The sequence below is a fragment of the uncultured Luteimonas sp. genome (genome assembly GCF_947492465.1).
Taxonomy (GTDB): Bacteria; Pseudomonadota; Gammaproteobacteria; order Xanthomonadales; family Xanthomonadaceae; genus Luteimonas.
Genome location: NZ_CANLNF010000013.1, coordinates 1 through 54018 on the forward strand (window position 1 = coordinate 1; position 54018 = coordinate 54018).

General features: G+C 67.1%; 50 protein-coding genes and 2 pseudogenes. 10 read left to right on the top strand and 42 right to left on the bottom strand.

Annotated features, from left to right (window positions below):
• Positions 1 to 85 precede the first annotated feature (85 nt).
• Entirely contained in the window at positions 86 to 595 is a 510-nt protein-coding gene (locus Q0863_RS17495; protein WP_298581443.1) for a hypothetical protein, read from the bottom strand.
• Between the two features lie 42 nt (positions 596 to 637).
• On the opposite strand from Q0863_RS17495, the gene Q0863_RS17500 reads away from it, so the two are divergent.
• Complete coding sequence (locus Q0863_RS17500; RefSeq protein WP_298581444.1) at positions 638 to 1729, top strand: IS110 family transposase; 1092 nt, start codon at positions 638 to 640, stop codon at positions 1727 to 1729.
• Positions 1730 to 3096: 1367 nt separating this feature from the next.
• On the opposite strand, the gene Q0863_RS17505 is transcribed toward Q0863_RS17500, so the two are convergent.
• The 30 genes from Q0863_RS17505 to Q0863_RS17650 form a co-directional block, all read right to left on the bottom strand.
• Positions 3097 to 3732 carry a DUF6624 domain-containing protein gene (locus Q0863_RS17505; RefSeq protein ID WP_298581445.1) on the bottom strand — a complete coding sequence of 212 codons (636 nt, stop codon included), beginning with the start codon at positions 3730 to 3732 and terminating at the stop codon, positions 3097 to 3099.
• 366 nt (positions 3733 to 4098) lie between these two features.
• The gene (locus Q0863_RS17510) at positions 4099 to 4497 is read right to left on the bottom strand and encodes a hypothetical protein (RefSeq protein WP_298581446.1); all 399 of its coding nucleotides are present in this window, start codon (positions 4495 to 4497) and stop codon (positions 4099 to 4101) included.
• 250 nt (positions 4498 to 4747) lie between these two features.
• A complete protein-coding gene (locus Q0863_RS17515) occupies positions 4748 to 5089 on the bottom strand; it encodes a hypothetical protein (protein ID WP_298581447.1) in 342 nt (113 codons plus the stop codon).
• Positions 5090 to 5161: 72 nt separating this feature from the next.
• Positions 5162 to 5644, bottom strand: coding sequence for a hypothetical protein (locus tag Q0863_RS17520; protein WP_298581448.1), 483 nt, complete (start codon positions 5642 to 5644; stop codon positions 5162 to 5164).
• A 581-nt stretch (positions 5645 to 6225) separates the two neighbouring features.
• Positions 6226 to 6603 (bottom strand): hypothetical protein, encoded by a 378-nt coding sequence (locus Q0863_RS17525; protein ID WP_298581449.1) that lies wholly within the window; start codon positions 6601 to 6603, stop codon positions 6226 to 6228.
• 605 nt (positions 6604 to 7208) lie between these two features.
• The gene (locus tag Q0863_RS17530) at positions 7209 to 7628 is read right to left on the bottom strand and encodes a hypothetical protein (RefSeq protein ID WP_298581450.1); all 420 of its coding nucleotides are present in this window, start codon (positions 7626 to 7628) and stop codon (positions 7209 to 7211) included.
• Between the two features lie 437 nt (positions 7629 to 8065).
• Positions 8066 to 9097: a restriction endonuclease gene (locus Q0863_RS17535; RefSeq protein ID WP_298581452.1), complete on the bottom strand. Its 1032-nt coding sequence runs from the start codon at positions 9095 to 9097 to the stop codon at positions 8066 to 8068.
• A 482-nt stretch (positions 9098 to 9579) separates the two neighbouring features.
• A complete protein-coding gene (locus Q0863_RS17540; protein WP_298581454.1) occupies positions 9580 to 10161 on the bottom strand; it encodes a hypothetical protein in 582 nt (193 codons plus the stop codon).
• A gap of 645 nt (positions 10162 to 10806) precedes the next feature.
• Positions 10807 to 11154, bottom strand: coding sequence for a hypothetical protein (locus Q0863_RS17545; RefSeq protein WP_298581456.1), 348 nt, complete (start codon positions 11152 to 11154; stop codon positions 10807 to 10809).
• Positions 11155 to 12304: 1150 nt separating this feature from the next.
• Positions 12305 to 12589 carry a hypothetical protein gene (locus Q0863_RS17550; protein WP_298581458.1) on the bottom strand — a complete coding sequence of 95 codons (285 nt, stop codon included), beginning with the start codon at positions 12587 to 12589 and terminating at the stop codon, positions 12305 to 12307.
• 122 nt (positions 12590 to 12711) lie between these two features.
• On the bottom strand, positions 12712 to 13083 hold the full coding sequence (locus Q0863_RS17555; RefSeq protein ID WP_298581460.1) for a hypothetical protein: 372 nt from the start codon (positions 13081 to 13083) through the stop codon (positions 12712 to 12714).
• A gap of 406 nt (positions 13084 to 13489) precedes the next feature.
• Positions 13490 to 13984, bottom strand: coding sequence for a hypothetical protein (locus Q0863_RS17560; protein ID WP_298581462.1), 495 nt, complete (start codon positions 13982 to 13984; stop codon positions 13490 to 13492).
• A 30-nt stretch (positions 13985 to 14014) separates the two neighbouring features.
• Positions 14015 to 14383 (bottom strand): Imm50 family immunity protein, encoded by a 369-nt coding sequence (locus tag Q0863_RS17565; protein WP_298581464.1) that lies wholly within the window; start codon positions 14381 to 14383, stop codon positions 14015 to 14017.
• A 696-nt stretch (positions 14384 to 15079) separates the two neighbouring features.
• The gene (locus tag Q0863_RS17570; RefSeq protein WP_298581466.1) at positions 15080 to 15451 is read right to left on the bottom strand and encodes a hypothetical protein; all 372 of its coding nucleotides are present in this window, start codon (positions 15449 to 15451) and stop codon (positions 15080 to 15082) included.
• A gap of 375 nt (positions 15452 to 15826) precedes the next feature.
• The gene (locus Q0863_RS17575) at positions 15827 to 16243 is read right to left on the bottom strand and encodes a hypothetical protein (protein ID WP_298581468.1); all 417 of its coding nucleotides are present in this window, start codon (positions 16241 to 16243) and stop codon (positions 15827 to 15829) included.
• A 19-nt stretch (positions 16244 to 16262) separates the two neighbouring features.
• A complete protein-coding gene (locus Q0863_RS17580) occupies positions 16263 to 16715 on the bottom strand; it encodes a hypothetical protein (protein WP_298581470.1) in 453 nt (150 codons plus the stop codon).
• Between the two features lie 18 nt (positions 16716 to 16733).
• A complete protein-coding gene (locus Q0863_RS17585) occupies positions 16734 to 17357 on the bottom strand; it encodes a hypothetical protein (RefSeq protein WP_298581472.1) in 624 nt (207 codons plus the stop codon).
• 58 nt (positions 17358 to 17415) lie between these two features.
• Positions 17416 to 17799, bottom strand: a complete 384-nt coding sequence (locus Q0863_RS17590; protein ID WP_298581473.1) for a hypothetical protein — start codon at positions 17797 to 17799, stop codon at positions 17416 to 17418.
• Between the two features lie 116 nt (positions 17800 to 17915).
• Positions 17916 to 18323 (bottom strand): hypothetical protein, encoded by a 408-nt coding sequence (locus Q0863_RS17595; protein ID WP_298581475.1) that lies wholly within the window; start codon positions 18321 to 18323, stop codon positions 17916 to 17918.
• A gap of 1187 nt (positions 18324 to 19510) precedes the next feature.
• Positions 19511 to 21031 (bottom strand): thymidine phosphorylase family protein, encoded by a 1521-nt coding sequence (locus tag Q0863_RS17600; RefSeq protein ID WP_298581477.1) that lies wholly within the window; start codon positions 21029 to 21031, stop codon positions 19511 to 19513.
• Positions 21028 to 23403: a xylulose 5-phosphate 3-epimerase gene (locus Q0863_RS17605; RefSeq protein WP_298581479.1), complete on the bottom strand. Its 2376-nt coding sequence runs from the start codon at positions 23401 to 23403 to the stop codon at positions 21028 to 21030. Before Q0863_RS17605 ends, Q0863_RS17600 begins: the two co-directional genes overlap by 4 nt.
• A 44-nt stretch (positions 23404 to 23447) precedes the next feature.
• A complete protein-coding gene (locus Q0863_RS17610; protein ID WP_298581481.1) occupies positions 23448 to 24335 on the bottom strand; it encodes a ribose-phosphate pyrophosphokinase in 888 nt (295 codons plus the stop codon).
• Between the two features lie 28 nt (positions 24336 to 24363).
• On the bottom strand, positions 24364 to 24558 hold the full coding sequence (locus Q0863_RS17615; RefSeq protein ID WP_298581482.1) for a hypothetical protein: 195 nt from the start codon (positions 24556 to 24558) through the stop codon (positions 24364 to 24366).
• Between the two features lie 42 nt (positions 24559 to 24600).
• Entirely contained in the window at positions 24601 to 25824 is a 1224-nt protein-coding gene (locus tag Q0863_RS17620) for an acetate/propionate family kinase (protein ID WP_298581484.1), read from the bottom strand.
• Entirely contained in the window at positions 25821 to 28517 is a 2697-nt protein-coding gene (locus Q0863_RS17625; protein WP_298581486.1) for a heavy metal translocating P-type ATPase, read from the bottom strand. The genes Q0863_RS17620 and Q0863_RS17625 overlap by 4 nt, the downstream gene beginning before the upstream one ends.
• On the bottom strand, positions 28514 to 28909 hold the full coding sequence (locus Q0863_RS17630; protein WP_298581529.1) for a heavy metal-responsive transcriptional regulator: 396 nt from the start codon (positions 28907 to 28909) through the stop codon (positions 28514 to 28516). Before Q0863_RS17630 ends, Q0863_RS17625 begins: the two co-directional genes overlap by 4 nt.
• Before the next feature lie 202 nt (positions 28910 to 29111).
• Positions 29112 to 30527, bottom strand: coding sequence for a bifunctional enoyl-CoA hydratase/phosphate acetyltransferase (locus tag Q0863_RS17635; RefSeq protein WP_298581488.1), 1416 nt, complete (start codon positions 30525 to 30527; stop codon positions 29112 to 29114).
• Between the two features lie 89 nt (positions 30528 to 30616).
• The gene (locus Q0863_RS17640; protein ID WP_298581490.1) at positions 30617 to 31480 is read right to left on the bottom strand and encodes a universal stress protein; all 864 of its coding nucleotides are present in this window, start codon (positions 31478 to 31480) and stop codon (positions 30617 to 30619) included.
• Positions 31477 to 34251 (bottom strand): HAD-IC family P-type ATPase, encoded by a 2775-nt coding sequence (locus tag Q0863_RS17645; protein ID WP_298581492.1) that lies wholly within the window; start codon positions 34249 to 34251, stop codon positions 31477 to 31479. Before Q0863_RS17645 ends, Q0863_RS17640 begins: the two co-directional genes overlap by 4 nt.
• Complete coding sequence (locus Q0863_RS17650) at positions 34244 to 34732, bottom strand: phasin family protein (protein WP_298581494.1); 489 nt, start codon at positions 34730 to 34732, stop codon at positions 34244 to 34246. Before Q0863_RS17650 ends, Q0863_RS17645 begins: the two co-directional genes overlap by 8 nt.
• A gap of 247 nt (positions 34733 to 34979) precedes the next feature.
• Between Q0863_RS17650 and Q0863_RS17655 the strand changes: the two genes are divergently transcribed.
• Positions 34980 to 36662 (top strand): M28 family metallopeptidase, encoded by a 1683-nt coding sequence (locus tag Q0863_RS17655; protein WP_298581496.1) that lies wholly within the window; start codon positions 34980 to 34982, stop codon positions 36660 to 36662.
• Positions 36663 to 36756: 94 nt separating this feature from the next.
• Here the strand turns inward: Q0863_RS17655 and prpF are convergent, their stop codons facing one another.
• The 7 genes and pseudogenes from prpF to prpB all read right to left on the bottom strand — a co-directional run bounded on the left by prpF (position 36757) and on the right by prpB (position 44567).
• Complete coding sequence (gene prpF, locus Q0863_RS17660) at positions 36757 to 37929, bottom strand: 2-methylaconitate cis-trans isomerase PrpF (RefSeq protein WP_298581531.1); 1173 nt, start codon at positions 37927 to 37929, stop codon at positions 36757 to 36759.
• A gap of 66 nt (positions 37930 to 37995) precedes the next feature.
• Positions 37996 to 38346: pseudogene (locus Q0863_RS17665) on the bottom strand (rhodanese-like domain-containing protein); the annotation flags it as partial.
• Positions 38337 to 38906: a hypothetical protein gene (locus tag Q0863_RS17670; protein ID WP_298581498.1), complete on the bottom strand. Its 570-nt coding sequence runs from the start codon at positions 38904 to 38906 to the stop codon at positions 38337 to 38339. The gene Q0863_RS17670 and the pseudogene Q0863_RS17665, both read right to left, overlap by 10 nt.
• Positions 38907 to 38933: 27 nt before the next feature.
• A complete protein-coding gene (locus Q0863_RS17675) occupies positions 38934 to 39398 on the bottom strand; it encodes an SRPBCC family protein (RefSeq protein ID WP_298581500.1) in 465 nt (154 codons plus the stop codon).
• A gap of 131 nt (positions 39399 to 39529) precedes the next feature.
• A complete protein-coding gene (acnD, locus tag Q0863_RS17680) occupies positions 39530 to 42142 on the bottom strand; it encodes a Fe/S-dependent 2-methylisocitrate dehydratase AcnD (protein WP_298581502.1) in 2613 nt (870 codons plus the stop codon).
• Positions 42143 to 42308: 166 nt separating this feature from the next.
• Entirely contained in the window at positions 42309 to 43466 is a 1158-nt protein-coding gene (gene prpC, locus Q0863_RS17685) for a 2-methylcitrate synthase (protein ID WP_298581504.1), read from the bottom strand.
• Between the two features lie 213 nt (positions 43467 to 43679).
• Positions 43680 to 44567 (bottom strand): methylisocitrate lyase, encoded by an 888-nt coding sequence (gene prpB / locus Q0863_RS17690; protein WP_298581506.1) that lies wholly within the window; start codon positions 44565 to 44567, stop codon positions 43680 to 43682.
• Positions 44568 to 44665: 98 nt separating this feature from the next.
• On the opposite strand from prpB, the gene Q0863_RS17695 reads away from it, so the two are divergent.
• The 7 genes from Q0863_RS17695 to Q0863_RS17725 all read left to right on the top strand — a co-directional run bounded on the left by Q0863_RS17695 (position 44666) and on the right by Q0863_RS17725 (position 50604).
• The gene (locus Q0863_RS17695) at positions 44666 to 45913 is read left to right on the top strand and encodes a citrate synthase family protein (protein WP_298581508.1); all 1248 of its coding nucleotides are present in this window, start codon (positions 44666 to 44668) and stop codon (positions 45911 to 45913) included.
• Between the two features lie 163 nt (positions 45914 to 46076).
• Entirely contained in the window at positions 46077 to 46871 is a 795-nt protein-coding gene (locus tag Q0863_RS17700; protein WP_298581510.1) for an ATP-binding cassette domain-containing protein, read from the top strand.
• 274 nt (positions 46872 to 47145) lie between these two features.
• Complete coding sequence (locus Q0863_RS17705; RefSeq protein ID WP_298581512.1) at positions 47146 to 47895, top strand: MlaE family lipid ABC transporter permease subunit; 750 nt, start codon at positions 47146 to 47148, stop codon at positions 47893 to 47895.
• A gap of 81 nt (positions 47896 to 47976) precedes the next feature.
• Positions 47977 to 48501 (top strand): outer membrane lipid asymmetry maintenance protein MlaD, encoded by a 525-nt coding sequence (mlaD, locus tag Q0863_RS17710; protein WP_298581514.1) that lies wholly within the window; start codon positions 47977 to 47979, stop codon positions 48499 to 48501.
• Positions 48498 to 49172: an ABC transporter substrate-binding protein gene (locus tag Q0863_RS17715; RefSeq protein WP_298581516.1), complete on the top strand. Its 675-nt coding sequence runs from the start codon at positions 48498 to 48500 to the stop codon at positions 49170 to 49172. Before mlaD ends, Q0863_RS17715 begins: the two co-directional genes overlap by 4 nt.
• On the top strand, positions 49172 to 49459 hold the full coding sequence (locus Q0863_RS17720; protein WP_298581518.1) for an STAS domain-containing protein: 288 nt from the start codon (positions 49172 to 49174) through the stop codon (positions 49457 to 49459). Before Q0863_RS17715 ends, Q0863_RS17720 begins: the two co-directional genes overlap by 1 nt.
• Before the next feature lie 32 nt (positions 49460 to 49491).
• Complete coding sequence (locus tag Q0863_RS17725) at positions 49492 to 50604, top strand: VacJ family lipoprotein (protein WP_298581520.1); 1113 nt, start codon at positions 49492 to 49494, stop codon at positions 50602 to 50604.
• A 19-nt stretch (positions 50605 to 50623) separates the two neighbouring features.
• Here Q0863_RS17725 and rmuC read toward each other — a convergent pair whose 3' ends face one another.
• The 4 genes from rmuC to Q0863_RS17745 all read right to left on the bottom strand — a co-directional run bounded on the left by rmuC (position 50624) and on the right by Q0863_RS17745 (position 53791).
• Positions 50624 to 52201, bottom strand: a complete 1578-nt coding sequence (gene rmuC, locus Q0863_RS17730) for a DNA recombination protein RmuC (RefSeq protein WP_298581521.1) — start codon at positions 52199 to 52201, stop codon at positions 50624 to 50626.
• Between the two features lie 252 nt (positions 52202 to 52453).
• Positions 52454 to 52708 carry a hypothetical protein gene (locus tag Q0863_RS17735; RefSeq protein ID WP_298581523.1) on the bottom strand — a complete coding sequence of 85 codons (255 nt, stop codon included), beginning with the start codon at positions 52706 to 52708 and terminating at the stop codon, positions 52454 to 52456.
• Positions 52709 to 53037: 329 nt separating this feature from the next.
• Positions 53038 to 53298, bottom strand: a complete 261-nt coding sequence (locus Q0863_RS17740; protein ID WP_298581525.1) for a DUF6429 family protein — start codon at positions 53296 to 53298, stop codon at positions 53038 to 53040.
• Positions 53299 to 53413: 115 nt separating this feature from the next.
• Positions 53414 to 53791, bottom strand: a complete 378-nt coding sequence (locus Q0863_RS17745; RefSeq protein WP_298581527.1) for a hypothetical protein — start codon at positions 53789 to 53791, stop codon at positions 53414 to 53416.
• Between the two features lie 42 nt (positions 53792 to 53833).
• Here Q0863_RS17745 and Q0863_RS17750 point away from each other — a divergent pair.
• Positions 53834 to 54018: pseudogene (locus tag Q0863_RS17750) on the top strand (IS110 family transposase); the annotation flags it as partial.

Consider the following 54018-nt stretch of genomic DNA (forward strand, 5'->3'; position numbering starts at 1 on the left):
AACAGCAAACGCCTGAAGCTCAAGGCAAGAGCGTCATGCACTCGGGGTTGACGGGAAGCTCCTTACGGAATTGTTAGCGCAAGCTCTAGAAGTTGGTTGTCTGCTTGAGGTAACTGTCAAGGGTGTATGCAAATGCATAGTCTCTCAATTTTGAGGTTTGGTCGGCCACGTACTCGTCCACATTCAGTAAACCAGTCGAGTCATTCTCCTGCGCGGACTTTGCGGACGCCTCGGAGAATCGGCTCATCTCTGCAATGCAATGTGCGTAAGCGGCAGTTGCTATCTCTGTTGGTGTAGCCCGAGTCCCGGTTATCGCCTTTGCATAGCGAGTTGCATAGCTCGAATGACAGTCAAGGACGGCTTTGGCGTGTGGGTCGGTCCCAAAAAGCGGATCGGGTGCAGAGTCAGCGATGGCGGAGAGTGGTGTGACGAGAAGTGCTGTAACTGCCGCAAGATTGATCAATCGCATGAGTGCCTCCTGGCTGTTGATGGCGCTAACACCTGAGTTAAGCCGACCCGCGAAGCGGGCTCGGCTTGAACGAGTAAAAAGGAGACTTCCCGCTTCAGCGGCAAGCCGCTCGGCATCGAGTGCCATGATTGTGTTTCGACGAACAATCAGATGAAGGGGAAGTCTCCAATGGGCACTATAACCATGGGCGTGGACCTGGCAAAGCAGGTGTTCTCGGTGGCCGAACTCGATGGATCGGGCCGGGTCCGCCAGCGCCGGGACCTCAAGCGCGAAGCCTTCGCCGCCTGGCTGGGCCAGCAGCCGCCCGGCACCATCGTGGCGATGGAGGCCTGCAGCAGCGCCCACCACTGGGCGCGTCGCTGCCTCGAGCACGGGCTGGTGCCGCGGCTGATGGCGGCGCAGTTCGTCAAGCCGTTCCGCAAGTCGCAGGCCAACAAGAACGACCGCAACGACGCCGAGGCGATCGCCACGGCGGCGCGGCAGGGCAACATGCGATTCGTGGCGGTGAAGTCGGTGGAGCAGCAGGCGCGGTTGAGCTGGCACCGGGTGCGCGAAGGCTACAAGACCGAAGGCCTGGCCATCAGCAACCGCTTGCGCGGCCTGTTGGCCGAGTTCGGCGTGGTGGTGGCGCGCAGCGACCACGCACTGCGGCGGGCGCTGGGCGACGAAGCGGTGCGCGCGCGGTTGCCGGCCATGCTGCACGGGTTGCTCGACGATCTCCATGCGCACTGGCGGCAGGTGCGCGAACGGATTGCGGCCTGCGATGCCACCATCGCCGCACACGCCCGGGCCGATGTGCGCAGTCGCCGCGTCCAGCAGATCACCGGAGTCGGCCCACTGACAGCCGATGCGCTGGTGGCCACGATCGGCGACGGACGGGAGTTCGCCCAGGGTCGTCAGTTCTCGGCCTGGTTGGGGCTCACCCCCGTCCAGCACTCCAGCGGTGGCAGACAGCGCCTGGGCCAGATCAGCTGCCGCGGCGACAGCTACCTGCGGACCCTGCTGATCCAGGGCGCGAGAAGCAGCCTGCAGCGGGCCAAGGCCACCGCAGCGGACAAGGCCGGTCCCGAACAGATCTGGATCCGCGATCTCGCCAGCCGCCTGCCCTTCGGCAAGGTGCTGGTGGCGATCGCCAACAAACACGCGCGACAGCTGTGGGCGATGCTGGCGCGCGACGAGGACTATGACGCCGACGCCTGGCTGCGGCACCCGATGGTGCAGCGGCCGGCGAGCAGGAAGGAGCAGGCCGCGATCGCCTGACCGGGCGACGCGGCTCCACGATGTTCAACGCCAGAGCGAACAGGTAGCAAGCGGTCAGACCGTCCCGGAGAGAGCCTGACTAACAAGGTGGCGCCACCACATGACACGGCTGATCCCCGTGCATGGGCGAATCCGATGAATGAGAGAGGCCTTCGGGTGCGGTTTTTACCCTGGTCCGGATCGGCAACTCCGATCCAACAAGACCGATTACGGAAATGCAGTCTGGCAACGCTTCGATCACCAACACTCTGGCGAGTGGCAAGCAGCAAAGCGACAAACCGGAAACAGCAAACGCCTGAAGCTCAAGGCAAGAGCGTCATGCACTCGGGGTTGACGGGAAGCTCCTTACGGAATAGTTAGGCGCGATTGCGGCGCCTGGCTGTTCTGCTCTTTGCCGCGGGAGTTGGGCCCTTACCCAGCCACCACCGAGGTAGAAAGCGATCCGGCATGACCGAAAGATAGACAAGTAGCAGGCCCAAAACGAGCCAAAAGGCTCCGGCTACGACGGGCGCACCCTCGTCCCCAAATACCCAAACGAGAGCATCCCAGTAGCCTGCCGTCCGCAGACGTGCGCCTGCAGGCCAAAGGCTAAGGCCAAGGAATGCTTGTGCCGCGCCCTGCACAACAGCAACTCCACCAATGATTGCTCCGCCAACTTTCACGCTGCAGGGCCTCAGTTGAACGCCTAACACCTAAGTTAAGCCGAATTGCAGCGCGTAGCCGGACGCATGGCAAGCTGTATCTGCCATGTGCTTTGCGGAACGAAGCGGCTTCGGCTTGAACGCATTGTTAGGCCCCACTACGGCTGACACTCCGATCTAATGGAGCTGATAGTTGCAGACTCTACTGCCATCTGAAGCCAGCACGGGAAGTCGGACTGAGGAAGGTACTCCATGTACGTCCCGTCCTCTCGTACCGCCACTACCGGCTTGCCGTACCGCGCTTGGGCTACCGCGAACGGCTGACCCGGGCAGATACCTTGAGGCGTGCAGTAGTTGGCACTGGTGCTGAGAATCTCCGCGACTCGATTGTCCTCACCGAGCCACACGGTAAGCCCTCGAAACCGAAGCTCTACACGAAGGAGGTCGCCGGTCTCCTGACGCGCAACCGGTTGGCCAAGCAGGCCCGTGACCGAGGCCTCCGAATCTCCGAGCGACACGCCTGCAAGAGAGAGAGCGCTGTCGGGAACGACGGGCAGGTTGGAGTGTGGCAGCGTACCGCCAAGGACCAACACCAGGATTGCTGCGCTGATTGGCATGGGGCCTAACACCTAAGTTAAGCCGAGACGCGTAGTGGAGCAAAGCGCATGGCAAGCTGTACCTGCCATGTGCTTTGCGGAACGAAGCGGCTTCGGCTTGAACGCATTGTTAGGGGGCATCCGAGCAGTCCTGCGGCGAGAAAAGAACGCCAGTAGGCCACTCCAAGGCCGCACCACCATTGGAATTGGAGGTCTGGAGCGCCCAGCAGTAGAACGGGGCTAGGCCAATCTCCTTACGCCGCGCATCCAAGTGGCCGGGATTGACGATGTCATAGAAGCGGATCACGCTCCCTGGGCCCCGCGCGAACTGCATGCCGTATACCTGCGGCTGGTCATTAAGCCTGCGATTGCGGTCCACTAAGACTGCCAAGTCTCGGGCGCTAGCTTCGTCGGAAAGAACAGCCCACTTGAGCTGCTGAGAGGCGAGCACCTGGTATTGCGGATCCATGTCAGCGTGTTGGGTCAGTCGCCATGCCGCTTTCGCTGCTTGCTCTCCGACCTCAGACCTTTTGGGCCAGCCGCAGGTAGCAAGGACCGAACGCATGTATGCCGTGTTCTCGCGATCAATCCGCAAGACGTTCTCCAGCGCGTCTTTTGACTCAGGATTGGCCATAAGTTGCGCGCGGCCCTCTTGATCCAGTTCGTTGCGCTGGAGCAACTCATGCCGCAGTGAGTCGGACGCGCAGTCTTGGGCTAGCGAAATTGCAGGCCAAAAAATCAGTGCTGACAGAAGAAAGCGAACCATCTTTATGCCCCCTAACGCTTGAATTAAGCCGCGCCACGAAGTGGCGTCGGCTTGAATGAATGGTTAGGCCTGCGAGCGACGCTGCATCACTGACGTCGCGCGGCCGATAACGTACAGAACGATACCGCCGATGAAGCTCCCGTAGGCCACCCTAAATAGCATGTCGCCGCGAGCAATCGGGGCAGGCTGGAGGAAGAGCCAAGCCCCCAAGATGAGGCTGATGGCAAGCAGTCCGAGTCCTACCAAGAGGTAGATGTTTGTAACGCCAAATCGAGCCATTGAATCTCTCCGTCCTTGGGTCCTGACACGCGGGCCTAACACCTGAGTTAAGCCGCGCCGCGAAGCGGCGTCGGCTTGGACGAATTGTTAGCTGCTTTTCCGCTGCTGCCGGAATGTCCATTTTGGACTGCCGCCAAACGGCTCTACTAGCTCGGAAACGCGCTTGCTGAGCGTATTGAATTCTTCAGGGCTTACGGTTCCGAACTTGCGGGCACGGACCAACTGCCTCTGTAGCTCCAGCTCCTCGCCGGATTGCTCGAAGGCAACGTTGATGTGCAAGCTGAAACCATTCCGATCAAGGTACTCGGAGAGCTTCTCGATGGACGTGTGCTCACTCGGCACCTCAATCTCGATTTCCAACTCGACAGGCTTATCGAAGTCTACGGGGATCTGCGTGCCCGGAGCATCTGCGGTGCTACTGGCTTGCGCATGCACTTGCAGAGATGCAACTGCCAGAAGTGCAAGGAAAAGGAACTTCATGTTCATCGCTGTCTCCAAAAGCAGCTAACACCTGAGTTAAGCCGCGCCACGAAGTGGCGTCGGCTTGGACGAATTGTTAGGTGCTAGCTACGTTTCACTAGCCGCCGCACCGACTCCCAACCCCGACGCCAAAGCGATGCCTCCCACGCCATGAGCCGAGCAGCCCACTCCGGCATGCCGGCGTCCTTGGCTGCCGCAAGAGCATCGTTAGAACCGGCCTTGGAGAACGCTGCCCGATAGATGGCCACGACCAGCTTTAGCTCGATGACGAGCAGGACAGCCAGCCCGATGTACCGGGCGAAGCCAACCGTGCTGATAAGGTCGTGGTGTTGGTCCGGACGATATGGCCGGCCACCCAGATGCCGAGGCAGCTAAGAGCGGTAGCTTTGAGCAGCGTAGTCCAGCCGCGTTTCCTGTAGCACCACCAATAGAGTGCCGGCAGCAAGATTGCCAGGTCAAAAAGGATGGCGGCCTCGAGTAGCTCGGGATCTGACCAGGAGTCGACGATCGCCAAGGCCAAGTCACCTCCAGCCACCAGAACGGCGACCGGAAGGAACCAGTGCGCCTTGAGCGCGATTTTGCTTTTCTCCACGATCATTGGGCGGTGCCTCCTAGCACCTAACACTTGAATTAAGCCGAGCCGCGAAGCGGCTTCGGCTTGAATGAATTGTTAGGTTGCGTCCCGTAAGGCTGCAACCAGCAAATTGTTGCAGCCAGCTTCACGCTCTGCCAAATCCACAAAGTTGTTCATGTTGTGCAGCCAAAGCGGGAGCGTAATTGACTGTGGCAGATGATCTGACCATATGAACAGATAAGAAAGTCCGTAACGTCGCACTAGCTGTACAGCATTTATGTCAGACCAGGGCACGATGTGGTAGCGGCCGCGGCGATCGTAGCAACGCAAACCCCCATCAACAATCTCCACGGGGAACAGGAAAGTCATGCAATAAAAGGCTATGCCACCTAAGACGCCGAGTGTTGGTGCAATGAGGGCCAGAACGTACATGTCCGCGTAGTTGGGAAATCGGTCTGCGCGCAGCTGACCAATTACGGCAGCGATAAGGAGCGCGGCAGTACCCCAAAGCGTCAGCTTCAGAAGCAGCCTAATCAGCGGACGCATATCAGATCTGAAAGTAGCGAGTGCAACTGTCATCAGTAACCTAACACCTAAGTTAAGCCGCGCCGCAGCGGGGCGTGAAGCACATGGCAAGCTTTTCCTGCCATGTGGTTTGCGCCCCGATGCGGTGTCGGCTTGAACGCATTGTTAGGCCCCGCGCCCGATGCCACGCGGATCTGGACTGGCGATGACAGCAACTTTCCGGTGAAGTAGCCACCACCACGCAAGAATGCGCAAGGTCGTTGATACCTGTCAAAAACGTGGACAGGAACGCGGCCAACTATTGCCACAACGTCACCCTCTGTTTCGAACTTGAAACCTGCGGCGGGCTCTCCCCCGATATATGGCTCCGCAGGGTAGGCATTTGATTCGTTAGCGCACTCACCGACGACTACGGAGAAATAGTGCTGCCTGAGTTTGATCTTCTTGGCGTCGGTAGCCCGAACGTTGATCTGAACTATCTCCTCGTCATCGACTCTGTGAGAGTGAGCGGATATAGGATCAGGCCGCACTGTACAACCTATGAGCACGAGCGCTACGACCGCCAGAGAACAGACCACTAAAGCTCTCGTGGCAATGGAAGATGTTCGGGAAGCCATAAGGGCCTAACACCAGAATTAAGCCGTGCCGCGAAGCGGCATCGGCTTGAATGACTTGTTAGGCGCTGGGCCAACCTGTGCCCCGTCAATGCCGAGCGACATTGGCGGCATGATATGGCGAAACAGAAGCTGGCCCAGCGGCCCAATCAGCAGTACTTCGCTGATCGCTCCTTCCCCGAGCGGATCCGACTCCACGACTTGAGCCACGTGAAACGGCAACAGCCCAGCCGCGCCCGCAAAGGGACTCATTGAGTAAGTTCTGCCGTTTCTGACCCATTGCAGTGCTCCCTGATCGCACTTCTCCAAAGAGAGGCCAAGCGATGGATACTTGTCCGGGTCGAGGTACACCTCACACGGAGCCAGCTTGACCAAGTTTCCGTCGGCAAGCTCAAGCACGGCTGCGCTCGTGGCAAGTGGCGTGGTGTTTCCGTCAATCCAAGCGGGATGCACTGGCTCGCACATGGGAGTCAGCACCTGCCGTACTACCGCGTTGACGAGCGACGAAGCGTCCATAAGCGCCTAACACCTGAGTTAAGCCGCGCCGCGAAGCGGCGTCGGCTTGGACGAATTGTTAGGCGCTTGAGCCGTGATCTTGCGCCAGCAGCTTTTCCAGCATTGGCCGAGTGTACGCCGCCTCGGGATCTAGCTCAGCCGGGTCCGAGGCGCTTTTCCACTCACCCGCATCAAATGCCAGATAGATCTCGTTGCACGGTTCGGGCAAGTACGCTGTGCCGGTCTGAAGGAGTAAGGCCACAGCCAGTTCATGGCGGTGTCCGCGACTTCAAAGGTGAGCTCCTCGGCCATGTAGCTCTTGGCGATGAGCACTGCCAGTTCGTTGCACATGCGCTCGACCGACCAGCCACGTGCGGCCCGCTCCTCCTCGAGAGCTGGTTCTCGCAGCGTGCCGGGCGTTTCGAATAGCGAGAGCAAGGAATGTTTCACCAAGCGCCTAACACTTGAGTTAAGCCGCGCCACGAAGTGGCGTCGGCTTGAACGAATGGTTAGGCCTGCGCACGAGTCATCTCCTCCAGCTCTTTGATGATCTCAGCAGGCCGCACGCCTGACGCAAGAGAAAGGGCGTATTCCTCCCCGGAGTGCAGCTCTAGGTGAAGGGCGCCGGGCAAGGCGGTTCGTGAGATCTGGAACGATGCAATGGCTTTCCAGGGAATCAGCAGTATTTCGTCTGCCTTGGTTACGACGATGCCTCGGGGGCCGGAATCGACCTTCCTCGGACTTAGATACCACACTAGATAAAGGACAACAGACATCGCGGCCGCAAATGCCGAGGCTTCTACGAGACGACCGGCAAGGTCTTGAAGCGAGACCCTCCCTGCTAAGGCATACACGATCAATAGTGCTGCAAAGATGCCGTACCAGATCAGAAAGCTGCGCAGCATGCGGCGCCAGAAATCTGGCGACATACCTTGCTGCTGGATGGACTGTCTCCAAGGCTCGCGCCACTTCATAGCAGGCCTAACACTTGAGTTAAGCCGAACCGCGAAGCGGTTTCGGCTTGAACGAATAGTTATACGCCCGGGATACCGACGAAGCCAAGCGACGCCGACCTGCCTGGACGAACCGGGAGGCGAGAGACAGCCACCGCGAGCCGGCACGAGTGATTGGCGTGGAGGCCGGAGACGAGAACGGCAAGTAGCGGTCACGTGCCGAAGCAACCGCGCACCGGAGCCAGCGTGCGGCCGTTGCCAGGAAGCTCCCCGAAGCGGCGCTCGCTGATGCCAAAGAAGCAAACGACCGCGGTGCCTGCCGAAGCGAACCGTAGAGATGTTGCTTGGCCACGTATAACACCTGAATTAAGCCGACCCGCGAAGCGGGTTCGGCTTGAATGAATTGTTATGCCCTAACGCGGAAGTGAGAGCAGGAAGTTGTCTGCAAGGTCGAACAACAAATCCGTGGGGTCCTCTCCCTTCTCTTTCATATGCAGCATTTCACAAACCCTGTCGTCATCTAGGATGAGCATGAGCTTTCCGCTCTCTCTCATCGCACCTTGCGCGAGCGCAATTGCATTCTTGTCAGCGCCGCCTCTCGAAAGAATGATCGCTACCCGACGCAATCCCCTCTCGAGCAAGTACTTCTCCGTAGTTAATACTTGGCCTTGCTTGATCTTTCCCGTGTAGTTCTTAAACTCGAAAAGCACATAGCGGCTGTTGAGATGGTCAATGAGGAAAGACCAGAAATCAGTTCCTGGAATGATCCGACAGACATAGTCGAATCGATTTAGGCCGTCGTCTGTTCTTTTCTGCGTGTGCCAACCATGCAGATCGTTAGGGAAGAGGTACCTGAGTATCCGGTCGCATAGCCGTTCATAGCTGGCCCAAGTGGCCTTGCCGCGCTTGAGGCCTCGCAGTTCTTGGCAAAGTTCAGTTCCGCTTGTATCTTGCGGCGGCGGTGGAGCCACTGGTTGAACCTGTGTGGCAAGCGCGCTTTCAATGGTTCGACCGCTGCCAGTATCAGGATTTTGATGGTCCTCCAGCAGTGCATTAAGCTCGTCCGCAAGATTTGGAGCGCTTGCCGCCCAGCTCAAGAGATCTAGTCGGTCGATGAAGACAAGGCCGAATTTTCTGCCGAGACTCTCCCGCAGCTCTGTGGATAGGTTGCATGCAACAACGAGCATGCCCCCGTATGGTTGCTCAATACGTGCTATGTGGACGAGTAACCGAGCGGCTGCCGATTCGATTAGAGAAACCTGAGGGCGTGCCGTTCTGTAGTACTTCACCTCCACCAGCATGGTCGTATTGCCAATAGTGGCAACTATATCCGCCTTCTCACCACGAGCAGCAAGCAACTCATGTTGTAGCTGAAAGCCATTTGCCTCAAGGAGTCGCGCCACAATCTGCTCGAAGCGCGAGTAATCTCTCGATAGATCAGCCACGCTGCCTCCTTAGGGCATAACGCCTGAATTAAGCCGCGCCGCGAAGCGGCGTCGGCTTGAATGAATGGTTAGGCATCACCCGCGGTGCCACGCTACTTGGAACGCAACGCTATGACGGCCAGCAGCAAGGCGGCCAGAAGGACCACAGTAGGCAGATGCCGGCCAACTGCCACCATAGACTCGACGCCAGCGAGCCACTCCTGTGACCAAACGCCACCGGTGCTCTGGTGATACGCCAACGCCGCACGCGGAGACGGCCGCAGCAACGTGTACCCAAGTGCCACGGCCGCGAGTGAAAGGACGGCCGCAATGCGCAGACGGCGACTGGCCGGAACGAGGATCGCCGCGACAGCCAATGCCGCTGCAGAGCCGAGGATGAAGACGTCAAGGGTTGCGAGTGGCCACATGTGGTGCCTAACACCTGAATTAAGCCGCGCCGCGAAGCGGCGTCGGCTTGAATGAATTGTTAGGCAAGGCTCGCGTCATACCGTCAGGCGCCCCCTGAGGAACTTGCTAGCGGCACCCTTGAGTTCGCTTCTGTCAAAGAGCTTGCCTTGAAATTGGAAATCTTGATCAATCCGGACAATTAGCAATTGTTCAAAGTCGCCTTGACTCTTGACTATCACACGATCGTTTGATTTCTCGGGTGAAATGGTTTTTACCTCAACGAGCTTGCCGTTGATTGTGCCGTCAGATCCAGCCGTGTGAGTGCCGTGACGGCGAAGCCCGAACTTGATCTCAGCGTAGATCTCTCCGAGATCACCCCAGACTTGCAAGTATCTGCCTGTGTTCTCGAAGTGCCGTGTAGCGCACTCCACTAGGTCTTGAAAGATTTCTGTTTGCTCTAGGATGCTGTAGGGAAAGCCGTCTCTGCTCTCAAACGGCTCGCATGGCTCTATGGAGTAAACGTCATCTTCTGGCGTGTCTTTGAGTTGGGAATCAACCCAATCCCGATCAACGTACTTCCACTGCCAAGGTGCTACGCCACACCCGGCAGCATCAGCGATTTCTTCGGCGCTGTAGCCGCGCTCATTCATCTCGTAAAGAAAATCCCAGTCGCCCATAATCTTTCCGCCTTGCCTAACACCAGAGTTAAGCCGAGACGCGTAGTGGAGCGAAGCACATGGCAAGCTCTACCTGCCATGTGGTTTGCGTAACGAAGCGGCTTCGGCTTGAACGACTTGTTAGGCCGCGGCCACTACGGCTCATCAGCTACCTCCTGGAAGTCTTGCACGCCAATGGGAACAAAGCGGCGCTCGCCTGATGGGGCAACGCTTATAGTGTCGGTAAATATGCCACTGATGGAGCGCCATGTGAGGTGGGGCGCCTGAGTCGTCAGTGCGCGCAGGAAAAGGGCCACGCTTTGGTCTGCCGAGTCTGATGGAGAGCCCAATCGTAGCCCCGAGTTTGGGCATGCTGGATCTGACAGCGTGACGCCGTGATGTAAGTCTGTGGAAGCCACGGCCTGGAAGGAAATAGCAGAGCCAGGCAGATCAGCAAGCGACCCAAGCTGACAAAGGGTCGTAGTGCGTGCTACCGGCTCGCCGGCAAGTGCTGAAACCACTCCACTGGACACCACGAACGCGGCAGCAATGATTCCGGCGATCAGCGTCGTCCTGAGACATTTCATGAATTCACCGCGCCCCATGTGAGCGGCCTAACGCCTGAATTAAGCCGACCCGCGAAGCGGGTTCGGCTTGAATGAATTGTTAGGTGGCCAGCCGGAACAGAGACTCGTCCTGCGGCCAGCTACCCTCGTATGTGTACGACTCAAGGCAGGTAATGTAGCCGTCTTTGACCCAAAGAATGAGGCCTGCCCCCGCCGGGAGCTCTGGGTGCTCGGCGTGCCCCTTTGGCATGTCCTCAATCTTCCAGCGAGCTTCATCCAGCACTGGCGCAGAAGGGTCTACCAGGAGCTCTGTGTAAACACCAACGCCCGTGTAGTCGCGAGAAGCGCACGTAGTCATGGCCAGCTGAGCAAGAACAATCTCCCGTTGCGAATCGGCAAGCGCGATTGTCGCGATCGCCTCGCGCTCAAACTCGCTGAGTTGCTCCATGGCCACCTAACACTTGAGTTAAGCCGACCCGCGAAGCGGGGTCGGCTTGAACGAATTGTTAGGCGCGTGGCAGCAGACCTTCACTGCCAAGCGCCTCCATGACCGCGGGCAAAGTGTACTTTTGCCAGCTGATCGTACCTGGGGGATCGCCGTCATGCAGGAACTCCCCAGAGTCAAACGCCTCATAGATGGTCTCCGCAAATGGTGACTGCCCCCACACAGCCTCCGCCCCGGACAGTCGATTCATTGCAGTGTCGGCTTGGCGGTAAGAGAAGATTCCCTCCGCGAACTCAAGTGCCACGTACTTGGCGAAGTGGTAGCTAAACGCCTCTCGGCCGATCTGATGCTCCGTACAGAAGCGCTCTAGCCCATCGGGCCATAGCGGGTTTCCCGGCTCAGGCCTAGTGCACTCTTCTACGAGTCTTCGAAGGGCTTCTTCCACGCGCCTAACATCTGAGTTAAGCCGAACCGCGAAGCGGTTTCGGCTTGAACGAATAGTTATACGCCCGGGGTACCGACGAAGCCAAGCGACGCCGACCTGCCTGGACGAACCGGGAGGCGAGAGACAGCCACCGCGAGCCGGCACGAGTGATTGGCGTGGAGGCCGGAGACGAGAACGGCAAGTAGCGGTCACGTGCCGAAGCAACCGCGCACCGGAGCCAGCGTGCGGCCGTTGCCAGGAAGCTCCCCGAAGCGGCGCTCGCTGATGCCAAAGAAGCAAACGACCGCGGTGCCTGCCGAAGCGAACCGTAGAAATGTTGCTTGGCCACGTATAACACTTGAGTTAAGCCGAACCGCGAAGCGGTTTCGGCTTGAACGAATAGTTATACGCCCGGGATGCCGACGAAGCCAAGCGGCGCCGACCTACCTGGACGGACCGGGAGGGGAGAAACAGCCTCCGTGAGCCGCCACGAATGATTGGCGTGGCGGCCGGAGACCGGAACGGCAGGCTGCGGCCACATGCCGAAGCAGCCGCGCGCCGGAGCCAGCATGGAGCCGTTGCCAAGAAGTTCCCCGAAGCGGCGCTCGCCGATGCCAACGGAACGAACGACCGCGGTGCCTGCCGAAGCGAACCGTAGAGAAGTTGCTTGGCCACGTATAACGCCAGAATTAAGCCGTGCCGCGAAGCGGCATCGGCTTGAATGAATTGTTAGGCCTCACGAACACGGCATAGCCGCTCCTGTTGTTGGCCATCTATGCGGCCGAACACTTTAAAGTGCTCTGCGTCTACCTTGAACGCGACGAGGAAATCTTGTTCCGAGGTGATGCGGCCAGAGATCCAGTCAAAAGCAGCGCTCTCATGGTTGTCCCCGTCAAGCTCTGCCTCCAGCACAGCGATTTGTCTTGTTTGCGGGAGAACCAGGGTAGGCAGATAGTCCGAGAATCCGTCCTTACGGATGATGCTCTGAGTCATCTCAATAAAGTGGTCGATCACGAACTCTCCTTGTGAGGCCTAACACCCAAGTTAAGCCGCGCCGCAGCGGGGCGTGAAGCACATGGCATGCTGTACCTGCCATGTGGTTTGCGCCCCGATGCGGTGTCGGCTTGAACGCATTGTTAGGCGGCGCACCAGAACGCGATGCCGCCGATGGCGAAGAGTATCAGCCAAGACAAGTGTCTGCCCCGAGTAAGGACGAGTGGCAATAAGCCAGAGACAATGAAGGTGGCGCCCATGATATAGAGCGTCCCTGACGTATTAAGGTCGCCCCGACCTGCATGCACCAAGAGCGCAGCAAAGCCGACCCAAGCAACCGTGGTGATGTGCCAGGCAAAGCGCAGCGTTCGGGTCGTGAACTCCGAGCCGCCCAATAGCTTTGGCAGGTCATCGCGGCGAAACAGCCGGCGGAGAATGTACCGCTCACCAAGAAACGAGTGAGCCACTCCCAGAGCAACTGCCAGAACTGCTGCAAAGTAGAGAAGTCCTTCCATAGCCGCCTAACACCTGAGTTAAGCCGCGCCACGAAGTCGCGTCGGCTTGAACGAATAGTTAGGGCGCCGGCGATGAACGACCGGACCCTGTTGCCGGAACTGTACGACAAACCGCAGCGATTCGAAGCTTGCCCGGGTGACCTGCGGGAACGAAGCACCGGCGCGAAGTGCAGCCAGCCAGCGGCTTGCCCCTGGAACCGGCGGGAATGAACGTGCGGCGCGGAAAGCTGGAGCGCCAGGCTTGCGCGAGTGCGTTGGAGGAGCGCCAACCTGCACAGTCATAGATGCTCAACCCGAGCGGCCTAACACCTAAGTTAAGCCGAATTGCAGCGCGTAGCTGACAACGTGGCAAGCTCTTCCTGCCACGTTGTTGGCGTAGCGATGCAATTTCGGCTTGAACGCATTGTTAGGCCTCAGCTGCATACGTCGCTGGGCCCACGAAGTACGAACGATTGCGACGAACCAGAAACGCAAGTGCAACGTACACGAGAACTGCAAGCCCAACCGCAAGCCAAAGAGCGGAAGGCTTGAAGATCATGTCCATGGCCTCTTGCCGCACCGGCAAGCCACGAAGCTCACGGCCGATCTCGTAAGCTTCGCGCACGCCGTGAATGTCCCGGACAGCCAGTAGTGTTGAGACCAGGTTCTGAGCAATGCCGGCCGCCAAGGCGCCAAGCAGAACTCCATACCCAACTGGCTGAGGCCGAAAGAGATAAAAGACCGCGGCTGCGTTGAATAGGAACACGACACCAGCTAGGGCGAAGTAGGCCCAAGTGGAACCGATACTTGCGAAGATGTGATAGTCAGCGGTGGTCGCGAAGCGAGCAAGGCCATCGAGGTCTTTGCCTGTGGCCCACAGGAACCACACGATTAGCAGAATGATTGAACGCGGTCGTCGCACGGAACCTCCCCCTGAGGCCTAACACCTGAGTTAAGCCGAACCGCGAAGCGGTTTCGGCTTGAACGAATTGTTAGGCGACACTTCCGCGACGGTAGCCGCCGTGCATGTGAAGCTGCCGCCGAGCCCAATGCAGGACTCTAGCGTAACCATCATTGGGTCTCCGGGCGTAACAGTGAGGCAGTCCAGAACGTTCTCTGAGGCGAGGGCGCCCACGTCGAGCTCACGGACGCCGGAAAATGACAAAGATACCTCGGCGCTCTTGCTGGCAGAAGCATCGATGTACGAGAGGACGAGAGAAACAGTGCCCTCGGCCGAGAAGCCGAACGACAGCACTCGAGCATCAGCGAACTCCGGCCAGTAGCCGAAGACCGATGTGACTGTTTCGTATCCCGTGATCATTCCAGTGCCGCCTAACGCTTGAGTTAAGCCGAACCGCGAAGCGGTTTCGGCTTGAACGAATAGTTATACGCCCGGGGTGCCGACGAAGCCAAGCGGCGCCAACCTACTTGGGCGAACCGGGAGACGAGAGACAGCCTCCGTGAGCCGCCACGAATGATTGGCGTGGCGGCCGGAGACCAGAACGGCATGTGGCGGCCACATGCCGAAGCAACCGCGCGCCGGAGCCAGCGTGCAGCCGTTGCCAGGAAGCTCCCCGAAGCAGCGCTCGCCGCTGCCAACGAAACGAACGACCGCGGTGCCTGCCGAAGCGAACCGTAGAGCAGATGCTTGGCCACGTATAACACCTGAGTTAAGCCGCGCCGCGAAGCGGCGTCGGCTTGAACGAAATGTTAGGCCTGTGCCCGAGAGCGCCTGATCGCAGCGACACGGCCAATGATGTACAGAACAGCGCCAGAGACGAAGCAGTAACCGGCCACCGCACTACTTACGTAGCTTGGGCGTGAAGGAGCGAGGACCGCGACGGCAAGAATCAACAGTGAAATGACAACCAGTACCAGTCCGATCTTGAGATAGATATTTGAAAGTCCAAAGTTCCTACTCATTGCACATCTCCGTGGCGACTACTTTCAACACAGGCCTAACGTCCGAGATAAGCCGACTTGCGAAGCAAGTTCGGCTTGATTGAGTTGTTAGGCGTCATCCGCTGCCCTCGCACTCCGTGTGTCCGACCGTGTAAGTGTCCGCCGCCTTCCCGAGCACGACATATATCGGGCCACTGGCATTGAACAGCCAGCGATAGTAGAGCACACGCTCACCGGTCGAGCGGTCTACTTGCTCCTGCGGCGTGCCCATCTGCTTCAGCACGTCTGGCGCGGACGTCCCCGGGAGAATGCTTAAGCATGCGCGGCGCTCAAGATAGGCCCGGGGAGACAGAACGAACGTGCATCCGCCGAGAGACAGAAGAGTAATCGACAGCAGGGCTGCGGAGATCTTTCGCACGACGCCTAACACCAGAGTTAAGCCGAGCAGCGTAGTGGAGCGAAACACATGGCAAGCTTTACCTGCCATGTGTTTTGCGTAACGAAGCGGATTCGGCTTGAACGACTTGTTAGGGCGCCGACACCCGGCACTTGCGCCCGACCCGCGACAGCCCAACCCCTGAGCCGAAACACTACAACAACTTGGCCGCGGACTGGCGACCAAACCTAGCTGAGGGCGGGTGTCCGCGCCTGGGCCTGGTGAGCCGCTTGGACTGGCGGGCCACCCGAAGCCAGCTGTGCTTCTGAGTGCCGATACCGGCAAGCTGCGATGCAACGGCCAGCGCAAGGAAGCAGGCAGAGCGATGCTCAACGACGCGACCGCTGTGCTGGCCGGAACCCGGCCGAAGAAACAACCGAAAGAACGATCTTGCTGTGGAGTACCGAGAGCGGCCTAACGCCTGAATTAAGCCGCGCCGCGAAGCGGCGTCGGCTTGAATGAATTGTTAGAGCCCGCCCCGCACGCGGCATGAGTTGCTAAGGCCACAATTGCGCCACACGCCAATGACCAAAGGCCCAGATCTTTGGCGATGAAAAGCAAAGCCAACCCTGGAAGAAGGCCAACTGCCAGCGACGTGGCCCACGACGCCTTGCCACGATGCCATAGCAACGCATACACCGGCGCCCCAAAAGTGATGGCCGGAATGGACCCAATGATGAGGATGTAGCCAAAGACAATTACGGCGGAGCCTGCGATGCCGAGGACCGCGCTTGGGGCGAGCCAAGCTTGAACTGCCGAAAAGCCAGCTACGAGAATCGCCACAACCACAAGTGCGGCGAGTGCAGCTAGCTCTGTTTTTGCCAGTCGCCGCAGAAATGTCATGAGGGCTCTAACACCAGAATTAAGCCGCGCCGCGAAGCGGCGTCGGCTTGAATGAATCGTTAGGCGGCCAACGGCGCACCACGGCGAGTACAGCCAGTGCGATACCGCTGGAAATAGCTGCCCATGCCGCCATCATACTTGTGAGCGAGTCTCCAGGCAGCAACCGCTCCATTGAAGCAAGCAGCGCGCCTTGCCCAAGACTAAGTACTGCGACTACGCCAAGAAGCCACCACCCATACAGCAGACGAACTGTTTTGCCAAAGAGAAGAGTGGCAAGCAAATGACCCGAGAACGAGCAAGCAAGCATGAGTGCCGCAATGAAAGCGGCAAGCTGGACACTCCCAAGGCATCCAAACTTAGCATCACAGTTGCCGCGAACGTAAACGTCGAATGTCGTGTATCCCACAAGGGCGAGAAACAACACGACTCCGGGGCCTAGTGATACTGCTGCAATCCGCCAAAATTGTTTCATGGCCGCCTAACACCTGAATTAAGCCGAGCCGCGAAGCGGCTTCGGCTTGAATGAATTGTTAGGCCTCTTTTTCAGTTCCAGAGAGTCCTGTTTGTACTCTTTTCCATACCAAAGGCTTAGGCCGTCTCCAAGAGCTGCGTAAGCATGGGGAAGCACTGAGGCTGTACCTGCCTTTGCAATAGCAAGCTTGTTACGAGTATGCCGGTGGATGCGGCCTGATTGACGCCGCATTTCCGCCCAGTTTACCGCCTTAGATCCGGCAACACTGCGTTGAATGGCCCCTGCCTCGTTCCAGTGAGAAAACGATGAGAACTTGAGATGGCCGAGATCAATGACACCCTGCGAGAACTGCACTACACCAGCGCCCTCCAAGGAGGTTCGATGGGTTCCAACGCGAGGATTGAGTTTAAAAGTGTTGAACGTAGGTGTGTCGGTCGCGTCCGGGAACCAGCCACGCAGAAGAAACCCGCCGGCCATGCGCTCGTCCTCCATGTTGCGGATTTCTTCGACTGACTTGATCTGGCGGATATCTCTGTCTATGCGCGAGTAAGCCTCGTAGACGATCATGTCCGTCTCTGCAAAGACGAACTGCATAAGACTATAGAAGTCTTCGTCTAGCCCAAAGAAGTCAAGTTGCGCCATAGAGGCCTAACGCCTGAATTAAGCCGCGCCGCGAAGCGGCGTCGGCTTGAATGAGTTGTTAGGCATGTGCGCTACCGACTGTGAGCGCGAATGCCTCTGGATGCGACAATAACTTGATCCGGAACGCATGTGTCAGTGTGGCGTCGCTTGGCACGGCCTGCCAGTAGGCGCGGTCTGCCGCCTCCGATGCCTGCTCCGTGTCAGGAGGGGGAAGTGCTAGCAAATGGGCTGCAGCCGGGATGGCAAAGTAGTTGAAGCCAGAAGTGGCCGCGGCAAGCTCTTCTGCGCTAAGAACCTCATGGGCATGCGCCACGCCGCCGTTCATTACCGCGCCATGCGCCAGCAGAATGGCTGCTAAGGCGAAGTCACCGGGAGCGGGGTTTGCGCCGCCATACTCCGTGGCCGCACGATTCCATATCTCGATTTGGCGGGAATGGCTCACCACATGCCTAACACCGGAATTAAGCCGACCCACAACGCGTGAGCCGGGTTGAGCCGAAGCCTCAGCAGCGACTATGCCTGCAGATGGGATGAAGTGGGTTCGGCTTGAATGATTCGTTAGGCGGCGTGGCGGTGCCAAAGCACATACATATCTCCATCTACGAAGCCGATCCCAACACCCTTCTTGCTACGAAGCACTCCTGACTTGGAGCCATCGGCGATGTATGAGTTAACCAGATCGATCGATGTCGTGAGCCACGCCCGCCAGTCCGAACCGGCCACTGCAAACGGCACCTCAAAGATATCCTCGCCCGTCGAGAACGTCTCGGGAGAGGGCCAGTAGTCTGTGCTCGGATCTGCCTCGGGAAGAAATGCATTGGTTCCGACAAGTTGCATTTGAACGGAGTCAACGCCCTCGTAGAGGTTGAAGTGAAATGCCTCTGTCGAAGCTGGTATGGGCTGAGACAACGCACTGTCGAGCCAAGAGAACAACTCTTTACTGATCGAGCTATAGGGAACTGTCATAAGCCGCCTAACGCCGGAATTAAGCCGACGCCACTTGTGGCGTTCGGCTTGAATGACTTGTTAGGCGGTGCTGCTCCACCAGCTGGCTGAACTCCCCAGCGCCAGCTTGGCCAACCCGCCACCAGCCGAAACAGTAGCAGCCCAGGCCGACCGGCGCTTTACCCGGGACCCGCAGGGCGACATGCCGCTGAAGATGGCTCCGCAATGATTGAGCCGCGCGGCCGAAGCGGTGTAGCCCGATGGCCCGGCAAGTTGCCCAGGGAGACCGACCGGAGCCGATGAAGGCCGAGCGCGCGCCGCACGACACGAGCCGACGCGGCTAGCCGAAGAAGCGAACGCCGAAAGACTTTCAGCAGTACCGCCTAACGCCGGAATTAAGCCGACTTGCGTAGTGGAGCCAAAGCCGTGGCAAGCTTTATCTGCCACGGCTTTGGTGTAACGAAGCAAGTTCGGCTTGAATGACTTGTTAGGCCGCACTGTACCCCGATGAAGTCCCGAGTGCGACGCCGCTACATGCACGAAGCCGCGGCGAGAACCGTACCTGCGCGCCGAGAGGCTGCACCGCCAGGAACCGCACGATGCGGTGTACTGTCCGAGCGAGACCCCAACCGCGCAGGCCACCGCGAACCCTCACTACAACCAGCCGGAAGGCGAGGGCGCAGCAAACGCGATGAACCAAAAGAGCCGGTAGCGCGATCAGCTGCAAGCCGCTGCTGCCAAAACAAAAGAGCCGTTGCAGCTTGTGCGGCCTAACTACTGTTCGACCGATCCGGTCGGTGTAACGCCGATTCTCTGCCCCAGCAGCGCACACCGTCAATCCAGCTTTTTCCAGTCGGGTCAACGACTTGATCGGTGGACAGCCGCCGAATGCCCGACACGCATCGCGGCGTTATCAGGCATCGAGGCCGTGATATGTCTTATCACAGTGGCGGGACCGCGATAACACGCGAGTGGGATCGCCGAAGGCAGGCGCGGGAAGTTGCGGGGAATTCCGGCTTGTTCGCAGCTGGAAGCCGCAGCTTGCAGACGGAGCGTGGCGCCATGGGCGGATCCGCCGCGATATCGCATAAACCGACGCCCGGCACTCCCTGGATTTAGGCGGCGCGGCAGGAGGCGCCTTCCGGACAGGTGGCGCAGCTGCGGGCCAGGTTGCGGGACGCACGCGGTGATGACCCCGGCAGCGCAGTTCACGCCACGATCTGCACGATGTCCCCGGCGTCGCGCGCGTACTCCAGCGCGTAGGCCAGTTCCGCCGCCGTCTGTGCATGCAGTTCCAGCAACGGCTGTCCGCGCGCGACCTCGTCGCCGAGGCGGGCCAGCAGGCGCACGCCGGCGGCGGGCCGTTCCGGCGCGCCGGCGAGCTTGGCCAGGCGCGAGAGGCGGCGGTTGTCGATGTGCACCACGCGGCCGCCGTGGGAAGCGACCAGCGGTGCGACCTCGCTGGCCACCGGCGGCGTGCGCATGCCGCCCTGCGCCTCGCAGATGCGGACGAAGCGCTCCCAGGCGCGGCCGCTGTCGAGCGTCTCCAGCGCCAGCCGCGCGCCCGCGCCTTCAGGGGTGGCGCCGCCGAGCTCGAGCACGACGCCGGCGATGTCGGCGGCGCGCTCGCGCAGGTCGAGCGGGGCGCCGGCTTCGCAGCGCAGCACCGCCAGCACGTCGCGCGCCTCGAGCGCCGGGCCGATGCCGTGTCCCACCGGTTGCGCGCCGTCGGTGAACAGGCAGCGCAGCACCAGGCCGAACTGCGCGGCGGTCGCCTCCATGCGCGCGGCCAGGTGGCGGGCGGCTTCCGGGCTGCGGATCTTGGCGGTGGGGCCGACCGGGATGTCGATGGCGACGTGGGTGGCGCCGGCGGCGATCTTCTTCGACAGCACCGAGGCGATCAGCTGGCCTTCGGTGTCGATGTCGAGTTCGCGCTCGATGCGCACGAAGATGTCGTCGGCCGGGCTCAGGTGCATCGCGCCGCCCCAGGCCAGGCACCCGCCCTCGCGTTCGACCACGCGGCGCAGGGTGTCGAGGTCGAGGTCCACCGGCGCCAGCGTCTCCATGGTGTCGGCGGTGCCGGCCGGCGAGGTGATCGCGCGCGAGGAGGTCTTGGGCATCACCAGGCCGTTGGCGGCTGCAATGGCGACCACAATCGGCGAGGTGCGGTTGCCGGGCAGGCCGCCGACGCAATGCTTGTCGACCACCACCGGCGAGGGCCACGCCAGGCGATGGCCGACCTCGACCATGGCGCGTGTGAGGTGCACGGTCTCCGCCGCGTCCATCGGCAGCGCCGCGGTGGCAGTGAGGAAGGCGGCCAGGTGCACGTCGGTGTAGCGGCCCTGGACCACGTCGTGGACGATCGCGTCGAGGTCGCCGGCATCGAGGCGGCGGCCGTACACGCGCCGGCGCACGCTGGCCAGCGATTCGAGCACCGGTGGGTGGCGCACCTGCACCGGGTCGCCCTCGGCCAGGCCCAGCGCCGTCCATGCCGCCTCCGACAGCGCCACCTGGTCGAGCGGGAAACGCGCGTCGTCGGTCTGGTACAGCAGCGCCTGCACCTGCCGCTCGCCAGACACCACCAGCACCTGGCTGCGCGGCGACAGGCCTTCGGACCGGCACACGTGGCAGTCGCTGCGCATCACCGCGATCGGCTGGTGCGCGGCGTGCAGCTGCATGCGCAGCGCCCGCAGCGGCGGCAGCGGGGGTCCGGGCGCGACTGCGCTCATCGGGCCCCGGCGGACAACGCACGCGGATCGCCACGCCCGTCGAGCGCGTCGCGCTGCGCCTGGTCGAACAGCGCCTCGCGGCGCCAGCCGGCGACCATCGCGCAGGCATCGACCGCGTGCGCCCAGGTGCAGCGGTTGGCGAACAGCATCCCGGGCACGTCGAGCGTGCCGCCACGGCTGATGTAGCCCAGCGCGCGGGTGCGCGCCGGGCCCGAGTCGAGGCGCCGCAGCACGCCCAGCATCGGCTCGGGCCGGGTATGGCTGAGGAGTACGCGCGAAAGGCCAGGCGGGAACAGGGCGTGCAGCCTGGCATCGTCGACGACGAATGCGGCCTCGATCGCGTCGCGCGGAATGCGCAGGCGCCCGGGCTCGAGCACCACGCTCACGCAGGCGCGGTGCCCGCGCGCGGCGAGGTGGCGCTGCGCATCGAGGGCGGCGTCGAGCTGGTAGGCACCGATCGCCACCAGCTGCACTTCCGCATCGGCCGGGTCGCCGACGAGATGGCCGGCACCATCGTGCACGAGCCGCTGCGCGGCGGCGGCATCGAAGCGTTCGTCGACCTCGCGCTTGGACACCAGCATGCACGCAAGTTGGCCGCGCCCGGCGTAGACGTCGCGCAGCGCGGCGACGGCGGTGTTGCCGTCCACCGGGAACAGCACGCGCACGGTGTCGGACATCTCGCCCAGCAGGGCCTCGCCGATGGTGGGGTCCTGGTGCGACTGCTCGTTCTTGCTGTTCTCCCAGGTGTGCGAGGTGACCACCAGCGGCACTGGCAGCCAGCGCGGCGGCCGTCCGGTTTCGCGCTGGTGGCGGGCGAAGATCGCCTCCTGGCGCAGCAGCCCGAGCATCTTCACCGCGAACGCCTCGTAGCTGACGATCAGGTTGAGCCCGCCCTTGTTGGCGAGCGCGGCGGCGGCCACCGCCTCCTCGTTGAGCGCGGTGATGACCGCGCCGTGCAGGTCCTCGGCCACGCCCGGCTCGGGTTCGTTGACCCGGTGCTTGAGCCGCTGCAGGGTGGCGCCCATCTTGTTGCTGGCCAGTTCGTCCGGGTTGCCGATGCGCACGCGCAGGCCGGGATTGGCGTCGACCAGGGCGACGAACCAGCGATCGAGTGCGGCCATCGCGCTGGCCCTGCCGCCCGGCGCCGCCCAGGCCGGCTCGGGGAGCGTGGGCGCGGGCGGGTCGCGGTGCGCCATCGGGTGCGCGCTTTCCCTGGCGCGGCCCTGCGCGTCGTGACAGGCGAAGGCGGTGAGTGCGTCGTCCAGCTCCGTCGGCGGCACGAACAGCGCGGCGGCGCCGCGGTTGAAGCTCTCGCGCGCGGCGGCGTCGTGGTGCGGGCTGCCGGCCAGCGGCAGGTTGTGCGCGGCGTTCGTGCCGGCGCCGGGGAAGCCGAAGCCCTTTTCGGTCTCGGCGATGACGTAGGGCAGGCGCGCGGGATAGCGCCGCTGCGGGTCGGCGGCGAAGGCGCGCAGCGCCTCCTCGGCCTCGACGATCGCGCAGGCGACCGCCGCCGGGTCGCGGCCATCGACGATGGTCGGCGCGAAGCCGTTGTGGCGCACGTCGCCGGCCAGCCAGGCCGCGCCGCCTTCCTGCACGATCTGGGTGCGCTGCTCGATGCGGCGGCCGTTGAGGATCATCACCGGGATCGCGTATCCGCTGTCCTCGGCGCGCCACCAGCGCGGTGCCCAGTCCTGGCCGCGCTGTTCCTCGAACGCGCCGTCGCTGAGGAAGGCGACCACGCTCTCGCCCGGCAGCGGCATGTGCACGTACTGCAGGCCGGCAAAGCCGAGGTAGCCGCCCTCGCTGACCGCGCCGGCGGTATCGGCGCCGGCGTGGCTGCCCAGCGGCACGGCGGGGCGTCCGTCGGCGCCGATCGCATAGGAGTAGAAGTCCGCGACCAGGCGCGAGAGGCCTTCGGCGCTGCGGTCGTAGCGGCCACGCTGGTTGGGCGAGACGTCGCCGGTCAGCGCGTTCACCGCCTCGATCGCGGCCACGCAATGGCCCTGGCCCATGATCCAGCCGCGGGTGTCGCCGGTCAGCGCGTTGGCCAGCAGATAGCCGACGAAGCCCTGGACCATGTTGAGCGCGCCGCCGGTGTGGCCCTCGGGCACGGGCTTGAAGTCGTCGGCCGCCAGCGGCGCGCCCGACAGGTCGATGCGCCGGGCATAGGTCATGTGCGCGACCACGTTCATCGCCACGCAGGCCAGGCGGTCGGCGGCGGCGAGCAGGGCGTAGCCTGCTTCAGGCGAGGCGATGCGGTCGTCGCCATGCAGGCGTTCGACCAGGGTGTCGATGCGGGCGACGGTGTCGTCGCGGTGGACGATGGGGCCGTGGCCGGCGAGCCAGCGGTCGCGGGCGGTGGTGGTGGTCATGGCGATGTTTCCTCCTGTGCGCGTCCGGTTTCCCCGCCGCGCTGTCAGTCTCGCAGGTCGCGCAGCAGCGCGTCGGCCAGCAGCGGCGCCAGCGCGATGCGGTTGCTCGGGTGCGGCACCGAGTCGGTGGAGCTGATGCGTGCGAACAGCGGCGACAGCTCCTCGAAGGCGCCGTCGGCGAACAGCGCGTGCACCACCACGCATTCGGGCCGGGGCAGCCCCTGCGCCGCCAGTCCGCGTGCCGCTTCGGCCAGGGTGCGACCGGACGAGGCGATGTCGTCCACCAGCACCGGGGTGCGGTCGCGCCAGGACGACAGGTCGGGCACGTCGATCCGCACGCAGCGGTCGCCCAGGCGGGTCTTGTGCAGCACCACGTACGGCGCGCCGATGCGTGCGGCGATCGCGCCGGCCCACTGCGCGCTCTCCGCGTCGGGGCCGACCACCAGCGGCGCCTGGACGTGCGCGGCGATCCAGTCGGCCAGCAGCGGCGCGGCCTGCAGTGTCGCGGTGGACATGGTGTAGATCGCCGAACGCGCCGGGTGCCGGTGCAGGTGCGGGTCGACCGTGAGCAGGCGGTCGAAGCTCGACGACAGCAGCCGCGCGAAGCTGCGCGAGCTGATGCACTCGCCGGGATGGAAGCGGATGTCCTGGCGCATGTAGGCCAGGTAGGGCGCAACCAGGTTCACTTCGCTGGCGCCCAGCTCGCGCGCGGTATCGGCGGCGAAGACCAGGGCGAGGAAGCCCGGGTCCGGGCGCGCCAGCGTGCAGACCAGGTCCACCGGCCGCCCGGCCGGATCGCCGTGCAGGCGCACGTAGCTCTCGTCGTCGGGAAAACGGCGGGTCTCGACCCGCCCGGTGTCGCCATCGCAGGCCTGCGCCAGCGCCGCGGCCAGCGGCCCGTTGCCCGGCATCGGCAGGATCAGCCGGCGCATGCGTCCGCCCCCGCGTCCACGTCCTGGTTCACAGCCGCACCTTGTCGAGGATGATCAGCAGCGCCATCACGCCGGCCAGCAGCAGCACCAGCACGCCGCCCCACGCGGCGCCGACGCCACCGCGCCTGCGCAGCAGCAGGTGGAGCAGGCCGACGGCCAGCAGCGGGGCGACCAGCACCACCAGCAGCATCTTCCAGATCGAGGCATCCAGCCCGAGCAGCATCGCCCACCTCCGCCTGCGGGCACCCGCGAGGGCGGCCGCGATTCAGTCGAGGGTGCGCAGCGCGTCGCGCGCGGCCACCCATTCCTCGTTGGTCGGCTCCACGCCGACGCGCACGCGGCTGTCGTCGCTGGAGATGATCGGTGCATCGGCCTGGTTGGCGCCTTGATCCAGCGCAAGCCCGAGGAAGGCCAGGTCGCGGCACACGCGCTCGCGCACGAAGGCATTGTGCTCGCCGACGCCGGCGGTGAACACCAGCAGGTCGAGGCCGCCCAGCACCGCCGCCAGCGCGCCGATCTCGCGCACGATGCGGCGCACGTACAGGTCCAGCGCCAGCCGCGCGCGTTCGCCGGTTTCGCCTTCGTCGGTTTCGTGTCGCACGATCACGCGCGGCTCGGGCGAGATGCCCGACACGCCGAGCAGGCCGGAGCGGTGGTAGAGCATCTGTCCCACCTCCTCCAGCGACAGCTTCTCGATCTCCATCAGGTACAGCAGCGCGCCGGGATCGAGCGCGCCGGTGCGCGTGCCCATCATCAGGCCGTCGAGGGCGGAAAAGCCCATGGTGGTGGCCACGCTCTGCAGGCCCTGCATCGCGCACAGGCTGGCGCCGCTGCCCAGGTGCGCGACCACCACCCGCCCCTTCGCCAGCGCGCCGTGGCGCTCGGGCAGCGCGGTGGCCATGTATTCGTAGGACAGGCCGTGGAAGCCGTAGCGGCGCAGGCCGCGCTGCCAGGCGTCGAACGGCAGCGGCAGGATCTTCTCCACCTCCGGCAGGGTGTGGTGGAAGCCGGTATCCAGGCAGGCCACCTGCGGGATGTCGGGGCGCTCGCGCAGCAGGATCTCGATCGCCTCCAGCGCGAAGGGCTGGTGCAGCGGCGCCAGCGGGATGTAGCCCTTGAGGTCGGCCAGCACGCCTTCGTCCACGCGCGTGGGCGCGAAGTAGCGGCTGCCGCCGTGGACCACGCGGTGCGCGATGGCGGCGAGCCTGCGCCCGCCCAGGCGCGCGACCACGCCCTGGCGGATGCGCTGCAGCGCCGACCGATAGGGCTGGCCGGCGTCGAGTTCCACCGGTGCAGGTTCGATCCCGGTCTCCCCATACGTGGGCGACGGCCCGCCGATGCCCTGCACCTTGCCGTTCCATACCGGCGCGCGCGGCAGCGGCTGCTGGCCGGCGTCGAACAGCGCGAACTTGATGCTCGACGAGCCGCAGTTGAGCACCAGCACCAGGTCGCCGCCGGTGGGATAGCGGTCGGCGTCATGCGCGGTCATGCGTGGGAATCTCCGGTTGCGGGCAATACCAGGCGCCGGTTGCGCAGGCGCAGCGCATTGCCGACCACCGAGGCGGAACTGAAGCTCATCGCCACCGCCGCGATCATCGGTGACAGCAGCAGGCCCGTGAACGGATACAGCACGCCGGCGGCGATCGGCACGCCCAGGCCGTTGTAGGCCAGCGCGAACAGCAGGTTCTGGCGCATGTTCGACACGGTGGCCTGCGACAGCGCGCGCGCCGTCGCGATACCGCGCAGGTCGCCCTTGACCAGGGTGACCTGGGCGCTGTCCATCGCCACGTCGGTGCCGGTGCCCATGGCGATGCCGACATCCGCGCGCGCCAGCGCCGGCGCGTCGTTGATGCCGTCGCCGGCCATCGCCACCACCCGGCCTTCCGACTGCAGGCGTTCGATGAGTCCGAGCTTGTCCTCAGGCCGCACCTCGCCGTGCACCTCGTCGATGCCCAGGCGCGCGGCCACCGCGTTGGCCGTGGTCAGGCCGTCGCCGGTGGCCATGACGATGCGCAGGCCCGAGGCGCGCAGCGCGGCGAGCGCCTCGGGCGTGCTGGCCTTGACCGGATCGGACACCGCCAGCAGGCCGGCCAGCGCGCCGTCGACCGCCAGGTGCATCACGCTGGCGCCCTGCCCGCGCAGCGCTTCGGCGCGCGCCGCCAGCGGCGCGGGATCGACGCCCTCCTCGCGCATCAGTGCGGTGTTGCCCAGCGCGAGGCGATGGCCCTCGACCTCGCCGCGCACGCCGATGCCCGAAGTCGATTCGAAGCCGTCCACTGCGGCCAGCGCCAGGCCGCGTTGGCGCGCGGCAGCCACGATCGCCTCGGCCAGCGGATGTTCGCTGCCCTGGTCGAGGCTGGCGGCCAGGCGCAACACCTCGCTGCTATCGAAGCCGTCGACGGCCACCGCGTCCTCGAACGCCGGGCGGCCCTCGGTGAGCGTGCCGGTCTTGTCCACCACCAGGGTGTCGACCTCGCGCAGCCGCTCGATCGCGGCGGCGTCGCGGAACAGCACGCCCAGCGTCGCGCCGCGACCGGTGGCGACCATGATCGACATCGGCGTGGCCAGGCCCAGCGCGCAGGGGCAGGCGATGATCAGCACTGCCACCGCGTTGACCAGGCCGTAGACCCAGCCCGGCTCCGGGCCGACCAGGCCCCAGGCGAAGAACGCGACCAGCGCCACCGCCACCACGCCCAGCACGAAGCGGCCGGCGACCACGTCGGCCAGGCGCTGCATCGGCGCCTTCGAGCGCTGTGCCTGCGCGACCATCTGCACGATCCGCGACAGCAGGGTGGCCGAGCCCACGCGTTCGGCCTGCACCACCAGCGCGCCCGACGTGTTGAGCGTGGCGCCGATCACGCGGTCGCCCGGACCCTTGCGCACCGGCAGCGGCTCGCCGGTGAGCATCGACTCGTCCACCGCGCTGCCACCCTCGAGCACCACCGCGTCCACCGGCACCTTCTCGCCGGGGCGCACGCGCAGGCGGTCGCCGACGTGCACGTGTTCGAGCGGGATGTCCTCCTCGTCGCCATCCTCGCGCAGCCGGCGCGCGGTCTTCGGCGCCAGGCCCAGCAGCGAGCGGATCGCGGCCGAGGTCTGCGCGCGCGCCTTGAGCTCGAGCAGCTGGCCGAGCAGGGTGAGCGAGACGATCACCGCCGCGGCCTCGAAGTACACCGAGACCCGGCCCATCGACGCGAACGCGGCCGGAAACACGCCCGGCGCGACCGTGGCGACCACGCTGTAGGCGAAGGCCGCGCCGGTGCCGAGCGAGATCAGGGTCCACATGTTGGGGCTGGCGTTGCGGATCGACTGCCAGCCGCGCACGAAGAACGGCGCGCCCGCCCACAGCACCACCGGCGTGGCCAGCACCAGTTCCACCCAGCTCTGGGTGGCCATGTCCATCAGCCCCAGCTGGTGGCCGAACATCCCCAGCACGAACACGATCGCGGTCAGCGGCAGGGTCCACCAGAAGCGGCGCGAGAAGTCGCGAAGTTCGGGACTGTCGCCCTCCTCGAGGCTGGGAATCTCCGGCTCCAGCGCCATACCGCACTTGGGGCAGGTGCCGGGGTGGTCCTGGCGCACTTCCGGGTCCATCGGGCAGAAGTACATGGTGCCGGGCGGCAGCGCTTCGGGTGGCGGCGCGGGCGTCGTGCCGTGGCCGGCGCAGCAGCTGCCGCGCGCGGCGCTGCCGTCGTAGCGGGCAGGGTCGGCGGCGAACCTGTCGGCGCAGCGCGCGCAGCAGAAGCGCCAGCTGCGGCCGGCGTGTTCGACGCGATGCGGGGAGTCGGGCTTGACCGTCATGCCGCAGACCGGGTCGCGCTCTCCCGGCGGCGGCGTCGCGCTGCCGTCGTAGCGTGCGGGATCGGCGGCGAACTTCGTCGCGCAATGTGCGCTGCAGAAGCGCCAGTCGTGGCCGGCGTGCTCGACGTGGTGCGGGGAGTCGGGTTTGACCGTCATGCCGCAGACCGGGTCGCGCTCTTCCGGCGGTGGCGTCGCGCTGCCGTCGTAGCGTGCGGGATCGGCGGCGAACTTCGTCGCGCAATGCGCGCTGCAGAAGCGCCAGTCGTGGCCGCCGTGCTCGACGCGGTGCGGGGAGTCGGGTTTGACCGTCATGCCGCAGACCGGGTCGCGCAGGGGCGTGGATCCGTTGCCGTGGGTGTCGGCGTGCGCGAGTTCGCTCATGCCGCATCCTCCCCGGCCAGCGCGTTGAGGATCGGGCAGGCGTCGGCGCGGCCGTGGCCGGGACAGGCGGCAACCAGGGTTTCCAGCCCGGCGCACACGCGCTGCAGTTCGGCGATGCGCGCCTGCACGTCCTCCAGCCTGTGCTGGGCGGCGTGCCTGACGCTGGCCACGTCGCCCGAGTCGCCCAGCGACAGCAGCTCGCGGATGTCCTCCAGCTGGAAGCCCAGCGCCTTGGCGCGGCGGATGAAGCGCAGGCGCTTGAGCTCGGTGTCGCCGTAGCGGCGGTAACCGGACGGCAGGCGCCCGGCGGGCGGCAGCAGCGCGCTGCGTTCGTAGTAGCGCACCGTGTCGATGGCGACGCCGGCGCGCTGTGCGAGTTGACCGATGCTCATGCTGGACATGGGCGCTCTCCGATGCGGGAGGCCAGTCTGCACCCTGGACCCGGGTCCAGAGTCAAGGCCGGTGGTGCAGCTGTCACCACGGGCCAGCACGCGGCTGCCTTGCGGGCGCGCCAGGCATCGTCGCCGTGGGAGCACGCTTGCGCGCGAAGGGCTTTCGCGACCAAGGTCGCTCCCACGATAGAGGCGGGGCCAGTTACGGCGGCGTGGTGCGGTAGCGGTGCGCGAGCATCAGCGCGATCGCGCACGAGGCCATGCGCGATTCGCGCGAATCGGCGCGGCTGGTCAGCACCACCGGCACCTTTGCGCCGAGCACGATGCCGGCGCTGGCGGCGTCGCCCATGAACATCACCTGCTTGGCCAGCATGTTGCCGCTTTCCAGGTCGGGCACGACCAGGATGTCGGCCTGGCCGGCGACCTCGGAGACGATGCCCTTGGTGCGCGCGGCGGCGATCGACACCGCGTTGTCGAAGGCCAGCGGGCCGTCGAGCACGCCGCCCTCGATCTGGCCGCGGTCGGCCATCTTGCACAGTGCGGCGGCATCGAGCGTGGCCGGCATGGTCGGGGTCACGGTCTCGACTGCAGCCAGGATCGCGACCTTGGGCCGCTCCACGCCGATCACGTGCGCCAGCTCGATGGCATTGCGGATGATGTCGGCCTTCTGCGCCAGGTCGGGCGCGAGGTTGATCGCCGCGTCGGTGACGATGAACGGGCGCGGGTAGTGCGGCGTCTGCAGGACGAAGCAGTGGCTGACCCGGCGCTTGGTGCGCAGGCCCGTGGCCGAGGACACCACCGCCGCCATCAGCTCGTCGGTGTGCAGGCTGCCCTTCATCAGCGCCTCGACCCTGCCCTCGCGCGCCAGTTCGACCGCGCGCGCGGCGGCCGCGTGGCTGTGCGGCACGTCCTCGATCGCCAGGCCGGCGAGTTCCACGCCGGCCTCCGCGGCCGCGGCCTCGATCCGCGCGCGCGGGCCGACCAGCACCGGCTCGATCAGGCCGGCATCGCGCGCGTCGATCGCGCCCGACAGGCTCAATGCGTCACAGGGATGCACCACCGCCACGCGGATCGCTTCCATCGGCGCGACGTGGGCCAGCAGCCGTGCCAGGCCGTCGTTGCCGGCGGCATCGAGGCGGATCTCCGGCAGCGCGGTGCGCGCGCGTTCGATGCGCTCGTCGGGCGCGATCACCTGCGCCTCGCCCTCGATCACCCGCTTGCCGTCCTGGTTGGTGCAGCTGCAGGCCAGGGTCACGCAGCGTTTGCCGGGATCCAGCGCGGTCACCGTGACCTGGACGGTGAGCCTGTCGCCCAGTCGTACCGGCGCCAGGAAGCGCAGGGTCTGGCCGAGGTAGACCGTGCCCGGCCCCGGCAGGCGCGTGCCCAGCACCGCCGAGATCAGCGCGCCGCCCCACATGCCGTGCGCGATCACGCCGCTGTAGCGGGTGGAGGCGGCGAAGTCGGGATCGATGTGGGTCGGGTTGAGGTCGCCCGAGAGCACCGCGAACAGCTGGATGTCCTGCTGCGCGAGCGTGCGCTCGATGGTCGCGGTGTCGCCAATGGCGAGTTCGTCGAAGGTGCGGTTGCGCAGGATGCGCAGGTCGTCGTCAGGGGTCATGGGGCGCCATCATGCGGAACGTCGTGGGAGGGTGGCGTGCAGGTTGCCGGGGCGGCATCAGCAGGGCGCGTAACGGCGCGGTAAACGCATCAACCATGCACCACCAGCATGTCCGCCAGCACCGTGGTCAGCATGCGCCTGGCGACGCTGCCCACCACCAGTTCGTGGATCGCGCCGCGGCCGTGGGTCCCCAACACCACGAGGTCGGCGCCGACGCTGTCGACGTACTGCTGCACCAGGCGCGCCGGGTCGCCGTGCTCGACCAGCAGTTCCACGTCGTCGCCGATCCCGACATCGCGCAGGAACGCACGCCCCTCGGCACGCAGCTGCGCGCGCGTGTCGGCCAGAGCCTGGTCGCGGGTGGTGTCGAGCAGTCCCAGCATCGGCACCGAATAGCCGTGCAGTACCGTCAACGCGGCGGCAGGGAACAGTTCGCGCGCGCGCCGCAGCGCGAGACCGCAGGCTTCCGAGAAATCGCTGGCCAGCAGGAGGCGGCGATAGGGCCGGTGCGCACGCTCGTGCACCATCAGCAGCGTGGTCTCCGGCCGCCGCAGGAGCCGGTCCACGGTGGAACCCAGCACCGCCGGCCCCAGCGCGCCGCCGCGCACGGGGCCGGTCACCACCAGGGCCGGCACCATCGCATCGAGCAGCGCGGTCACCTGGTCGCCGGCCGTTCCCTCGCCCACGTGCACGTCCCAGCGACGCGACTCGCCCTCGAACTCGCGCTGCAGGCGCTGGCGCGCCAGCTGCGCGTCGGTCGGCTCGGTATACCAGCCCGGCAGGTCGTGGCGCGGCACGTTGCGCGCGGAGCGTTCGGCCGGCTCCACGACGGTGGCGGCGACCGCGCGACCGCGCGAGCCCCGGGCCAGCGCGATGGCGCGGTCGGTGGCGCGATCGCAGCGTGGCGCCAGGTCGGTGGCGAGCAGCAGGTTGCAGTCGGTGGCGGCGGTCATGCGGTGGCGTCCCCTGGCGTCGGCCCCGATCCTGCCACGGACCGCAGCTCGGCGAACACACCCAGGCGCCGCAGCAGCCACTTCTCGGCCTCGAGCAGCAGCAGCAGCGCCACGCCCACCGCCACGATGACCGCACCTTCCAGCAGCGGCACCGGGCGGCTGTCGAACAGCGCGTGCATCCACGGCAGGTAGGTGAAGCCCAGCTGCGCCGCCACCACCGCGGCGATCGCCCACAGCACCGCGGGCGTGCCGCGCAAGCCGCGCAACGAGAACGAGGTGCCGTGCAGGTAGCGCACGCTGAACAGGTAGAAGATCTCGAGCACGCAGAAGGTGTTGACCACCATGGTGCGCCCGGTTCCGACGTCGTGCCCGCGCGCCAGCGCCCAGTAGAAGACGCCGTACGCGGCCAGGCTGAAGAGGATCGACACCAGCACGATGCGCCACACCATGAAGGCGGAGACCAGCGGCGCGTCGCGGCGTCGCGGCGGTCGCGTCATCACCCCGGGTTCGGGCGGCTCGAACGCCAGCGCCAGGCCCAGGGTGATGGTCAGGACCATGTTGACCCACAGGATCTGCGGCGGCGTCATCGGCAGCACCGCGCCGAAGACGATCGCAAGCAGCACCGCCAGCGCCTCGCCGCCGTTGGTCGGCAGGGTCCAGGCGATGACCTTGCGGATGTTGTCGTAGATGCCGCGCCCCTCGTGCACGGCCGCGGCGATCGAGGCGAAGTTGTCGTCGGCCAGCACCATCTGGCTGGCCTCCTTCGCCGCCTCGGTACCCTTGTGGCCCATGGCGATGCCGATATCGGCCTGCTTGAGCGAGGGCGCGTCGTTGACCCCGTCGCCGGTCATGGCGACGGTGTGGCCGCGCGACTGCAGCGCGCGCACGATGCGCAGCTTGTGCTCGGGCGTGGTGCGGGCGAACACGCTGGCTTCGAGCGCCAGCGCCGGCAGGTCGGCCTCGGAGACGCCTTCGAGTTCCTGGCCGGTGACCACGCGCACCTCGTCGGCCAGGCGCAGCTGGGTGGCGATGGCCGCCGCGGTGGCGGCGTGGTCGCCGGTGATCATCTTCACCGCGATGCCGGCGCTCCGGCAGTCGGCCACCGCGCGGATCGCCTCCTCGCGCGGCGGGTCGATGAAGCCGACGGTGCCGACGAACAGCAGGCCTTCCACGTCCTCCAGCGCGAACCGCGCCGGCACGCGCTCCAGCCGCTTGCAGGCGAAGCCCAGCACGCGCTGGCCTTCGGCACCGGCCGCGTCGATGGCGCGTCGCCAGGCGTCCGCATCGAGGGGCTCGGCCTGGCCATCGCGCCCGGCCTGGGCGACGCTGAGCGCCAGCACCTGCTCGGGCGCGCCCTTGACGCAGACCAGGGCGCCGGCGCCGTCCGCATCGGCGTGCAGGGTGGCCATGAAGCGGTGCGCGGCATCGAACGGCACCTCGTCCAGGCGCGGATGCGCGCTGCGCAGCGCCGCGGCATCGAAACCCGCCTTGCCGGCCAGCGCCAGCAGCGCGCCTTCCATCGGGTCGCCGTCGACACGCCAGTGGCCGTCGTCGGACGGATGCAGCTGCGCGTCGTTGCACAGCAGCCCGATCCGCGCCACGCGCTGCGCCGCCGCCAGGGCGGGATCGCCGCCGTCCAGCGCGGCCAGCCGTCCCTGCGGCGCATAGCCGCCGCCGTCGGCCTCGACCCGTCCGGCGGTGGTGGCCACGCCGCGCGCGGTCATCTCGTTGCGGGTCAGGGTGCCGGTCTTGTCCGAGCAGATCACCGTGGTCGCGCCCAGCGTCTCCACCGCCGGCAGGCGCCGCACGATGGCGTTGCGCGCGGCCATGCGCCGCACCCCCATCGCCAGGGTGATGGTGATGACCGCCGGCAGGCTTTCGGGGACCACGCCCACGGCCAGGGCCACCACCACCATCAGCGCGTCCAGCCAGGCATAGCCGCGTGCGCCGACGGCGAACAGGAACAGCGCCGCGGCCGCGACCAGGGCGATCAGGGTGAAGCCACGGCCGAAACGCGCGATCTGCTGCAGCAGCGGCGTGGTGAGGGTCTCGACCTGGCCCAGCAGGGTGCCGATGCGGCCGATCCGGGTCTGCGTGCCGGTCGCCACCACCACCGCGGCCGCCTGCCCGGTCGCGACCAGGGTGCCCGAGTACAACATCGACGCGCGGCTGCCGAGGTCGGCATCGGCGGCGACCGGATCGACCTGCTTGTCGGCCGGCACCGATTCGCCGGTCAGCACCGACTCGTCCACCCGCAGCCCGCGCGCGCGCAGCAGGCGCGCGTCGGCCGGGACGCGGTCGCCTGCCTCCAGCAGCAGCACGTCGCCGGGCACCAGGTCCTCGACGGCCACCGTCGCGCGGTGGCCGTCGCGCAGCACCCGCGCCGACGGCGCCAGCATCGAGCGCAGCGCCGACAATGCCTGCTCGGCCCGGCCCTCCTGGACGAAACCGACCACCGCGTTGACCAGCACCACCGCGGCGATCACCCCGGCATCGACGTAGTGCGCGACCAGCGTGGCGATCGCCGCCGCGGCCAGCAGGAACAGGATCAGCGGATCGTTGAACTGGCGCAGCAGGCGCCGCCACGCGGGCACGCGCTGCGCGGGCGGCAGCGCGTTGGGGCCGTGCGCTTGCAGGCGGCGGGCGACCTCGTCCGCCGCCAGGCCCGCGTGGCCGGCTCCCAGCCGCGCCAGCGCCCGGCCGGCATCGATGGCGTGCCAGTCGTCCGCTGCGGACGCGTCCTGTGCGGCCGGGGCGCCGGGTTCAGCCACTCCGCTTGCGCGGGCCGGTCCCGCCGGCGCCGGCCGGCGTCATGGCGGCGATGCTCTGCTGCAGGTTCGACAGCAGCGTCTCCCACGATCCGGCGATGCCGGGGACGGCCCCGGCGTCGATGCCGGCCACCGCCCAGGCCTTGGCCAGGTCGCGCTGCCATTCCTGCAGCGCCTCGGCCAGGCCGCCGACGAAGGCCTGCTGGGCCTGCAGCGCCGACTGCGCCGCCGCCTCGCCATCGCCCGTGCGCTGCGCGGTCTGGCGCCAGAACGTCTCCATCGGCAGCGCCGCCAGCGCCTGCCAGTCGCCGGCCTGCAGCAGCCGGCTTGCCTGCGCCTGGAATTCGGCCGCGCTTTCGCCGGCCGCGCGCGTGCCCTGTTCCAGCCACTGCTGGCCGCCGTCCTGGAGCAGGCGGCCGAGCCGCGTCTGCAGGTCGAGATTGGCCTTCCACAGCGCCATCGGAAGATTGGAAGCCTTGTCCATGTCGTCACCTCGGGGGTCGATGTCGAATGCGGGTCGTGCCTGCAGCGCGCGCAGGACCCGTCGCCCGCGTACGGATGCGACAGGCCATGATCGCGATCGCAGCCGGTCGGGGCATTGACCGCGGTCAATCGTGGTGGCGCTGCATCCACTGCATCATAGACGCGGCGCGTTGCACCGGCGTGTGCGCGCGGTTGGCGCAGCGCGCACGCCGGTGCTAGCGTCCGCGCTGCCTTCCGGAGCCTGCTTGATGATCCGTCGCCCGATCGCCGTCCTGCTGCTGTCCGCCTGCCTGGCCGGCAGCGCCTGCCAGCGCGCGCCCTCGCCCGCCGATGCCGGCGACGCGGCGGCCGTGCCCGCGCCATCCACGCCGCGGCCGGCCAACGACACCGCCGCCGGCCAGCGCATCGAGGCCGACGTGCGGGCGCTCGCCGACGATGCGATGGACGGCCGCGAGGCCGGCACGTCGGGCTACGACCGCGCGGCCGAGTACGTGGCCAGGCGCTATGCCGAGCTGGGCCTGGCCCCGGCCGGCGACGCGGGCTGGTTCCAGGCGGTGCCGCTGCTGCGCGCGACGCTGCTCGCCGACGGTGCGCGTTTCGAGATCCGGCGCGGCTCGGAATCGCGCGCGCTGGCGTTCCGCGACCAGTTCCTGCCGGGGGTGAACTTCCACGCGCCCGAGTCCAGCCTCGAGGCGCCGGCGGTGTTCGTCGGCCAGGCCGTGCATGCGCCGGAAGTCGGCCACGACGATTTCGCCGGACTCGAGCTGGAGGGGAAGATCGCGGTGATGTTCGGCGGCGCGCCGGGCACCTTCGACGACACCCGCCGCGCCTTCCACGCCTCCCAGCGCGAGAAGCTGCGCAACGTGGTCGCCCGCGGTGCGGTGGGCGCGGTGTTCGTCAACACCGTCGACGACGAGGCGCGCGCGCCCTGGGCGCGCACGCTGCAGCACGCCGGCAAGCCGGCGATGCGCCTGCGCGACGACGCGGGCCGCGCCATCGACGGCTGGCCGCAGCTGCGGGCGACCGCGCTGGTCAGCGCGGCGGCCGCCGATGCGCTGTTCGAGGGCAGCGGGCAGACCGCCGCGGCCCTGTTCGAGGCCGCGCGCAGCGGCCAGCTCAACGGTTTCGACCTGCCCGGCACCCTGCACCTGGCCGGGCGCAGCCGGATCGAACCGCTGTCCTCGCGCAACGTGGTCGGCCGCATCGCCGGGGCCGATCCCGCGCTCGCGGCCGAGCACGTCGGCTACACCGCGCACCTGGACCACATCGGCAGCGGCGCGCCGGTCGAGGGCGACGCCATCTACAACGGCGCGCTCGACAACGCCCTGGGCGTGGCGATCATGCTGGAAGCCGCGCGCGAACTCGCCGCCGGCCCGGCGCCGAAGCGTTCGCTGCTGTTCGTCGCCCTGACCGCGGAAGAGAAGGGCCTGCTGGGCGCGGAGTGGTTCGCGCAGCGGCCCACGGTCGAGGGCACGCTGGTGGCCAACATCAACCTCGACATGCCGGTGCTGACCGCGCCCACCACCGACGTGGTGCCGATCGGCGTGGCGCACTCCACGCTGGCGGCCACGCTGGAGCAGGCCGCCGGCGAGGTCGGCGTGGCGCTGTCGCCCGACCCGTTCCCGGAGGAAGTGGTGTTCGTGCGCAGCGACCAGTACGCCTTCGTGCGCGCGGGCATCCCGGCGGTCTACCTGATGGGCGGCGTGGTCGGCGCCAATCCGCAGCAGGATCCGAAGCTGGCCACCACCTGGTTCCTGCGCAACTGCTACCACCAGCCCTGCGACGACATCGACCTGCCGATCCACTACGGCGACGCGGCGCGCATGGCGCGACTCAATGCGCGCATCGGCCAGCTGGTAGGCAACGATGCGCAACGGCCGCGATGGAACGCGGGGGATTTCTTCGGCGAACGGTTCGGCCGGAAGAACTGAGCGGCGTCGCTGTTGCGCCCTGCTCCTTCCCCCGCGCGAGACGGGGGAGTCGATCCCACGACGCGGGAGGAGGCCGGGCGCCGCGTCGGCGCAGCTAGTCCAGCGTCTCCGCCGGCACCCGCACCGCGCCTTCCATCAGCACGCGGGCGCTGCGGCTCATCACCGCCCTGGTCACCGTCCACTGCCCGTCGACCTGCGCCACCGCGGCGCCCACCTGCAGGGTGCCGGAGGGATGGCCGAAGCGCACCACCTCGCGCGGGCCGCCGCCGGCGGCGAGGTTAACCAGGGTGCCGGGCACCGCCGCGGCCGTGGCGATGGCCACCGAGGCGGTGCCCATCATCGCGTGGTGCAGCTTGCCCATCGACAGCGCGCGCACGTTGAGGTCGATGCCGGCGGCTGGCACGGGCTTGCCGCTGGACGCCACGTAATCGCGCGGCGGCGCGACGAAGGCGACCTTGGGCGTGTGCTGCCGCGACAGCGCCTCGTCCGGTGCGTTGATCAGGCCCATGCGCAGGGCGCCGGCAACCCGGATCGCCTCGAGCCTGGCCAGTGCGGCGCGGTCCTCGTTGATCGCCGGCTGCAGCTCGGTGCCCTCATAGCCGATGTCGGCGGCGTTGACGAACACGGTCGGAATACCGGCGCTGATCATCGTCGCCTGCAGCGGGCCGATGCCGGGCACGTCGAGCGTGTCGACCAGGTTGCCGGTGGGAAACATCGCGCCACCCGCCTCGCCCTCATCGGAAGGATCGAGGAACTCCAGCACGATCTCGGCCGCCGGGAAGGTCACGCCGTCGAGCTCGAAGTCGCCGGTCTCCTGCACCTGTCCGCCCACCACCGGCACCTGCGCCACGATGGTCTTGCCGATATTGGCCTGCCAGATGCGCACCGTGCAGCTGCCGTCGCGCGGCACCCGCGCCGGGTCGACCAGGCCACTGGCGATCGCGAACGGTCCCACCGCCGAGGACAGGTTGCCGCAGTTGCCGCTCCAGTCGACGAAGTCCGCGTCGATCGACACCTGGCCGTACAGATAGTCCACGTCGTGATCGGGCACCGTCGCGCGCGAGACGATCACGCATTTGCTGGTGCTCGAGGTCGCCCCGCCCATGCCGTCGGTCTGCTTGCCGTAGGGATCCGGCGAGCCGATGACCCGCTGGAACAGCCGGTCGCGCGCCTGGCCGGGCACGCGCGCGGCTTCGGGGAGGTCCTCCAGCCGGAAGAACACGCCCTTGGACGTGCCGCCACGCATGTAGGTCGCGGGAATGCGCAGCTGTCCGCCCGCCGCCGGCGCGCGCGACGCCTTCTGCGCGACCTCCCCGCTCCCCGCCTTCCAGCCGTTGAAGCCGCCGGCGACATGCGCCACGCGCTCCAGGCCCATGTCCTGCAGCGCCGCCGCCGCCAGCGCCGAGCGCCAGCCCGACTGGCAGTACAGGACGAAGCGCCGGTCTTCTCCGAACACCGGCTTGAAGTACGGACTGTCGGGATCGGCCCAGAACTCGAGCATCCCGCGCGGCGCGTGGAAGGCGCCGGGCACCATGCCTTCGCGTTCGAGTTCGCGTACGTCGCGGATGTCGACGAACTGCACGCCCGGATCGCCGAGCAGCGCCTTGGCGTCCTCCACCGGGATCGTGGCGATGCGCGCGTTCGCGTCCGCGACCAGTTGCCTGATGCCCTTCTTCAGTCCCATGGAATGTCCTGCGTTGCCGTGCGTTGTGGAAAAGCGTGGGGAGGCGGAAGCGGCGCGTCGAACAGCTCGCCCTGCGGCGGCGACGGCAGCGGCTGCCGCGCCAGCGTCTCGTACCGGTACGGATGACGGGCGACGGCGACCAGCTCGATCGCATCGACGCGCCACCGGATCGGCGACGGCAGCCAGCGCGAGCCTTCCTGCACGAACGGCGGCAGGTCGCACAGCGTGACATGCGGCGTATGGCTGCTGTCGTCGCCGATGCCTTCTGCCGCCATGGCCGCGCGCACCTCGGCGAGCAGCCGGGCGAAACCGGACGGCACCCCCCGGGCGCGCAGCAGCCAGCGATCGCCCAGGCTGACCCGGTTGAACAGCAGGTCGAAGGCGGGCGCGTGGAGCTGCGCCAGCACCCGTCGCAGCGCCGGTTCTCGATCGGCCGGGTCGCCCGACGAGAACGACTGGTGCAGGTTGGCGGCAGGCCAGCGGTCGCTGCCGGCATCCAGTCCCAGCGCCGGCAGGACCGCCTCGATCAGGCCGGCCGTCTCCGCGGGCGGGCGCGCCATCAGCGCCAGGCATCCGGCCTCCATCGCTCAGCCGCCGTCCGGGATTTCGGGCTCGACCAGCTTCGCCAGCATCTCCAGCGAATCGCGCCAGCCCAGGTAGCACATGTCGGTGGGAATCGCGGCGGGAATGCCGGCCTGCTCGATCTGCAGCTCGGTGCCGGCGACGCTCTTGCGCAGGGCGATCGTGACCTGCATGTCGCCGGGCAGCCCGGGACTGTCGAACGTGTCGGTGTGGACGATGCGCTCGTTCTCCACCAGTTCGACGAACTTCACCGTGAACGCATGGCTCGCGCCGGTGCCGAAGTTGGTGAACGACATGCGGTAGCCGCCGCCGACGCCCGGCTCGAAGGCGTGCATCTTCGCGGTGAAGCCGTAGGGCGGCAGCCAGCGCACCAGCGCATCGGGGTCGAGGAAGGCGCGGTACACGCGCTCGGGCGGCGCGGCCAGGATGCGGTGCAGGCGGACGGTACCGGGGGCGGCGTGATCGGTCATCGGGTGTCTCCGTTCGGGTTGGTGACGCTACGACGAACCGGCCCGCCGGTTTTCGACATCCGCCGACGTGCGTTCCACGTCGCCGCCACCTCCTGCCAGGCGTGCCCGGCGTGCGCCGCCCCGGGCACGGCTCAGGCCGCCTGCGAGGCCAGGAAATCCTGGGCGAAGCGCTGCAGCACGCCACCGGCCTCGTAGATCGACACTTCCTCGTCCGAATCCAGGCGGCAGGTCACCGGCACCTCGACGGTCTCGCCGTTGCGGCGGCGGATCACCAGGGTCAGCGTCGCGCGCGGGGTGCGGTCGCCGACCACGTCGAAAGTCTCGGTGCCGTCGATGGCCCAGGTGTGGCGCGTGTCGCCGCTGCGGAACTCCAGCGGCAGCACGCCCATGCCGATCAGGTTGGTGCGGTGGATGCGCTCGAAGCCCTCGGCCACGATCGCCTCCACGCCCGCCAGGCGCACGCCCTTGGCCGCCCAGTCGCGCGAGCTGCCCTGGCCGTAGTCGGCACCGGCCACGATGATCAGCGGCTGCTTGCGCGCCATGTAGGTTTCGATCGCCTCCCACATGCGCGTCACCTGGCCTTCGGGTTCGATGCGGGCCAGCGAGCCGGGCTTCACCTCGCCATCGACGGTCGCCATTTCGTTCACCAGCTTCGGGTTGGCGAAGGTGGCGCGCTGCGCGGTGAGGTGGTCGCCGCGATGGGTGGCGTAGGAATTGAAGTCCTCCTCCGGCAGGCCCATCTTCGCCAGGTATTCGCCGGCGGCGCTGTCGGGCAGGATCGCGTTCGAGGGCGAAAGGTGGTCGGTGGTGATGTTGTCGCCCAGCACCGCCAGCGGACGCATGCCGCGCAGCGTGCGTTCGCCGGCCAGCGCGCCTTCCCAGTAGGGCGGGCGGCGGATGTAGGTCGACTGCGGTCGCCAGTCGTACAGCGGGCTCACCGTCTCGCCCGACTCGACGCGCAGCTTGAACATCGGCCCGTACACGGCGCGGTACTGCTCGGGCTTGACGCTGGCCTTGACCACCGCGTCGATCTCCTCGTCGCTGGGCCACAGGTCCTTGAGCGTCACCGGATTGCCGTCGGCATCGACGCCCAGCGCGTCCTTCTCGATGTCGAAGCGCACGGTGCCGGCGATGGCGTAGGCGATCACCAGCGGCGGCGAGGCCAGGAAGGCCTGCTTGGCGTAGGGATGGATGCGGCCGTCGAAGTTGCGGTTGCCGCTGAGCACGGCCACCGAATACAGGTCGCGCTCGATGATCTCCTGCTGGATCTTCGGATCCAGCGCGCCGCTCATGCCGTTGCAGGTGGTGCAGGCGAAGCCGACGATGCCGAAGCCCAGCTGCTCCAGGTGCGGCAGCAGTCCCGATTCCTCCAGGTACAGCTGCACGGCCTTCGAGCCCGGCGCCAGCGAGGTCTTGACCCAGGGCTTGCGCGCCAGTCCCCTGGCCACGGCATTGCGCGCGAGCAGGGCGGCGGCGATGACGTTGCGCGGGTTGGAGGTGTTGGTGCAGCTGGTGATCGCGGCGATGATCACGGCGCCGTCGGGCATCAGGCCCGAAGCCTCCTCGACGCGGCCCGAGGCGAGCTTGGTCTCGTCCGCGATGCCGCGCTGGGCGAGGTCGCTGGTGGGCAGGCGCCGGTGCGGATTGGACGGACCGGCCATGTTGCGCACCACGCTGGACAGGTCGAAGTGCAGCGTGCGTTCGTACTGCGCGGTCGCCAGGTCGTCGGCCCACAGTCCCGCGGCCTTGGCATAGGTCTCGACCAGGGCCACCTGCTCGTCGGTGCGGCCGGTGAGGCGCAGGTAGTCGAGGGTGTTGTCGTCGATGAAGAACATCGCCGCGGTCGCGCCGTACTCGGGCGCCATGTTCGAGATCGTGGCCCGGTCGCCCACGGTCAGCGCCGCCGCGCCCGGCCCACGGAATTCCAGGTAGGCGCCGACCACCTTCGACTGGCGCAGGAACTCGGTCAATGCCAGCACCACGTCGGTGGCGGTGATGCCGGGCGCGGGCCTGCCGCCGAGCTCGACGCCGACGATGTCGGGCGTGCGCATCCACGAGGCGCGGCCGAGCATGACGTTCTCGGCCTCCAGGCCGCCCACGCCGATCGCGATCACGCCCAGCGCATCGACATGCGGGGTATGCGAGTCGGTGCCCACGCAGGTGTCGGGGAACGCCACCCCGTCCTGCACGTAGATCACCGGCGACATCTTCTCCAGGTTGATCTGGTGCATGATCCCGTTGCCCGGCGGGATCACGTCGACGTTCTCGAACGCCTTGCTGGTCCAGTCGATGAAATGGAAGCGGTCTTCGTTGCGCCGGTCCTCGATCGCGCGGTTCTTGCCGAAGGCCTGCGGATCGAAGCCGCCGCACTCCACCGCCAGCGAGTGGTCGACGATCAGCTGCACCGGCACCACCGGATTGACCTGCGCCGGGTCGCCGCCCTGCTCGGCAATGGCATCGCGCAGCCCGGCCAGGTCCACCAGCGCGGTCTGGCCGAGGATGTCGTGGCAGACCACGCGCGCCGGGAACCAGGGAAAGTCGAGCGTGCGCTCGCGACGTACCAGCTGGCCGAGGTAGTCGTCGATGCGCGCCGGATCGGCGCGACGCACGATGTTCTCGGCATGCACGCGCGTGGTATAGGGCAGCTTCGCCCAGGCGCCGGGCTGCAGCGCTTCGACCGCTGCGCGCGCGTCGAACCAGTCGAGCTGGGTACCGGGGAGGGATTTGCGGTGCTGGCTGTTCATGGCTGGCTCGAAACCGGATGGGTCGGGGCGGTTCCTTTCCCCGCAAGCGGGGGAAGTGCCCGAAGGGCGATGGGGGCGCGCGCGCAGCGCGCGTCGGGGCAGCGATGCGACGCTGGCCCCCACCCCGGCCCTCCCCCGCACGCGGGGGAGGGAGCGATGCGGCGGCTCAACCGCGCTGGTCGATCGGCACGAAGGCCTGGTCTTCCGGCCCGGTGTAGTTGGCGCTCGGACGGATGATCTTGCCGTCGATGCGCTGTTCGATCACGTGTGCGCTCCAGCCGGAGGTGCGCGAGATCACGAACAGCGGGGTGAACATGTCGGTCGGCACGCCCATCACGTGGTAGCTGACCGCGCTGAACCAGTCGAGGTTGGGGAACATCTTCTTGATGTCCCACATCACCGATTCCAGGCGCTCGGCGATGTCGTACATCTTCGTGCTGCCGGCCTCGACCGAGAGGTCCTTCGCGACCTGCTTGATCACCTTGTTGCGCGGATCGGACACGGTGTACACCGGGTGGCCGAAACCGATCACCACTTCCTTGCGCTCCACGCGCGCGCGGATGTCGGCTTCCGCCTCGTCCGGGCTGTCGTAGCGCTTCTGGATCTCGAACGCGACTTCGTTCGCGCCGCCGTGCTTGGGTCCGCGCAGCGCGCCGATGCCGCCGCAGATGGCCGAGTACATGTCCGAGCCGGTACCGGCGACCACGCGGCTGGCGAAGGTGGAGGCGTTGAACTCGTGCTCGGCGTACAGGATCAGCGAGGTGTGCATGGCGCGCACCCAGCTGTCCTTCGGCTTCTGCCCGTGCAGCAGGTGCAGGAAGTGGCCGCCGATCGAATCGTCCTCGGTCTCCACCTCGATGCGCTTGCCGTTGTAGGCGTAGTGGTACCAGTACAGCAGCATCGAACCCAGCGAAGCCATCAGCTTGTCGGCGATGTCGCGCGCGCCGGGGTGGTTGTGGTCGTCCTTCTCCGGTTTGACGCAGCCGAGCACCGACACGCCGGTGCGCATCACGTCCATCGGATGGCTTGACGGCGGCAGCTGCTCCAGCGCCACCTTCACCGCCGCCGGCAGTCCGCGCAGCGCCTTCAGCTTCGTCTTGTACGCGGCCAGTTCGGCGCGGTTGGGCAGCTTGCCGTGCACCAGCAGGTGCGCGATCTCCTCGAACTCGGACGTGGTGGCGAGATCCAGGATGTCGTAGCCGCGATAGGCGAGGTCGTTGCCGGTGCGGCCCACCGTGCACAGCGCGGTGTTGCCGGCGGCGGTCCCGGACAGGGCGACGGACTTCTTCGGCTTGAATGGCGTGGCGGGAATGGCTTCGCTCATGTCGGGTGTCTCCTGGAGTGCGTCAATGCGTGTGCTGAGGGAAGGCGGCGGCCGATGCCGCACCGGATGTCCGCTTGCGCCGGAGCGCTGCGTTGGAAGGACTGAAGTGGCGGTGCCGCCACGCCATAACGCGCCGGAGGGGGGACGCGGGCACGACGCGCGTCGTGTCCGCCCCGCCGGCCGACCATGCGGCCCACGGGCCGGCGGCGGTGTTCATTTCTTCGCCGCGAACAGCGCGTCGAGCTTCTGCTCGAAGGCGTGGTAGCCGATGCGGTCGTACAGCTCGTTGCGGGTCTGCATGGTGTCGACCACCGCTTTCTGGTGGCCGTCGCGTCGGATCGCCTCGTACACGGTCTCGGCCGCCTTGTTCATGGCGCGGAACGCCGACAGCGGATACAGCTGGATCGCAACGCCCGCCGAGGCCAGCTCGTCGCGGGTGAACAGCGGCGTCGCGCCGAACTCGGTGATGTTCGCCAGCACCGGCACCTTCACCGCATCGACGAAGCGGCGGTAGGTGTCGAGGTCGTAGGCGGCCTCGGCGAAGATGCCGTCGGCGCCGGCCTCCACGCAGGCGATGGCGCGTTCGATCGCCGCGTCCACGCCGTCGACCTGGATGGCGTCGGTGCGCGCGATCAGGAAGAAGTCCGGATCGGTCTTCGCATCGGCCGCGGCCTTGACCCGGTCGACCATCTCGCCCTGGCTCACGATCTCCTTGCCGGGACGATGGCCGCAGCGCTTGGCGCCGACCTGGTCCTCGATATGGCAGGCGGCCGCGCCGGCCTTGATCAGCGACTTGATCGTGCGCTCGATGTTGAACGCGCTGGGGCCGAAGCCGGTGTCGATGTCGACCATCAGCGGCAGCTCGCACACGTCGGTGATGCGGCGCACGTCGATGAGCACGTCCTCGAGCGTGTTGATGCCGAGGTCGGGCAGGCCCAGCGAACCCGCGGCCACGCCGCCGCCGGACAGGTAGATCGCGCGGTAGCCGGCGCGCCTGGCGAGCAGCGCGTGGTTGGCGTTGATGGCGCCGACGACCTGCAGCGGCGATTCGGCGGCGAGGGCGGCGCGGAAGCGCGCGCCGGCGGAAACGATGGCGGACATGGCGGCCTGCGGGGTGGCGACGGGGATTTCCCGGTGGACGGCAATGTGGCACCCTTCGTCGGGTTGATCAATCTTGATTGAACGGATCAAGCTGAGCCATGCCCAAGCCCCGTCCCGCCGACGGCGACCTGATTCCCGCGCCCGAGGCCTGCGCCCGGCTCGGGATCAGCGCCGCCACCCTGTACGCCTACGTCAGCCGCGGGCTGATCGAGTCGCGGCCCGGTCCCGACCACCGCAGCCGGGTCTACCTGCGCCGCGACATCGAGCGCCTGGCCCAGCGCAAGAAGGCCGGGCGCGGGGCTGCGCGGGGCGCCGCGCAGAGCTTGGACCGCGGCCTGCCGGTGATGGAGACGGCGATTTCGCTGATCCGTCCCGACAGCCCCTATTACCGCGGCCGCGCGGCGGTGGCGATGGTGCGCGCGGGCGACACGCTCGAGGATGCCGCGCGCCTGCTCTGGGATTGCGGCGAACTCGATCCCTTCGATCCGCTGCCGGCGGATCCGTGGCCGGCGCGGGTGGCACCGATCGCCAGCGATGCGTCGCTGCCACCGCTCAAGCGGGCGATGGCGGCGATCCCGCTGCTGGCGGTGGACCAGCGCGACTCGCTCAACGCCGCGCCCGCCGCCCGGCGCCGCATCGCCGCCACCCTGCTGCGCCAGAACGCCGCCCTGCTGGTGGCCGGCACGCCCGACGCGCGCCCGGTGCACCGCCTGCTCGCCGACGCCTGGCGGCCCGGCGACGAGGCCTTCGCCGACCTGGTCCGCGCCGCGCTGGTGCTGTGCGCCGACCACGAACTCAACGTGTCCGCGTTCGCCGCGCGCGTGGTCGCCTCCACCGGCGCCCACCTGCACGGCACCGTGTGCGCCGGCCTGGCCGCGCTCTCGGGTCCGCGCCATGGCGGCGCCACCGCGCGCGCCTATGCGCTGATCGCCGATGCCGCCGCGGCCGGCTCGCCCGCCGGCTTCATCGGTGAGCGCTGGCGCCGCGGCGACGAACTGCCCGGCTTCCACCACGTGCTCTATCCCGACGGCGATCCGCGCGGCGCCGAGGTGCTGGCGATGCTGCGCCGGCATCGCGCCGGCGATCCACGCATGGCGCATGTCGATGCGCTGGTGCAGGCCGCGGCCGAGACCAGCGGCCGCCTGCCCAACATCGACGGCATGCTCGCGGCGATCTGCTACGTGCACGGACTGCCGGAAACGCCGGCGCTTGCGATCTTCGCCGCCGGGCGCCTGGCCGGCTGGCTGGCGCACGCGCAGGAACAGCAGGCCGCGGGCCGCCTGATCCGGCCGCGCGCCCAGTACAACGGCGTGCTGCCCGAGACGCTGCCCGCCGCGGTGGAGTGAGCGGCCCGCGTCCGGCTGCGCCATGCGGCGGCGAACGGTGCCGCGCCGCCACCCGCGTCGCCTGCCGTGCGCAACGCGCCGGACCGTGACGGCTACGTCGAGGTTCAGCCGCAGCCCCCCATGCTGTCCGGCTGCCGGGTTGCACCTGCCACTCGTCGCGCCCATGACCGACGCCCCCAACGACACCATTGCCGTGCGCTTCGACGCCGTCCGCCTGGACCGTGGCGGACGCACGATCCTGTCCGGCATCGACCTGTCGGTGCCGCGCGGCAGCGTCACCGCCGTGCTCGGCCCATCGGGCTGCGGCAAGTCGACGCTGCTGGCGGCGCTTACCGGCGAACTGGTCCCGGCCGCGGGCCGGGTCGAGGTCTTCGGACGCGAGGTGCCGCAGCGCCAGCGCGAACTGCTCGCGCTGCGCAAGTCGATCGGCGTGCTGCTGCAGGGCAACGGCCTGCTCACCGACCTGACCGCGGCCGAGAACATCGCCCTGCCGCTGCGCGCGCACACGAAGCTGCCGCGCGAGGTGATCGACCGGCTGGTGGAAATGAAGCTGCACGCGGTGGGCCTGCGCTCGGCCGCCGACCTGTACCCGCGCGAGCTCTCGGGCGGCATGGCGCGGCGGGTGGCGCTGGCCCGCGCGATCGCGCTCGACCCGCCGCTGATGGTCTACGACGAGCCGCTGACCGGGCTGGACCCGATCGCGTCGGGGGTGATCATGAACCTGATTTCCGAGCTCAACGACCGGCTGGGCCTGACCAGCATCGTGGTCACCCACCACGTCCACGAGACCCTGCCCATCGCCGACCGCGCGGTGGTGATGGCCAACGGCGGCATCGTGTTCACCGGCACGCCGGAACAGCTGCAGGCCAGCGACGATCCGCTGGTGCGCCAGTTCCTGCGCGGCGAACCCGACGGCCCGATCGCCTTCGACAGCGCCCCGCGCACGGCGGCCGCGTGAGCGTGATCGCCATGCATCCCGTCGCCGGCCTTGCCCCCCTCCCGGCCTCCCCCCGCAAGCGGGGGGAGGAGACAGGTGTCCGCTCCATTTCCCGCCCGCGGGGAGAAACAAGCATCCGCTCCATCTCCCCCGCGCGGGGAGACAAGACTGGCCTCGGCTCGCTCCGGCGCATGCGCGGGCAACCGCGCCTCCGCTCCCTCCCCCGCAGCGCGGGGGAGGGTTGGGGTGGGGGTGCGTCCGCCACCGCGATGCCGCCCGCACGGAGCGCCCCCTGATGCCGCTCGCCTCCGCCCTGCGCTCGGTCGGTCGCGCCGGCCTGTTCTCGCTCTCGGTGCTGCGCGCTTCCCGGCCGACCGCCGACTTCTTCGCCGAGCTCATCCGCGAGATCTACAAGATCGGCGCGCGCTCGCTGCCGATCATCGCCGTCGGCGGCGCCTTCGTCGGCCTGTCGCTGACCCTGCTGGGCTTCCGCGCCCTGGAAACCTATGGCGCGTCCAACCAGGTCAGCGTGCTGATCGGCCTGGGCCTGTACCGCGAGCTGGCGCCGGTGCTGACCGCGCTGCTGTTCGTCGGCCGCGCCGGCAGCTCGATCGCGGCCGAACTGGGCCTGATGCGCGCCACCGACCAGATCACCGCGCTCGGCCTGATGGCGATCGACCCGGTCGGCAAGGCGGTGGCGCCGCGCTTCTGGGCGGCGGTGCTGACCGTGCCGCTGCTGGTCGGCTTCTTCGCCACCTTCGCGATCGCCGCCAGCTGGTTCCAGGCGGTGCAGGTGCTGGGCATCGACAACGGCACCTTCTGGCAGACGATGAAGGACGCGGTGGATTTCCGCAGCGACTTCGTCCCCGCCTTCGTCAAGGCCGCCGTGTTCGGCGGCACCGCGGCGCTGGTCGCCTCCTACGTGGGCTACCACGCCGAACCCACCATCGAGGGAACCTCGGTCGCCACCACCCGCGCGGTGGTCAACGCCTCCCTGCTGGTGCTGATGTTCAACTTCGTGCTGTCGGCCTTCCTGTTCCGGTGATCCGCATGCGCCGCGTCCAGTGCCCGACCCGTCCCTTCGCAACGTGCAACCCGCCGCGACCCGCGGCGACGAGGTAACCCAATGGCAACCCGTGGCCCCCGTCTCGAATTCGCCGTCGGCGCCTTCCTGGTCCTCGCGCTGGCCTCGCTGCTGGTGCTGGCCATCGCCTCCACCAACGGCCGCTTCGGCTTTTCCGCCGACAGCTACGAGCTGACCGCGCGCTTCACCCAGGTCGGCCAGCTGCGCCCCAACGCCCCGGTCAAGATCGGCGGCGTCACCATCGGCCGCGTGGCGAGGATCGACCTGGACCCGGAGAAGTTCGACTCTATCGTCACCCTGGCCATCGACAGCCGCTTCGACGCGATCCCGATCGACACCTCGGCCGGCATCCTCACCGGCGGCCTGCTCGGCGAAAGCTACGTGGGCCTGCAGCCCGGCGGCGACATGGAAGTGTTCAAGCCAGGCGAGGAACTGGTCTTCACCACGCCGGCCGTGGACCTGATCCAGATGGTCGGCAAGTACATGTTCAGCGGCGGCGGCGACAATGCCGCCGCCGGTGATGCGCAACCCGCGCCCTCCGCTCCGGAAGAAGGAACGACCCCATGACCCCCCGCCTCCCCCGCCACGCCCTCGCCCTGGCCCTGGCCGCGACCGTGCTCGCCGCCGCCCCCGTGCTGTCCTTCGCCCAGGCCCAGACGCCGCCGGCGGCGGCCGCCAACATGCAGGGCTCGCCCAGCGAGCTGGTACTCGAGAACACCCGGCGCGTGCTGGAGACGCTCGAGTCGCGCCGCGCCGAGTTCACCCGCGACCGCGCCGCCCTGCAGCGCTTCGTCAGCGGCGAGTTCGACAGCATGTTCGACCGCGACTACGCCGCGCGCCAGGTGCTCGGCCGCCACGGCCGCGGCGCGTCGGACGCCGACATCAAGGCCTTCGGCGACGCGCTCGCCGACAACCTGATGCGCCGCTACGGCTCCTCTCTGATCGACTTCAACACCCGGCTGCGGGTGCGGATCAAGTCCGAGACGGCGCTGCCGCGCGGACTCGGCGTCAAGGTCTCCAGCGAACTGCTGCGCCAGGGCGGCGAGCCGATCCCGGTCGATTACCTGATGCGCCGCGCCGGCGGCGGCTGGCGCGTGTTCGACGTGATGGTCGAGGGCGTGTCGTTCGTGCAGACCTTCCGCCAGCAGTTCGACAGCGAACTGCAGCGCAAGTCGATCGCGCAGGTGGCGAGCGAACTGCGCAGCGGCCAGATCTCGGCCGACGCCGGCACCAACTGATGCCCGACGCGGCCTCGGTGCGGCGCGACGGAAGCGCGCTGGCGTTCGCCGGCGCGCTCTCGCGCGATGCCGTGGCCGCGCTCTGGCCGCAGTCCCTTGCCCTGGTTGCGGGCGTGGAACGCTTCGATCTGTCGGCGGTGTCGCGTGTCGACAGCGCGGGCCTTGCCCTGCTGGTGGAACTGGCGCAACGTGGCGGCGCCGTGTCGGTCACCGGCGATCCACCCGGACTCGATGGCCTGCGCCGCGCCTACCGGCTGTCCCCCACCCTGAATTTCGCGCGGGCATGAAGTCCGCGACGCATCCTCGACGGACCGTTCCGATGACCTTGCCACTGCGCCTCTCTCCGCGCCTCTCCCCGCGCCTGTCGCTGTTCCTGCCGCTGCTGTTGCTGGCCGCCTGCGCCGGTGGCGGCGGCGCCCGCCCGTCCGCGGCCGACGGCGCCCGGATCGCACCACCGGTCGCTGCCGGCAGCACGACCGCCAGCGCCCCGGAAGCCGCTCCGGTGACGGCGCTGGCGACCGGCACCGTCGCCGCGACCGAAGCACCGTCGATGCCCGCGGCCGTGCCCGCGCCTGCGGACCCGGCGATGCCGCAGGCCGTGGACGCACAGTCCGTCGCGACGGCGGATCCGACCCAGGCCGAACTCGACTACGCCGCGATCTACGGGCAGTCGCCCTACGATCCCGTGGCCGACCCGAGCCTGCCCGCACCCGCGCAGCTGCCGTCCAGCTACGACCCCTGGGAGAACTGGAACCGCAAGGTCCACCGCTTCAACAACGCAGTCGACCGCACCGTCGCCACGCCGCTGGCCAAGGCCTACGTCAAGGTCGTGCCGCGACCGGTGCGGCTGGGCGTGGGCAACTTCTTCAACAACCTCGGCCAGCCGGTCAGCGCGCTCAACGCGCTGCTGCAGGGCCGGCCGAAGCAGGCCGGACAGTCGCTGGGGCGGTTCCTGCTCAACGCCACCGTCGGCGTCGGCGGGCTGTTCGACCCGGCCACCGCGGCCAACATCCCCAACCGCAGCGAGGACTTCGGCCAGACGCTCGGCGTGTGGGGCTGGAAGAACTCGCGCTACGTCGAACTGCCCCTGTTCGGGCCGCGCACCCTGCGCGACACCTTCGGCCTGGTGGGGGACGCGCCGCTGTCGCCCACCCGCCAGATCGAGGACGACGGCACCCGCTTCTTCCTGCAGGGCCTGCAACTGGTGGACCTGCGCACCCAGCTGTTCGCCGTCGATGCGATGCGCGAAGGCGCGGCCGACGAGTACGCGCTGGTTCGCGATGCCTGGATGCAGCGCCGCCACTACCAGATCCAGTCAGACCGCCGCAGCGAGCAAGCCGACGAATTGCCGGACTACCTGCTCGACGACGAAGCCAATCCCACGGTTCCGGTCGACGTCATGCCGATCGTGCCGCTCTCGCCCACGCCCTGAGCCGGGCCCGCGCCGCCCGCTAGGAGTCGTCGCCCGCCGCCGGCTCCGGCGCGTCCTCTCCCTCGGGATCGGAATCCGCGCCGAGCAGCGCCTGCGACTGCTCCGCCGACAGCGACTCCACGCCGCGCAGGCGGCGCTCGATGGTGCGGGTCTTGCGGCTGGCCTCGCCCAGGCTGCGCCCGACCGTGCTGACCTGCTTCTCGGCCTTCTCGAGAATGCCGGCGAACTTGCCGAACTCGCCCTTCACCGCACCCAGCAGCTTCCACACCTCGCTCGAACGCTGCTCGATGGCCAGGGTACGGAACCCCATCTGCAGGCTGTTGAGCAGGGCGGTGATCGTGGTCGGCCCGGCGATGACGATGCGGTGTTCGCGCTGCAGCGCATCCACCAGGCCGGGCCGGCGGATGGTCTCGGCGTACAGTCCCTCGGTGCACAGGAACATCACCGCGAAATCCGTGGTGTGCGGCGGCACCACGTACTTGTCGCTGATCGACCTGGCCTGCAGCCGGATCACCCGCTCGAGCTGCATGCCGGCCACGCGCACCGCTTCGACATCGCCCGCCTCCTGGGCATCGAGCAGGCGCTCGTAGTCCTCGCGCGGGAACTTGGCGTCGATCGGCAGCCACACCGGCACATCATCATTGCCGCGACCGGGCAGCTTCACCGCGAAGTCCACCGCTTCGGCCGACTCCGGCCGCACCCGCACGCCGCGCGCGTACTGCTCGGCCACCAGGGTCTGCTCGAGGATGTTGTCCAGCTGCACCTCGCCCCAGCCGCCGCGCGTCTTGACGTTGCTGAGCACGCGCTTGAGGTCGCCCACCCCGGTCGCCAGCGCCTGCATCTCGCCCAGCCCGCGCTGCACCTGCTCCAGCCGCTCGGAGACCAGCTGGAACGACTGACCCAGGCGCGTCTCCAGCGTGGTCTGCAGCTTTTCGTCCACGGTCGCGCGCATCTGCTCGAGCTTCTGCGCGTTGTCGGCCTGCAGCCGCTGCAGCTGCTGGTCGAGCGTGGCGCGCATCTCGCCGATGCGCTGCTCGCTGCGCTGGGTGAGTTCGGACAGGCGCAGGCCCAGCGTCTCGGCAAACCGCTGCTGCTGCCCGCCGGCTTCCTCGCGCGAACGCACCATCTCCTCGCCCAGCCCCTGCCGCAGCGCCGCCATGCCGGCGTCCACGCGCGCCACCAGTTCGGCCTGCTGCTGCCCGAAGGCGTGGATCCGCGCCTCCTGCTGGCGGCCGAACGCGTCCATCTGTTCGCGCATCTCCTGCAGCCGCTCGCCCAGCGTCGCGCCGAAGCGGTGCTGCTGTTCGGCATGCTCCACCCGCGCCCTGCGCGCGTCCTCGGTCAGCGCCTCGCGCAGCACGTCCAGCCGCTGGTCGGTGCGCGTGGCCAGGTCGTCCAGCCGCCGGCCGAACGCATCGATCCGCAGTTCCTGCGCCGCCGACAGGCTGTCGAGCTGCTGCCGCAACTCGCCCCGGCCCTCGCGCTGCTCCTCGCGCAGCGCCCGCTCCAGGTCCTGCCCGGGACGGCGCAACACCAGCACCGCAAGCAACCCCACGGTGAGCAGCAACAGCCCGGCAATCGCGATCAGCAAGGTCATCGAATCCATGCCGACAGTCTAGGGCGTCACAGTCTCAGTGGACGATCCGGATCGGGCCGACGGAACAGGTGGAAGCCTCCCGTCGTGGCGGGCCATGCAAGAAGTTCGCGCGAGTGGCGAGCCCTTGCGTGGCAGCCGATGTGGGCGAAGGGCCCGACCGGCTCCAGCAGTGGACATCTGCGCCAAGGCGTGTCGTCCACCGCCCGCCAAGTGATGGCGCGGTCCCCGTCTAGGACATGCGCAAGCCTCGGCTCACCGCCCAAGCGACCAGATCACCACGCTGCCGATCACCAGAAGCAAGGCCGCACCCAGTGCGATGAGCGGGCCGCGCCACTGCCGCCAAGGCTTCTCCCCGGCCGCCAGCAGGGCCGGATGGCGATACACCAGGTACGCAATGACAATCCACCCGGCACTGCCCAGCATCCCCGACAGCCCCGGAAACTTCTGCAGGGATGCGAAGGCCAGCACCGCACAGGCCAGGGCGGTCCAGCTGGAATGGCGTTGCAACGGACTGACTCTCGTACCCATGCGGTTCCCTCGGAGGCTGCGGTTGCCGGATCCTACGCGCCTGTCCCCGGACGTGCTTGCTTCACGAACGCTGGTGATCTTCAACGCGCGCAACGCAGCATTCGAAGAGTTGGGACTTGATCATGACAAGGGTCGGCTTCTTTACCGGAAAAGCGGGAGTTGCGCGAAGTGCCCTTGGGAAACGCCACCACTTCCAGAAGCACGCTGGCACCCGGGTCAAGCCGACGCACGTGATGGAGAGAAGCAGGTGGCGATCCTAGCCTGCCATCCCGTTTTCGTGACGAAGTGGCTTCGACTTGAACGCATTCTCAGGTATCGCGTTGCTGACCAGGGCCATCGTCTTCGGAGGTTCCAAAGAGTCTCCTGGCAAGCTCCAGCCCGCGCTGCATTCCAGCTTCCGTGAGCTGCACCGACTTTTGCGGGCCCACCGGATTGAACAGGTAGCCGGCGTCGTGGAGGCGGTTCATGACGTCGAACTCATAGCCCTTCCAGGCGCTGTTTGTGTTGAAGAGATGGGCTGCAAGAAGCGCCAGGACCGCGTCGTCAATTCGGGACTGATCGTATGCCATGTCCGAACATTAGGCCTGCTCCGGAGGATGCGCAACGTCCGCGGTCTACGCCAGAACTGAGCCGACCCGCAACGCGGGTTCGCCATGGGTGAATTGGCGGGTCACGGACTTGTTGTCAGCTGCCTGGCGTCCGAAAAGGCCAATGCCGAGCACCGAGCGAGAAGAATCCCGGCACCTTGCCCGTAACGGCAACCCAGGCAAGGACCACGAAAATGTAGCCGCACAACAGGCTGACAGCCACGCCAGACAGTGGCACCGGGAACTTCCCGGTTTGCAACCACTCGCGGCCGACGCCCCAGGCAGCCAAGGCGGACGCCGCGAGGAACACCCAAACAAGTAGCCGGGCCCACCAAGAGACTGTCATCGGAGGGCTAGAGGTCTTCATATTGGCACCTAACGCTTGAATGAAGCCGACCCGCGACGCGGTCGGGCTTGAATGAGTAAAAAGGAGACTTCCCGCTTCAGCGGCAAGCCGCTCGGCATCGAGTGCCATGATTGTGTTTCGACGAACAATCAGATGAAGGGGAAGTCTCCAATGGGCACTATAACCATGGGCGTGGACCTGGCAAAGCAGGTGTTCTCGGTGGCCGAACTCGATGGATCGGGCCGGGTCCGCCAGCGCCGGGACCTCAAGCGCGAAGCCTTCGCCGCCTGGCTGGGCCAGCAGCCGCCCGGCACCATCGTGGCGATGGAGGCCTGCAGCAGCGCCCACCACTGGGC

Coding starts and splice junctions, on each gene's coding strand:
- Q0863_RS17620 (WP_298581484.1), bottom strand. CDS start 25,824: ATGACCGCGCATGACGCCGACCGCTATCCCACCGGCGGCGACCTGGTG.
- Q0863_RS17650 (WP_298581494.1), bottom strand. CDS start 34,732: ATGGACAAGGCTTCCAATCTTCCGATGGCGCTGTGGAAGGCCAATCTC.
- prpB (WP_298581506.1), bottom strand. CDS start 44,567: ATGTCCGCCATCGTTTCCGCCGGCGCGCGCTTCCGCGCCGCCCTCGCC.
- Q0863_RS17505 (WP_298581445.1), bottom strand. CDS start 3,732: ATGGTTCGCTTTCTTCTGTCAGCACTGATTTTTTGGCCTGCAATTTCG.
- Q0863_RS17720 (WP_298581518.1), top strand. CDS start 49,172: ATGCCCGACGCGGCCTCGGTGCGGCGCGACGGAAGCGCGCTGGCGTTC.
- Q0863_RS17500 (WP_298581444.1), top strand. CDS start 638: ATGGGCACTATAACCATGGGCGTGGACCTGGCAAAGCAGGTGTTCTCG.
- Q0863_RS17625 (WP_298581486.1), bottom strand. CDS start 28,517: ATGAGCGAACTCGCGCACGCCGACACCCACGGCAACGGATCCACGCCC.
- Q0863_RS17575 (WP_298581468.1), bottom strand. CDS start 16,243: ATGACATTTCTGCGGCGACTGGCAAAAACAGAGCTAGCTGCACTCGCC.
- Q0863_RS17705 (WP_298581512.1), top strand. CDS start 47,146: ATGCCGCTCGCCTCCGCCCTGCGCTCGGTCGGTCGCGCCGGCCTGTTC.
- Q0863_RS17595 (WP_298581475.1), bottom strand. CDS start 18,323: ATGACAGTTCCCTATAGCTCGATCAGTAAAGAGTTGTTCTCTTGGCTC.
- Q0863_RS17695 (WP_298581508.1), top strand. CDS start 44,666: ATGCCCAAGCCCCGTCCCGCCGACGGCGACCTGATTCCCGCGCCCGAG.
- mlaD (WP_298581514.1), top strand. CDS start 47,977: ATGGCAACCCGTGGCCCCCGTCTCGAATTCGCCGTCGGCGCCTTCCTG.
- Q0863_RS17745 (WP_298581527.1), bottom strand. CDS start 53,791: ATGGCACTCGATGCCGAGCGGCTTGCCGCTGAAGCGGGAAGTCTCCTT.
- Q0863_RS17615 (WP_298581482.1), bottom strand. CDS start 24,558: ATGCTGCTCGGGCTGGATGCCTCGATCTGGAAGATGCTGCTGGTGGTG.
- Q0863_RS17635 (WP_298581488.1), bottom strand. CDS start 30,527: ATGACCCCTGACGACGACCTGCGCATCCTGCGCAACCGCACCTTCGAC.
- Q0863_RS17545 (WP_298581456.1), bottom strand. CDS start 11,154: ATGGAGCAACTCAGCGAGTTTGAGCGCGAGGCGATCGCGACAATCGCG.
- Q0863_RS17655 (WP_298581496.1), top strand. CDS start 34,980: ATGATCCGTCGCCCGATCGCCGTCCTGCTGCTGTCCGCCTGCCTGGCC.
- Q0863_RS17520 (WP_298581448.1), bottom strand. CDS start 5,644: ATGACAGTTGCACTCGCTACTTTCAGATCTGATATGCGTCCGCTGATT.
- acnD (WP_298581502.1), bottom strand. CDS start 42,142: ATGAACAGCCAGCACCGCAAATCCCTCCCCGGTACCCAGCTCGACTGG.
- Q0863_RS17610 (WP_298581481.1), bottom strand. CDS start 24,335: ATGCGCCGGCTGATCCTGCCGATGCCGGGCAACGGGCCGCTGGCCGCG.
- Q0863_RS17555 (WP_298581460.1), bottom strand. CDS start 13,083: ATGGAAGGACTTCTCTACTTTGCAGCAGTTCTGGCAGTTGCTCTGGGA.
- Q0863_RS17570 (WP_298581466.1), bottom strand. CDS start 15,451: ATGGCAGGTAAAGCTTGCCATGTGTTTCGCTCCACTACGCTGCTCGGC.
- Q0863_RS17565 (WP_298581464.1), bottom strand. CDS start 14,383: ATGATCACGGGATACGAAACAGTCACATCGGTCTTCGGCTACTGGCCG.
- Q0863_RS17600 (WP_298581477.1), bottom strand. CDS start 21,031: ATGAGCGCAGTCGCGCCCGGACCCCCGCTGCCGCCGCTGCGGGCGCTG.
- Q0863_RS17540 (WP_298581454.1), bottom strand. CDS start 10,161: ATGGGCGACTGGGATTTTCTTTACGAGATGAATGAGCGCGGCTACAGC.
- rmuC (WP_298581521.1), bottom strand. CDS start 52,201: ATGACCTTGCTGATCGCGATTGCCGGGCTGTTGCTGCTCACCGTGGGG.
- Q0863_RS17510 (WP_298581446.1), bottom strand. CDS start 4,497: ATGAACATGAAGTTCCTTTTCCTTGCACTTCTGGCAGTTGCATCTCTG.
- Q0863_RS17740 (WP_298581525.1), bottom strand. CDS start 53,298: ATGGCATACGATCAGTCCCGAATTGACGACGCGGTCCTGGCGCTTCTT.
- Q0863_RS17670 (WP_298581498.1), bottom strand. CDS start 38,906: ATGGCGCGCCCGCCCGCGGAGACGGCCGGCCTGATCGAGGCGGTCCTG.
- Q0863_RS17495 (WP_298581443.1), bottom strand. CDS start 595: ATGGCACTCGATGCCGAGCGGCTTGCCGCTGAAGCGGGAAGTCTCCTT.
- Q0863_RS17675 (WP_298581500.1), bottom strand. CDS start 39,398: ATGACCGATCACGCCGCCCCCGGTACCGTCCGCCTGCACCGCATCCTG.
- Q0863_RS17585 (WP_298581472.1), bottom strand. CDS start 17,357: ATGGCGCAACTTGACTTCTTTGGGCTAGACGAAGACTTCTATAGTCTT.
- Q0863_RS17605 (WP_298581479.1), bottom strand. CDS start 23,403: ATGACCACCACCACCGCCCGCGACCGCTGGCTCGCCGGCCACGGCCCC.
- Q0863_RS17630 (WP_298581529.1), bottom strand. CDS start 28,909: ATGAGCATCGGTCAACTCGCACAGCGCGCCGGCGTCGCCATCGACACG.
- Q0863_RS17700 (WP_298581510.1), top strand. CDS start 46,077: ATGACCGACGCCCCCAACGACACCATTGCCGTGCGCTTCGACGCCGTC.
- Q0863_RS17640 (WP_298581490.1), bottom strand. CDS start 31,480: ATGACCGCCGCCACCGACTGCAACCTGCTGCTCGCCACCGACCTGGCG.
- Q0863_RS17725 (WP_298581520.1), top strand. CDS start 49,492: ATGACCTTGCCACTGCGCCTCTCTCCGCGCCTCTCCCCGCGCCTGTCG.
- Q0863_RS17715 (WP_298581516.1), top strand. CDS start 48,498: ATGACCCCCCGCCTCCCCCGCCACGCCCTCGCCCTGGCCCTGGCCGCG.
- prpC (WP_298581504.1), bottom strand. CDS start 43,466: ATGAGCGAAGCCATTCCCGCCACGCCATTCAAGCCGAAGAAGTCCGTC.
- Q0863_RS17530 (WP_298581450.1), bottom strand. CDS start 7,628: ATGTCGCCAGATTTCTGGCGCCGCATGCTGCGCAGCTTTCTGATCTGG.
- Q0863_RS17580 (WP_298581470.1), bottom strand. CDS start 16,715: ATGAAACAATTTTGGCGGATTGCAGCAGTATCACTAGGCCCCGGAGTC.
- Q0863_RS17515 (WP_298581447.1), bottom strand. CDS start 5,089: ATGATCGTGGAGAAAAGCAAAATCGCGCTCAAGGCGCACTGGTTCCTT.